The 57,671-nt window shown below is 45.7% G+C and carries 42 protein-coding genes, 1 tRNA gene, 3 rRNA genes, 15 pseudogenes and 1 riboswitch (1 of these 62 running past the window's edge); of the genes and pseudogenes, 37 read left to right on the forward strand and 24 right to left on the reverse strand.

The genetic code is table 11. The features are described 5' to 3' along the window. Positions 1-425 precede the first annotated feature (425 nt). Genes rpsR through rpsF form a run of 3 tightly spaced genes read right to left on the reverse strand, consistent with a single transcriptional unit; the run spans position 426 to position 1,534 of the window. A complete protein-coding gene (gene rpsR / locus RE628_RS28820) occupies positions 426-695 on the reverse strand; it encodes a 30S ribosomal protein S18 (protein ID WP_127004154.1) in 270 nt (89 codons plus the stop codon). 20 nt (positions 696-715) lie between these two features. Continuing rightward, the gene (gene ssb, locus RE628_RS28825; protein ID WP_309156767.1) at positions 716-1,204 is read right to left on the reverse strand and encodes a single-stranded DNA-binding protein; all 489 of its coding nucleotides are present in this window, start codon (positions 1,202-1,204) and stop codon (positions 716-718) included. A gap of 45 nt (positions 1,205-1,249) precedes the next feature. Beyond that, entirely contained in the window at positions 1,250-1,534 is a 285-nt protein-coding gene (rpsF, locus tag RE628_RS28830; RefSeq protein WP_309156768.1) for a 30S ribosomal protein S6, read from the reverse strand. Between the two features lie 181 nt (positions 1,535-1,715). Between rpsF and RE628_RS28835 the strand changes: the two genes are divergently transcribed. Beyond that, positions 1,716-1,913: a YjzC family protein gene (locus RE628_RS28835; RefSeq protein ID WP_309156769.1), complete on the forward strand. Its 198-nt coding sequence runs from the start codon at positions 1,716-1,718 to the stop codon at positions 1,911-1,913. Positions 1,914-2,380: 467 nt separating this feature from the next. Here RE628_RS28835 and RE628_RS28840 read toward each other — a convergent pair. The 6 genes from RE628_RS28840 to RE628_RS28865 form a co-directional block, all read right to left on the reverse strand. Next, a tRNA-Ser gene (locus RE628_RS28840) sits at positions 2,381-2,471 on the reverse strand. Positions 2,472-2,543: 72 nt separating this feature from the next. Next, positions 2,544-2,765, reverse strand: a complete 222-nt coding sequence (locus tag RE628_RS28845) for a DUF951 domain-containing protein (protein ID WP_309156770.1) — start codon at positions 2,763-2,765, stop codon at positions 2,544-2,546. 35 nt (positions 2,766-2,800) lie between these two features. Further along, a complete protein-coding gene (locus RE628_RS28850; protein WP_309156771.1) occupies positions 2,801-3,112 on the reverse strand; it encodes a hypothetical protein in 312 nt (103 codons plus the stop codon). Continuing rightward, positions 3,109-3,447 (reverse strand): mechanosensitive ion channel family protein, encoded by a 339-nt coding sequence (locus RE628_RS28855; protein ID WP_309156772.1) that lies wholly within the window; start codon positions 3,445-3,447, stop codon positions 3,109-3,111. The genes RE628_RS28850 and RE628_RS28855 overlap by 4 nt, the downstream gene beginning before the upstream one ends. After that, a complete protein-coding gene (locus RE628_RS28860; protein WP_309156774.1) occupies positions 3,444-3,680 on the reverse strand; it encodes a hypothetical protein in 237 nt (78 codons plus the stop codon). Before RE628_RS28860 ends, RE628_RS28855 begins: the two co-directional genes overlap by 4 nt. Before the next feature lie 30 nt (positions 3,681-3,710). Continuing rightward, complete coding sequence (locus RE628_RS28865) at positions 3,711-3,965, reverse strand: putative Se/S carrier protein (protein ID WP_309156775.1); 255 nt, start codon at positions 3,963-3,965, stop codon at positions 3,711-3,713. Positions 3,966-4,279: 314 nt separating this feature from the next. Here RE628_RS28865 and yyaC point away from each other — a divergent pair. Continuing rightward, a pseudogene (gene yyaC / locus RE628_RS28870) lies at positions 4,280-4,887 on the forward strand (spore protease YyaC). Here yyaC and RE628_RS28875 read toward each other — a convergent pair. From RE628_RS28875 to rpmH, 12 genes and pseudogenes are all read right to left on the reverse strand, one after another. Beyond that, positions 4,859-5,359, reverse strand: a complete 501-nt coding sequence (locus RE628_RS28875; protein WP_309156776.1) for a DUF4446 family protein — start codon at positions 5,357-5,359, stop codon at positions 4,859-4,861. The pseudogene yyaC and the gene RE628_RS28875 overlap by 29 nt on opposite strands. 18 nt (positions 5,360-5,377) lie before the next feature. Then, a pseudogene (locus RE628_RS28880) lies at positions 5,378-6,537 on the reverse strand (aminotransferase class V-fold PLP-dependent enzyme). A 124-nt stretch (positions 6,538-6,661) separates the two neighbouring features. Then, a complete protein-coding gene (locus RE628_RS28885; RefSeq protein ID WP_309156777.1) occupies positions 6,662-7,504 on the reverse strand; it encodes a ParB/RepB/Spo0J family partition protein in 843 nt (280 codons plus the stop codon). Then, entirely contained in the window at positions 7,497-8,258 is a 762-nt protein-coding gene (locus RE628_RS28890; RefSeq protein ID WP_309156778.1) for a ParA family protein, read from the reverse strand. The genes RE628_RS28885 and RE628_RS28890 overlap by 8 nt, the downstream gene beginning before the upstream one ends. 204 nt (positions 8,259-8,462) lie before the next feature. Next, on the reverse strand, positions 8,463-9,281 hold the full coding sequence (noc, locus tag RE628_RS28895; RefSeq protein ID WP_309156780.1) for a nucleoid occlusion protein: 819 nt from the start codon (positions 9,279-9,281) through the stop codon (positions 8,463-8,465). A 402-nt stretch (positions 9,282-9,683) separates the two neighbouring features. Further along, a pseudogene (gene rsmG / locus RE628_RS28900) lies at positions 9,684-10,403 on the reverse strand (16S rRNA (guanine(527)-N(7))-methyltransferase RsmG). Continuing rightward, entirely contained in the window at positions 10,396-12,294 is a 1,899-nt protein-coding gene (mnmG, locus tag RE628_RS28905) for a tRNA uridine-5-carboxymethylaminomethyl(34) synthesis enzyme MnmG (RefSeq protein ID WP_309156781.1), read from the reverse strand. The pseudogene rsmG and the gene mnmG overlap by 8 nt, the downstream one beginning before the upstream one ends. A gap of 195 nt (positions 12,295-12,489) precedes the next feature. Next, complete coding sequence (gene mnmE / locus RE628_RS28910) at positions 12,490-13,869, reverse strand: tRNA uridine-5-carboxymethylaminomethyl(34) synthesis GTPase MnmE (RefSeq protein ID WP_309156782.1); 1,380 nt, start codon at positions 13,867-13,869, stop codon at positions 12,490-12,492. 649 nt (positions 13,870-14,518) lie between these two features. Continuing rightward, a pseudogene (jag, locus tag RE628_RS28915) lies at positions 14,519-15,230 on the reverse strand (RNA-binding cell elongation regulator Jag/EloR). Further along, positions 15,227-16,111, reverse strand: coding sequence for a YidC/Oxa1 family membrane protein insertase (locus RE628_RS28920; protein WP_309156783.1), 885 nt, complete (start codon positions 16,109-16,111; stop codon positions 15,227-15,229). Before RE628_RS28920 ends, jag begins: the two are co-directional and overlap by 4 nt. A gap of 68 nt (positions 16,112-16,179) precedes the next feature. After that, entirely contained in the window at positions 16,180-16,536 is a 357-nt protein-coding gene (gene rnpA, locus RE628_RS28925) for a ribonuclease P protein component (RefSeq protein WP_309156784.1), read from the reverse strand. Between the two features lie 207 nt (positions 16,537-16,743). Then, positions 16,744-16,878, reverse strand: coding sequence for a 50S ribosomal protein L34 (rpmH, locus tag RE628_RS28930; RefSeq protein ID WP_309156785.1), 135 nt, complete (start codon positions 16,876-16,878; stop codon positions 16,744-16,746). 343 nt (positions 16,879-17,221) lie between these two features. Between rpmH and gnd the strand changes: the two genes are divergently transcribed. From gnd to gyrB, 9 genes and pseudogenes are all read left to right on the forward strand, one after another. Further along, positions 17,222-18,121: a phosphogluconate dehydrogenase (NAD(+)-dependent, decarboxylating) gene (gene gnd, locus RE628_RS28935; RefSeq protein ID WP_309156786.1), complete on the forward strand. Its 900-nt coding sequence runs from the start codon at positions 17,222-17,224 to the stop codon at positions 18,119-18,121. A gap of 258 nt (positions 18,122-18,379) precedes the next feature. After that, the gene (locus tag RE628_RS28940; protein ID WP_309156787.1) at positions 18,380-19,054 is read left to right on the forward strand and encodes a GntR family transcriptional regulator; all 675 of its coding nucleotides are present in this window, start codon (positions 18,380-18,382) and stop codon (positions 19,052-19,054) included. A 50-nt stretch (positions 19,055-19,104) separates the two neighbouring features. Further along, a pseudogene (gene gntK / locus RE628_RS28945) lies at positions 19,105-20,654 on the forward strand (gluconokinase). A 521-nt stretch (positions 20,655-21,175) separates the two neighbouring features. Further along, a pseudogene (gene dnaA / locus RE628_RS29930) lies at positions 21,176-22,520 on the forward strand (chromosomal replication initiator protein DnaA). 276 nt (positions 22,521-22,796) lie between these two features. After that, complete coding sequence (gene dnaN, locus RE628_RS28965) at positions 22,797-23,939, forward strand: DNA polymerase III subunit beta (RefSeq protein WP_309156791.1); 1,143 nt, start codon at positions 22,797-22,799, stop codon at positions 23,937-23,939. A gap of 204 nt (positions 23,940-24,143) precedes the next feature. Continuing rightward, the gene (gene yaaA / locus RE628_RS28970; RefSeq protein ID WP_309156793.1) at positions 24,144-24,359 is read left to right on the forward strand and encodes a S4 domain-containing protein YaaA; all 216 of its coding nucleotides are present in this window, start codon (positions 24,144-24,146) and stop codon (positions 24,357-24,359) included. Between the two features lie 46 nt (positions 24,360-24,405). After that, positions 24,406-25,517 (forward strand): annotated as a pseudogene (recF, locus tag RE628_RS28975) (DNA replication/repair protein RecF). Positions 25,518-25,533: 16 nt separating this feature from the next. Then, a pseudogene (gene remB, locus RE628_RS28980) lies at positions 25,534-25,780 on the forward strand (extracellular matrix regulator RemB). A gap of 33 nt (positions 25,781-25,813) precedes the next feature. Then, positions 25,814-27,729 (forward strand): annotated as a pseudogene (gene gyrB / locus RE628_RS28985) (DNA topoisomerase (ATP-hydrolyzing) subunit B). An 82-nt stretch (positions 27,730-27,811) separates the two neighbouring features. Here gyrB and RE628_RS28990 read toward each other — a convergent pair. Then, complete coding sequence (locus tag RE628_RS28990) at positions 27,812-28,591, reverse strand: YheC/YheD family protein (RefSeq protein ID WP_309156795.1); 780 nt, start codon at positions 28,589-28,591, stop codon at positions 27,812-27,814. A gap of 324 nt (positions 28,592-28,915) precedes the next feature. Here RE628_RS28990 and gyrA point away from each other — a divergent pair. The 7 genes and pseudogenes from gyrA to RE628_RS29025 all read left to right on the forward strand — a co-directional run bounded on the left by gyrA (position 28,916) and on the right by RE628_RS29025 (position 40,270). Next, a pseudogene (gyrA, locus tag RE628_RS28995) lies at positions 28,916-31,448 on the forward strand (DNA gyrase subunit A). Positions 31,449-31,770: 322 nt separating this feature from the next. After that, positions 31,771-32,864, forward strand: a pseudogene (locus RE628_RS29000) (HD-GYP domain-containing protein). Positions 32,865-33,333: 469 nt separating this feature from the next. Continuing rightward, positions 33,334-34,886: ribosomal RNA gene (locus RE628_RS29005) — 16S ribosomal RNA — on the forward strand. 218 nt (positions 34,887-35,104) lie between these two features. Next, positions 35,105-38,030: ribosomal RNA gene (locus RE628_RS29010) — 23S ribosomal RNA — on the forward strand. A gap of 98 nt (positions 38,031-38,128) precedes the next feature. After that, positions 38,129-38,245, forward strand: a 5S ribosomal RNA gene (gene rrf, locus RE628_RS29015). The 16S, 23S and 5S rRNA genes sit together here, the layout of an rRNA operon. Before the next feature lie 246 nt (positions 38,246-38,491). Beyond that, positions 38,492-39,655, forward strand: coding sequence for a PdaC/SigV domain-containing protein (locus tag RE628_RS29020; protein WP_309156797.1), 1,164 nt, complete (start codon positions 38,492-38,494; stop codon positions 39,653-39,655). A 189-nt stretch (positions 39,656-39,844) separates the two neighbouring features. Continuing rightward, positions 39,845-40,270: a hypothetical protein gene (locus RE628_RS29025; RefSeq protein WP_309156799.1), complete on the forward strand. Its 426-nt coding sequence runs from the start codon at positions 39,845-39,847 to the stop codon at positions 40,268-40,270. Positions 40,271-40,381: 111 nt separating this feature from the next. Here the strand turns inward: RE628_RS29025 and RE628_RS29030 are convergent, their stop codons facing one another. After that, complete coding sequence (locus tag RE628_RS29030; protein ID WP_309156800.1) at positions 40,382-40,903, reverse strand: hypothetical protein; 522 nt, start codon at positions 40,901-40,903, stop codon at positions 40,382-40,384. A 218-nt stretch (positions 40,904-41,121) separates the two neighbouring features. On the opposite strand from RE628_RS29030, the gene RE628_RS29035 reads away from it, so the two are divergent. The 10 genes and pseudogenes from RE628_RS29035 (at position 41,122) to rsmI (ending at position 48,741) form a co-directional block, all read left to right on the forward strand. Next, positions 41,122-41,307: a sigma factor G inhibitor Gin gene (locus tag RE628_RS29035; protein WP_309156801.1), complete on the forward strand. Its 186-nt coding sequence runs from the start codon at positions 41,122-41,124 to the stop codon at positions 41,305-41,307. A 207-nt stretch (positions 41,308-41,514) separates the two neighbouring features. Beyond that, positions 41,515-43,074 carry an aminotransferase class I/II-fold pyridoxal phosphate-dependent enzyme gene (locus RE628_RS29040; protein ID WP_309156802.1) on the forward strand — a complete coding sequence of 520 codons (1,560 nt, stop codon included), beginning with the start codon at positions 41,515-41,517 and terminating at the stop codon, positions 43,072-43,074. 10 nt (positions 43,075-43,084) lie between these two features. Next, entirely contained in the window at positions 43,085-43,726 is a 642-nt protein-coding gene (gene tmk, locus RE628_RS29045; protein WP_309159607.1) for a dTMP kinase, read from the forward strand. 75 nt (positions 43,727-43,801) lie between these two features. Further along, on the forward strand, positions 43,802-44,131 hold the full coding sequence (locus tag RE628_RS29050; protein WP_126994363.1) for a cyclic di-AMP receptor DarA: 330 nt from the start codon (positions 43,802-43,804) through the stop codon (positions 44,129-44,131). A gap of 75 nt (positions 44,132-44,206) precedes the next feature. Beyond that, a complete protein-coding gene (locus RE628_RS29055; protein ID WP_309156804.1) occupies positions 44,207-44,650 on the forward strand; it encodes a YaaR family protein in 444 nt (147 codons plus the stop codon). 17 nt (positions 44,651-44,667) lie between these two features. Beyond that, positions 44,668-45,647, forward strand: a pseudogene (holB, locus tag RE628_RS29060) (DNA polymerase III subunit delta'). A 131-nt stretch (positions 45,648-45,778) separates the two neighbouring features. Further along, positions 45,779-46,579 carry a PSP1 domain-containing protein gene (locus tag RE628_RS29065; protein WP_309156805.1) on the forward strand — a complete coding sequence of 267 codons (801 nt, stop codon included), beginning with the start codon at positions 45,779-45,781 and terminating at the stop codon, positions 46,577-46,579. Between the two features lie 51 nt (positions 46,580-46,630). Then, positions 46,631-46,996 (forward strand): initiation-control protein YabA, encoded by a 366-nt coding sequence (locus tag RE628_RS29070; protein WP_309156806.1) that lies wholly within the window; start codon positions 46,631-46,633, stop codon positions 46,994-46,996. Positions 46,997-47,102: 106 nt separating this feature from the next. Next, positions 47,103-47,856 (forward strand): annotated as a pseudogene (locus RE628_RS29075) (tRNA1(Val) (adenine(37)-N6)-methyltransferase). Beyond that, positions 47,853-48,741: pseudogene (gene rsmI / locus RE628_RS29935) on the forward strand (16S rRNA (cytidine(1402)-2'-O)-methyltransferase). Before RE628_RS29075 ends, rsmI begins: the two co-directional pseudogenes overlap by 4 nt. A gap of 221 nt (positions 48,742-48,962) precedes the next feature. On the opposite strand, the gene RE628_RS29090 reads toward rsmI, so the two are convergent. After that, entirely contained in the window at positions 48,963-49,217 is a 255-nt protein-coding gene (locus RE628_RS29090) for an AbrB/MazE/SpoVT family DNA-binding domain-containing protein (protein ID WP_068778580.1), read from the reverse strand. Between the two features lie 298 nt (positions 49,218-49,515). Between RE628_RS29090 and RE628_RS29095 the strand changes: the two genes are divergently transcribed. The 9 genes and pseudogenes from RE628_RS29095 to ispE all read left to right on the forward strand — a co-directional run. Next, positions 49,516-50,805 carry an HD domain-containing protein gene (locus tag RE628_RS29095; RefSeq protein ID WP_309156810.1) on the forward strand — a complete coding sequence of 430 codons (1,290 nt, stop codon included), beginning with the start codon at positions 49,516-49,518 and terminating at the stop codon, positions 50,803-50,805. Positions 50,806-51,058: 253 nt separating this feature from the next. Then, positions 51,059-51,829, forward strand: a complete 771-nt coding sequence (locus RE628_RS29100; RefSeq protein WP_309156812.1) for a TatD family hydrolase — start codon at positions 51,059-51,061, stop codon at positions 51,827-51,829. Between the two features lie 215 nt (positions 51,830-52,044). Beyond that, positions 52,045-52,256, forward strand: a riboswitch (cyclic di-AMP (ydaO/yuaA leader). A 260-nt stretch (positions 52,257-52,516) separates the two neighbouring features. Beyond that, positions 52,517-53,653 carry a resuscitation-promoting factor gene (locus tag RE628_RS29105; protein WP_309156814.1) on the forward strand — a complete coding sequence of 379 codons (1,137 nt, stop codon included), beginning with the start codon at positions 52,517-52,519 and terminating at the stop codon, positions 53,651-53,653. 172 nt (positions 53,654-53,825) lie between these two features. Then, positions 53,826-54,376 (forward strand): annotated as a pseudogene (gene rnmV / locus RE628_RS29110) (ribonuclease M5). Then, on the forward strand, positions 54,376-55,266 hold the full coding sequence (rsmA, locus tag RE628_RS29115; RefSeq protein WP_309156815.1) for a 16S rRNA (adenine(1518)-N(6)/adenine(1519)-N(6))-dimethyltransferase RsmA: 891 nt from the start codon (positions 54,376-54,378) through the stop codon (positions 55,264-55,266). The pseudogene rnmV and the gene rsmA overlap by 1 nt, the downstream one beginning before the upstream one ends. A gap of 52 nt (positions 55,267-55,318) precedes the next feature. After that, positions 55,319-56,218, forward strand: coding sequence for a sporulation peptidase YabG (gene yabG / locus RE628_RS29120; RefSeq protein WP_309156816.1), 900 nt, complete (start codon positions 55,319-55,321; stop codon positions 56,216-56,218). Positions 56,219-56,352: 134 nt separating this feature from the next. Beyond that, positions 56,353-56,628: a biofilm formation stimulator Veg gene (gene veg, locus RE628_RS29125; protein WP_120464124.1), complete on the forward strand. Its 276-nt coding sequence runs from the start codon at positions 56,353-56,355 to the stop codon at positions 56,626-56,628. 204 nt (positions 56,629-56,832) lie between these two features. Then, the gene (locus tag RE628_RS29130) at positions 56,833-57,015 is read left to right on the forward strand and encodes a small, acid-soluble spore protein, alpha/beta type (RefSeq protein WP_068778572.1); all 183 of its coding nucleotides are present in this window, start codon (positions 56,833-56,835) and stop codon (positions 57,013-57,015) included. Between the two features lie 222 nt (positions 57,016-57,237). Then, a protein-coding gene (gene ispE / locus RE628_RS29135; protein WP_309156818.1) for a 4-(cytidine 5'-diphospho)-2-C-methyl-D-erythritol kinase crosses the window boundary here: on the forward strand, positions 57,238-57,671 show its 5' portion. Its footprint extends 421 nt past the window's final position; 434 of the gene's 855 nt are visible here — the first part of the coding sequence; its start codon is at positions 57,238-57,240; the stop codon falls past the right edge of the window.

The following is a 57,671-nucleotide window of genomic DNA, read 5'->3' on the forward strand; positions in this document are numbered from 1 at the left end:
ACAATAGTAAGCATTGATTTCATATGTAATTTTAAAAAAGCGCCAAGTGTAGAAAAAAAATTAAGTGTGAGTTTCCATGATGTAAATAAGAAGAGGGATTACTACGTAGATGCATAAATAAACCAAAGGTCAATTGAATATACAGTATATTCTCAGAAGGTTCTGTAACTTTTTTTAATTTAGTTAATAATATAACCTAATTCCCCTAATATTCCAAGTACTTTATTATATTTTTTAACGTTTCATTTTTAAATCAACGAGAAATGTTAATTCAAGGTATAGCTTGATATTGAGTAAGTGATATAGAAGAAACACTGAGCGCATAATTCACCCTTTTTTTAACGTTAAAAAAACAGCCTTGTCCCAGATCTAATCTGAGTCAAGGCTGTTCTTATTCCAGGCTTATTCTGCCCTAAAATCCCTTATTACTCCGTAGTGTACGGAAGCAATGCTACTTGACGGGAGCGTTTGATCGCAACTGTCAAGAGACGTTGATATTTAGCGCTAGTGCCAGTTACACGACGTGGCAAAATTTTACCACGCTCGCTGATGAATTTCTTCAACAGCTCAGTATCTTTATAGTCAATGTGAGTAATTTTATTCACAGTGAAGAAGCACACTTTACGACGTTTGTTACGTCCGCCGCGGCGAGCCGGTCTTTTGTCGTCTCCGCCTTCTCTTTGCTTGAAGCTCATGCTATTCAGTCCTTTCCAAATTAAAATGGCAAATCGTCATCCGATATATCGATCGGTTTCCCGTCATCAGAGAATGGATCATCCTGTTGATTGCCGCGCGAATAATTGTTATTATTGCTGCGGCCTGCGTTAGCGTTACCGCCTCCAAAAGGATTATCCTCCCGCTGTCCACCACCAGATCCACCTTCACGACTCGATTCCAAGAAACGGACATTATCAGCAATGACTTCGGTGACGTAGACACGTTTACCTTCGTTATTTTCATAATTCCGTACTTGAATACGTCCTTCAACGGCAACCAGACGGCCTTTACGCAAATAATTTGCACAAGTCTCGGCAAGCTGTCTCCAGGTTACAACTGGAATGAAGTCCGCTTCGCGTTCGCCACCTTGCGATGAGAACGGTCTGTCAACAGCTACAGTGAACTGAGTAACAGCCACTCCGGATGGTGTATATCTTAGCTCCGGATCCCGGGTAAGACGTCCGATCAGAATAACACGGTTCAACAATCAAATCCCCTCCTTCGGGCAAATGTTTACTAAACTTATTACGGATTAAGCTACGTCTTTCGTAATGAGATAACGGATAACCTCGTCGGAAATCTTCAAAATCCGCTCAAGCTCAGCAACAACATCAGGAGTTGCTGTGAAATTCACGAGAACGTAAATTCCATCACGAATTTTGTTAATCTCATACGCAAGCCTGCGCTTGCCCATTACGTCATGCTTAGTAATTTCACCGCCGTTTTGGATGATGCCTTGGAATTTTTCGACTAAAGCTTGAACAGCTTCTTGCTCAAGTTCAGGACGAAGAATGTACATCACTTCGTATTTGCGCATATGTTTCACCTCCTCTTGGACTATGGCCCCCAATTCACTTCGCTTGGGAGCAAGGAACGAGCATAAACTCGAACTATATTAATATAACAAATCAGAGCCGCTAACGCAAGCTCGCACATGTTTAAACACAACCCTGCACACAATATAATGATTCCCCAACATTAGAAAGGAGGCATTTACCATGGGCGAAAGAACAGAATACGAAGAAGGCGATAAGGCCCCGAATCCTGGAGTTTATATGGAGGTTGGCGAAGCGAGAAGCTTCCATACCCAAATTAAAGATCCGATGCGAATTACGATGGAAAAAGGGGATACCTTCCCAGAGACCAGCAACAAGAACCGTAAATGGAAAAAAGTTGAGAAAGCTCGCGTTCACTAATGTAGCCGCCTTTTCAACTTTAGCAAGAAGAATTTCGTAATTTTATATTTCTAAGCTGTATAAAAAGCAATTGGCTGAGCATAATACACTTCAGACGGCGTGGCCATGCGAGGTGTGGTTCCGTTGGACAAATCAGCGAGTAACGACGCTTTAGGTGACTAATTAAATTTAGCCAAGAGAGGTGTGGTTCCGTTGGGCCAGTCAGCGAGTAACAACGCTTCAGGAGTCTTATTCACTGTCGAGAGTAGAAACCAAGATAATAACGGGTTATTGAAGACCCCTCTTCGATAAGACGTGCTGCGCTAAAACGCATATCGACGTTTCTGAGTTCGTTAGAAAAAGAATTCCAAATTTGCTTCGCCGTCGACCAGAAAAGGACCTGTAAAAAGGGTCCTTTTCATTTTGTCTAACTAAATACCAAAAAGACCCTCTACACAATGTGTAGAAGGTCTTGAATTTCAGAGCTATGGCGGAGAGGGTGGGATTCGAACCCACGCACGCCTTGCGACGCCTAATTGATTTCGAGTCAACCCCCTTGGGCCTCTTGGGTACCTCTCCTTACAGCAAGAATGATTATATCATGATTTCTAATCAATTGCAATAGTGCTGAATCATGACTTCAAGCGTTCTTCATTCATTGTCTGTAGCTTCTGTCTCAGAGGTGGCGGAGCGCAGCACCTTCTTCATATTCTTCTCAAACTTGGCCCGTGGAACAAGCACGCTATGCTTGCATCCTACGCATTTGATACGAATATCCATCCCCATCCGGATAATCTCCATTTCATTACTGCCGCATGGGTGGTTTTTCTTCATTTGAACAATATCCCCTAGTTGGAACTGTTTCCGCTCCATTTTGCCTTCCCCCTTTATAAATAAAGATATACTCCTCAATTACCGATTCTTACGGTCTCCTCTTGCTCCAGTGCCTCCTTCGCATACATCTGAATCAAGTGTTCCGCTTTCGATCTATCATCTGGCTGGCATCCCACTGCGATCCGTAGAACATATTCGCTGGCTGTTAGGGACTGAATACCAAGCACGTTCGGCACCTGCTCAATCTCTTCATGCTTCTCCTTCAATTGCAGCATCGCCTTCTTCAACAATTCAATACTGTCCTCAAGCTTCTTCGTATTACTAAAGGGCAGGTCCACCACTGCAAGTGCAGTCCCAATGGAATAATTCGTCACATTGGCGATCATGCCATTAGGGATGATATGTACCTCCCCGTCCAGCTCACTAATCTCGTTGACCTAATTCCGATCATCTCAACCGTACCTTTTAAGGTACCGGTTTGAATAACGTCCCCTACCGCAAATTGATCCTCTAAAATGATAAAAAATCCAGTTATTACATCTTTAACCAAACTTTGCGCGCCGAAACCGATAGCCATCCCCAATACCCCGGCTCCTGCAATCAAAGGGCCTAGTTGGAAACCAAGTTCACCAAGCACGATCAGTACCATGATGAAGTTGCTAATGACCGAGGTCATATTTTTCAATAATTCACCGACTGTAACAAATCTGCGTGGATTCATCTGCAGTCTACCCTTCTCTTTCTCTGTAGGGTACGATCAATAATCCGGTAAACAACATGAACTAATATTCGAGTTAATATAAAGATCAATATAATCCGTATTGAGGCCCACATGAAGTTTTCCCACATATCCATATTGGTGAACCAGCTTATAATACCATCCGTCCATTTCTTTGCTGCTTCCACCGCTTCTGCTGGAGTATCTGGCGTCTCTGAGCTTAACCAACCTATCATTTATCCAATTCCTTTCCTTCTGAACTACCTCTATAAGCTGATGTTGTCATATTCTCCTGTCTTACTCCGCATATAGATCCCACGAATCTCCACTTGCTCCTGGGCCACGATCTCCTTCACCACAGTCAAGAAATCAAGAGGAAACTGAATGGACAACGCACAACCCGCCGTGATCTCTTTTGGTGTCGGGCATAGGTCTATCTCCACCTCAGCATATTCAAGCAGCATTTCGGCTCGTAGCGCCTGTTGGGTAGAGTCAAATGCCATGACCAGCCATTCTTTCAAATGATCCTCTCTCCTTTTAATCGCTTTTGATCACGAAGTAAATTAGAAAGTTCCTCGGCATCGAATCTTGAATTCATCCGGGTCCTCCGGTGCTCACGTACCAACTACGTACGCTCCGCTCCTCAGACTCTAGCTTCATCCAACCTTCTCGGTGCTGAAAACCATTTTTGAACGCACACTTTATGATCTATGACTTAAGTACGAGTATATAAATCCCTCGATTTCCATATACTATCTACTACCGTTACAAGAGTGACACAGATATAGATTCATGTCTATGTAACCTATTTTAATACGCGTGAAAGGAAGATTCCATGTCTCAGATTCAACCGCCGCTGCCAAGCCAGGACATTCCTTACTTGAAGATCGCCCATACCGAGCCTGGTATTAAATCCGTCATCACTCACCGCCTCTTGCTGCACTTCGCTAAAGTGTATCCGGGCCAGGATATTGTCATTGTATGCATCGGTACAGATCGTTCTACTGGAGACTGCCTTGGACCTCTGGTCGGTACTTCATTGTCTAAGTGGAATAGCAGACACTTTCACATCTATGGCACCCTGGAGGAGCCTGTGCATGCCATGAATTTAAAAGATACCCTACAGCAAATTAACGAAAAATTCAACCATCCCTTTATCATTGGGATCGATGCTTGCCTCGGCAAACTTCCAGTGTCGGCTCCATTCAAGTCGTGCAGGGGCCGTTGCGTCCTGGAGCAGGGGTAAATAAAGAATTACCGCCGGTCGGTGATATCCATGTTACAGGGATCGTCAACGTCGGCGGTTTTATGGAGTATTTCGTATTGCAGAACACAAGGCTTAGCCTTGTTATGCGTTTATCTGAAATTATCGCTAGCAGCGTCTATGCTGCTATTAAAGAATGGAATCGCTCGTTCATTCCTCTGATCCAGCGTGAGCAATAGCTTCCAATTCCTCCGGGGAGAGCGCATGCGGCGACTCTCCCTTTGTCAGGGGCTTGGCATACACATAAGACCCATCGCGATTGTAGAGTCCGGTAAGTACCACACCATCTTTATCTTCATTAACGATTGCAATAGAGAAGCTAAGATCATTTCCCCGCTCGCCAAATGCATTGTAACGCTTAATGCCAATCTTCGACTTTTGCTTAGGAAGAAATTTGCTGATCGCCGATATTTCCGCACTATGCCTTGTCTGAAGCTCTTCGATTTTATCCTGACCTAGCTTCAGATCGATGAGCAGGCTCTCCAAATCTTCTACTCCTGTACCACCCATCATCAAGTCATACTTTTTGCGCATTTTTCTAAGTTTACTGCCTTGGATGAAGTTCCATATCAATAACCATAAGAACACTACCACCAAACCAACTACAATCCATACCATCTGATCTAAGAAGATCTCATTCCATTCCCGCATGCTTTTTCCCCTCTATGCCTAAATATCACTCTGTAATCCCTTTATAGCTAACACTAAAGCGTCGACATCATCAACCACAGTATTGTAACCAATGCTAGCGCGAACTGCGCCGCCCTCCATTGTACCTGCTGTCATATGCCCTAATGGAGTACAATGATAGCCTGCCCTTACAGCAATTCCGTAATTCCTATCGAGTAGAAAAGCGACCTCTGAAGCATCCCTATCTGCCAAAATAAAAGAGACAATCCCTGTCCGGTCTTTTCCAATCTTAGGGCCAAGCATCGTTAATCCAGGGATTTCCGATAATCCCATCATTAACCGCTGAGTCATTTCCCACTCATGCCGATATATGTTCTCAGGGCCTTGTTCAATAACGTACTTAACTCCCTCTCCCAATCCAGCGATACCTACCGTATTGGCCGTTCCTGCCTCATAACGATCTGGCCGCACAGCAGGCTGCTCAAGCTCCTCAGATTGGCTGCCTGTACCTCCATGAAGTAGAGGCACTAAATCAAGCTCAGGGCTTATATACAACCCACCTGTCCCCTGTGGACCAAGCAGTCCTTTATGTCCAGGGAAAGCAAGCAGATCCACACCCAATTCCTCGACATCTATTGGATAATTTCCAGCTGTCTGAGCTGCATCGAGTAGCATAATCGCCCCATACTCGTGTGCAAGCTGACTCAGCTCGCGCACAGGTGAAATACTTCCAAGCAGATTCGAGCTATGGGAGCAGACCAGCAGAGTCGTATTAGAACGGAAAGTACTACGCACAACCTCTATTTCCATTTCACCCTGTGGGCTGACCGGAACATAATCCACTTCGACCCCAATTGTTCTGTGCAGGAACTCTAGCGGCCTTCTGACGGAGTTATGCTCCACCATCGTAGCAATAACATGATCTCCCGGCTTCAACCATCCCTTGATTGCCAAATTCAATGCTTCTGTTGTATTTGACGTAAAGGCAATATCATTTGGATTGGAAATATGAAACAATTTTGCCAGCAACGATCGGGTGTTAAACAATTTTCTGGCAGCTACTAATGCCATACCATGATTACCGCGCCCGAATTCCCAACCTGCCCCTCTATCATCTCCTGCATTACCCTACCTACACCCGGAGCTTTGGGCCAAGATGTGGCAGCGTGGTCCAAGTAAATAGCCTGCCGATTGACCATTAGTTCTTCCCTCTACTTTCATATAAAAAAGGAAATAGTCCTTATTAGAAGCAAGTGAAATATCCATCCTCTAATCCGAAGAAAATTATTCCATGGATACAGAGGGTAAATATTCCACATCTTTTTATTGACCCAATAGATCTAGCAATCTTTGTAAATCTTGTTTGCTGTAATAATTAATTTCTATTTTCCCTTTATCCTTGCTTTCTTTAATTTTGACTGTCGTTTTATACCTCTCGCGCAGCCCCACTTCTACCTCTTCAATATAAGGATCGCGTTTTTTAACTGCAATCTTTTTGCTTTCCAGCTTTTTCTTGTCTAATTGCTGCACAGCATTTTCCAGATCACGAACACTCCATTCATGATCAATACATTGCTTCGCCAATTGCATAATCACAGTGGAGTCTTTCAATCCAACCAAGGCTCTTGCATGGCCCATTGATAATGTTCCACGTGAAACATATTCCTTGACTTCATCAGGAAGAGATAGCAATCTCAGGAAATTAGCGATATGGGACCGGGATTTTCCAACCTTGAGAGATAATTCCTCTTGTGTTAGTTGAAATTGATCCATCAAGCCTTGATAAGCAACCGCAACCTCCATCGCATTCAAATTCTCACGTTGTAGGTTCTCAATCAGAGCAATCTCCATGACTTGCTGATCAGAAAAAGATTTAACGACAGCTGGGATCGTATTGTTACCACAAAATTGAGATGCCCGGAAACGCCGTTCTCCGGCAATGATCTCATAGCCCTTCAGTACACTACGAACAATAATCGGTTGAATAACACCATGTTGACGAATGGATTCGGCCAATTCCTTGATCGATTCCTCATCAAAAGTCTTCCGAGGCTGATAAGGATTAGCACGAAGCTGATTCAAAGGAATCTCAATCACTTTCTCATCTTCATCTATAGAAAGCGACGGAATCAAAGCATCCAGTCCTTTACCCAAACGCTTACTCATTAGAAACCACTTCCTTTGCCAACTCTAAGTATACTTCCGCCCCTTTGGACCTCGGATCATACGTGATTATCGACTGTCCATGTGAAGGTGCCTCACTTAAACGTACATTACGAGGAATGACTGTCTTGTACACTTTTTGCTGGAAGTACTTTTTAACTTCTTCAATGACTTGAATTCCCAGATTTGTGCGCGCATCAAACATCGTCAGCAACACACCTTCAATTTGCAACGAAGTATTTAAATGCTTCTGAACAAGACGTACCGTATTTAACAATTGACTCAGACCTTCAAGCGCATAGTATTCACACTGAATCGGAATCAAGACAGAATCTGCAGCGGTTAAAGAGTTCAAAGTCAAAATACCAAGCGATGGTGGGCAATCGATCAGAATATAATCATAGGAACGCTTCACTTGCTCCAATGACTTCTTAAGACGAACCTCACGGGATACTGTAGATACAAGCTCGATCTCTGCGCCTGCTAACTGGATCGTGGCCGGGATAATATCCAATCCATCCACTTCAGTTTTCGTAATCGCATCCTTAGGGTCAACATCATTAATAAGCACGTCATAAATACAATTAGCTACATCGGCCTTATTAATGCCAACACCGCTAGTTGTATTTCCTTGAGGATCGATATCAATGAGCAGTACCTTCTTACCGATCGTAGCAAGACCCGCCCCCAGATTTACGGAGGTCGTCGTTTTTCCGACGCCACCTTTTTGATTGGCTATGGCTATGATTTTAGACAATCCGTTTCACCTCAATATATAAGAAGAATCTTCTTGTAGATTTTCTATGATTGTAATTACTAAGCTGCAGCTACAAAAAGACCAAGAACATTGGTAGTTCTGCTAAGCTACAAACTTTAATGAATCATACCATGATATACACAAAATGATCGAAAAGAAGCTGACCCTCAACCCTGTCCGGTTAAGGTCAGCGAACATAAGAACTTATCTTTTAGGGATCTGAATCACTATTTCATAATGATCGTCATGATCCTTCTCTTCCGTCTTGATCGACAATCCTGAACCCGATACCATGTCAATCGATTGTCGTATCGTATTTAAAGCCAATCTGACATCCTTGGTAAAAGAGATCCTCTTGGATTTCTTCTTGTTCTTATTCACTTCTTTGTAGAAAGCAATCCTTGCTTCCGTCTGCTTGACGTTCAATTCCTTCTCAATAATTTCCTTTAACACCTTAATCTGAAGTTCCTCGGTATCAAGTGATAACAGAGCCCTAGCATGGCGTTCTGTAATCTTACGCTCCATCAAGGCATTCTTTGCGTCTTCAGGAAGATTAAGAAGTCTGATCTTGTTAGCAATTGTGGATTGACTTTTACCTAATCGCTGAGCGAGACTCTCTTGTGTCAAATGATGTAAGTCAATTAAATTCTGATAGGCTAACGCTTCTTCAATGGCCGTCAGTCCTTCACGCTGAAGATTCTCAATCAAGGCAATCGATGCCGCTTGAGAATCGTTAAAATCCCGTAAAATAGCAGGAATGCTCTCCATTCCCAGCTTCTTCACAGCCCGCCAACGTCGCTCACCAGCTATAATCTCATACCTATCATTACGATAGCGAACGACAATAGGTTGTATAACACCATGCGTCTTAATCGTCTGACATAACTCATCAATCTTCTCGTCATCAAATATTGTCCGAGGTTGATAAGGACTTCCAACGATATCCCCTACTGGAATTTGCTTCACTTCATCACTGTTGCTTCGTTCGGATAAACCAAACAGTTTGGAAAATTGTTCTTTCATTCTGTAGATTACCACCTAATTTCATAGTGACATAAGGTCAAACCTTACTAATAGAGGTTGTTCAAAAAATTTCCTTAAATCGATGAATTGATCAGATCACGAAAAATAACATCGAGTAGGATAATCTCTTGAACATACACTAATAGAGACTACAAAAGTTCATTATTAAACACGATGAAGTTTAAGGGTATATCCCAAACATAACCAAAAAATTATGCTGACCCCTATGTAAAAACTTAACTTGTAACGTTATATCTATTCTACCACTTTTTTCTCTATAATCCTATTCTCTTATTTCATGTATTTTTAAATATACTAGCAGACTATCGAACACAAAATAAAAATATCCCTCTTAACATATGTTTCACGTGGAACATTTTGTTAAGAGAGATACAAATATTTCTAAATAATTGGAGATTTTAGGGCGTACCCGCTTTACGTGGATACTTCTTTGGTGTCGAAGCCGTCTTTTTGATGAGAATAATGTGGCGCTCCGAGTTCTCCATTGGAAGTTCGAAATGGTGAGTTCCCGAGAGTTTACCTTTTAACTCTGTCAAACTGCGGGCTGACTCCTTCACCTCTTCTTGGGGGTCCAAACCTTTCATCGCCGCGAAGACCCCCCCGTTTTGACGAAAGGAAGACAGAACTCATTCAGGACCGCCATACGTGCGACAGCTCTTGCCGATACCAGATCGAAAGAGTCTCTATATTGTTCCTTCCGAGCAATATCTTCAGCCCGTCCATGTATCAGCTGTACATTCTGAAGACCCAGCTGATCTACAACATTCTGCAAAAATTGGATCCGCTTATTTAATGAATCAATAATTGTAAGCTTCAGATGAGGATAACAAATTTTAAGTGGTATTCCCGGGAAACCTGCCCAGATCCAATATCTGCCATCGACGATATCTGGTTCATATCTATATAGAACGACAAAGTGATTGAATCATAGAAATGCTTCACATAGACTTGTTCCCGTTCAGTAATCCCGGTTAAATTCATTTTCTCATTCCATGCTACTAATTCTTGATAATATATCTCAAATTGCTGCAATTGCTCCGCAGACAACTCAAGCTGATGTTCATTTAATAAACTTAGAAATTTGTCCTGTACCTTATCCAATCGAATGTCCTCCTGCAGCAGTCACGCGATTATAGTGCTCCAAATATACCAATAAAATGGAAATATCCGCCGGGGTGACACCCGAAATTCTTGATGCCTGGCCGATTGAGATCGGGCGGATCTTAGCAAGCTTCTGGCGTGCCTCAATAGCCAATCCCTGGATATTTTCATAGTTGATATTCTCAGGGAGTTTCTTCCGCTCCATCTTCTGCAGACGCTCCACATGAAGCAATTGCTTCTCAATATAACCGGCATATTTAATTTGAATCTCTACCTGTTCTTTCATCTCATCATCCAGCCCTACCTCAGATGGAGAGAAAAAATCGATATTAGCATAAGTAACCTCTGGACGACGCAAAATCGTTAACAAATTACTTCCGTCCTGAATTGGAGCTGATCCGATGGATGTAAGCAACTCATTAATTTCCGAAGGCTTAACCTTCGTCTCCTTAAGTCTCACGATCTCATCCTCTACCTTCTGCTTCTTATCGAGGAATTGTTCATAACGCTCTTCACTAATAAGACCGATCTCATGACCAAGTGGTGTAAGGCGAAGATCCGCATTATCATGACGAAGCAAAAGTCGATATTCAGCACGGGAAGTAAGTAGACGATAAGGCTCATTCGTCCCCTTAGTAACCAGATCATCAATCAATACACCGATATACCCCTGGGAACGGTCGAGAATAACCGGCTCCTTACCTTGAACCTTGCGAGCCGCATTAATCCCCGCCATAATCCCTTGCCCAGCTGCTTCTTCATAACCAGAAGTACCATTGATTTGTCCCGCCGTAAACAAGCCGGAGATACGCTTAGTCTCCAAAGATGGCCAGAGCTGAGTCGGTACAACCGCATCATACTCGATCGCATACCCGTTACGCATCATCTCAGCATTTTGCAGCCCTGGAACAGAACGAAGCATCTGTACTTGAACATCCTCTGGCATACTCGTTGAGAAGCCTTGTACATAATACTCCGACGTATTTTTGCCCTCCGGTTCCAGGAAGATCTGATGCTTCGGCTTATCACTGAAACGAACGATCTTATCCTCAATCGACGGACAATAACGCGGCCCCGTCCCTTCGATGACCCCAGAGAACATGGGTGCGCGATGAAGATTGGCATTGATGATATCATGGGTTTCAATCGACGTATAAGTTAACCAGCATGGAAGCTGTTCATTGTCCGAGCCCTTCGTCTCGTAAGAGAAAAACTTTGGATTGTCGTCCCCTGGCTGTATTTCCATTTGTGAAAAATCAATCGTATCTTTGTGGACCCGCGGTGGTGTCCCTGTCTTGAAGCGAGCTAATTCAAATCCAAGTTCCTTCAAATTATGGGATAGCTGCACCGAAGGCTGTTGATTATTCGGGCCGCTCTCATACATCAACTCACCCATAATAATTTTGCCACGCAAATAAGTGCCTGTCGTAAGTACAACAGCTTTAGCACGATACTCCGTGCCGGTTTTCGTAATAACACCAACACATTTATCGTCCTCAACGATCAGTTCCTCGACCATACCCTGACGAAGTGTCAGATTCTTCTCCTTCTCCATCGTTTCCTTCATCGTATGTTGGTACGAGAATTTATCCGCTTGAGCACGAAGTGCATGTACAGCAGGCCCTTTACCTGTATTCAACATTCGCATTTGGATGAATGTTTTATCGATATTGCGACCCATCTCTCCACCAAGCGCATCAATCTCACGAACAACATGGCCTTTGGCCGGACCGCCAATCGAAGGATTACACGGCATAAATGCCACCATATCCAGATTAATTGTAATCATTAAAGTCTTACTTCCCATTCGGGCAGCCGCCAATGCAGACTCACAACCGGCATGTCCTGCACCGACGACAATAACATCAAATTCGCCGCCACTATAACTCATATCACAACCCCCTTGCATCGTATCAATAAAATAATATATAAGAGGTTGTTCAAAGGTCCGCTTTACCGACCATTTTGAACACACACTATAAGGAAATCGAATGAAGAGACATGGCTCTCCATTCGTTCAAATTTGAAACGTTTATTCATACTTTTCATCATACCATGAACGATCGTGTATAATACACGAACATCATTATTTTCCAAGACAAAACTGCGAGAAGATCTGATCGATCAGTGCGTCTGGCGCCGAATCACCGACCACTTCACCTAACTGTTCCCAAGCCAGTCGTACGTCAATCTGCATAATGTCGATCGGAATACCAGCATCTGCAGCCTCATAAGCATCTTCTAGTGACTGCTTCGCCCGCTTCAACAGCGCAATATGCCGAACATTACTAACATAGGTCAAGTCACCGGATTCCAGCTCACCACCGAAGAACAGCTTCGAGATCGCATCCTCCAAATGATCCAGCCCTTCTTCCGTCTTCGCGGACAATTCTACAACCACATCATCTGAGAAATATCGGCTTACTTCACAACTGTTCAACTGCTGTGGTAAGTCGATCTTATTCAAAATGACGATCACTGGCCGGCCAGATAGCTGCTTCATTAGAGTGATCTCATCCTCATGCAGCTCCTCAGCATGATTCAAGACAAGCAGAATCAGGTCCGCCTCATTAACCGCTGCCTTTGAGCGCTCCACACCAATCTTCTCTACGATATCGATCGTCTCACGAATCCCCGCCGTATCGAGTAGTTTTAGAGGAATATTGTTAATCGTCACAAACTCCTCGATCACATCCCGCGTCGTACCCGGTATATCCGTAACAATCGCCTTATTTTCCCGGGCTAAAGCATTAAGCAGAGAAGACTTCCCAACATTGGGTCTACCAACAATCGCCGTTGTGATCCCTTCCCGCAAAATCTTACCCTGACTAGCCGTCCTCAGCAGATCATCAATCCCCTGCATCGTCAGCGTACATTTCTGCTTAATGAACTCTGTCGTCATCGACTCCACATCATGCTCCGGATAATCGATATTGACCTCAATATGCGCCAGCGTCTCCACCAGCGTATACCTGAGCTCCTCGATCTTACGCGACAAAGCCCCTTCAACCTGCTTCAAGGCTACCGAGAAAGCCCGATCCGACTTCGAGCGGATCAAATCAATCACCGCTTCTGCCTGTGATAAATCAATCCGCCCGTTCAAGAACGCCCGCTTCGTGAACTCCCCTGGCTCCGCCAGGCGAATATCACGCTGTTCCAGCAACAGATCCATAACCCGCTTCACGGAGATAATCCCCCCGTGCGTGCTGATCTCCACTACATCTTCCGTTGTAAAAGAGCGTGGCGCTCTGAACAGCGACACCAGCACCTCTTCCAACTTCTCATCCGTCTTCGGATCTATAATAAATCCATAATGGACTGTATGACTATCCGCATCCGTTAACTTCGTCTTCGAGCGAAATACCTTCTCTACACTTGCGATCGCTTCCGGCCCATTCACCCGGATCACCGCAATCCCACTCTCTCCTACCGCTGTAGAGATCGCTGCAATCGTATCACTAAGCATTTATTCTCTCACCCCTGCTTCATCAAATATCTATTCTAAACAGCCAAATCACTGTTATCTTCAATTATTAAATGTACCACATTCGTCAATATCTTACTTGCTCCACCTTACTAGCACTAACTAATCTTTGATCCAACTCAAGCGATTCCCATAGGGACTGCGACTCCTATCCCAACATACACTCTAATCCCTCGCCCTACATTCTCTCGTCCCTTAACTAGCTAATCTTCACCCAAACCTAAGCGCATTCCGAAGGAACAGCGACTCCTTCATCTCAAGTAGCAGTTAGAAAGCACATATTCCACTCTCTACGCTCACCTCACAACCGCCATAAGTATAGCGTGCCCCGTAGGGGAGAAAAGCGGCTTTTACACCAGCTCCCGCCCGAGCGCATCTACAGAAGTAGTACCTCCAGCATGTATTCCAGGTAACCCGGGTGCTCCAACAGTAAGACGTACCCGAAGGGGAAAAGCGTTCCACGAGCCATAGTTCTTGTAGGTGCGCCTCTCGCTCTACCACGTTAGTCCAGTTGCGGGTGTCCAGAGGGCGCAGCCCTTGGGCCCTCCCTTGTAGGGAGGGTTTGAGTGGGTTCAAAAAATAAGACGCAACACAACATCCCCCTAAGGAAAAGTCGCTTGCGTCTCATTCATCATTTGCTTTGCTTCAGTGTTATAACAACCCGCCGGTCGGCTCTTCGCCTTTGCTGAACGTCTTAACCTCCGGATGATCCTGAAGTTTGGAATGAATCACTTTACGCTCCTGCGGCGGCATTGGTTCAAGAGCTACTTCCTTACGGGTGCGAACGACCCGACCCGCCAATCTGACAGCCAGATCCTCCAGCGTCTTCTTACGTCTCTCGCGGAAATTCTCCGCATCAAGAATAATACGAATATAACTATCAGAATAGCGGTTGGCAATAATGTTTGCCAAATATTGAAGCGCGTCAAGCGTCTGCCCGCGGCGCCCGATGATCATGCCGAGATCGCTGCCCGAGATATTCAGCACAGTGGCATCCTTCTTCTGGGCGATCTCTACATCAACTTGAAGTCCCATATTCTCGCCAACGTCTTTAATAAATGACGCCGCCTCTTGATAAGGATCATGATCGGTATAAGAGCTGAGATCCTTCTGAGATTCCAGACTGCGATCCTCCGAATGATCTCCCTTTGGCGGAACTGCCGGGTCTTGGACAGGAGAGTAAGCTCTACCTTAGCCTCCTTCACCCCAATCAGTCCCAGGAATCCTTTTGATGGCTGCTCTAACACATTAACGGCGACTTGATCCTCGGTGGTGCCGAGCTTAGCCAATCCTTGTCTTACAGCTTCTTCAACGGTTTTCCCTGACGTCACAATTTTATTCATTTCGACTTTTTGGCCTCCTTGGCACCTCTGCCGGGATGACCGGCTTTGAGATTCGAACCGCCCCGTTTCTTACTGGATGACGTGTCGCTACTAGTTGCTACAGCAGGTACAGGTTCTTTCTTTCTATAAATGAAATAATTTTGTCCTATCGTATACAAGTTAGAGAATATCCAGTACAACGGCAATGCTGCCGGGAAGTTGAAAGCCATAATAAAGATGAGCACCGGATATACCCACATCATAAATTTCATCGGGTTCGGACCGGATGTATTCATCGTGTTCATATTCGACATCATTCTTGTCTGAATAAATGTCGTTAGTGCAGCAACAGCTGGTAAAATATACGTCTTGTCCGGCTCTCCAAGCTGTAACCACAAGAATCCGTGGTCACGGATCGCCGAGTTATAATAAATCGAGTTATATAGAGCGATAAATACTGGCATCTGAATCAGAAGTGGGAAACACCCCGCCATCGGATTAACCTTATTCTCCTGGAACAGCTTCATCGTCTCCTGTTGCTGCTTCTCAGGATTATCTTTGTAATCTTCTTTGATCTTCGCCAGCTGAGGCTGGATAGCCTGCATCGCTTTTGAACTCTTTACTTGCTTCAGTGTAAGTGGAAGAATTAACGTACGAACAATGATCACCATAATTAATACGGCGATTCCGTATGCCCCATTGAACCACTTCGCAAACGTATCCAAAGCTAATGAAAAATAATAGACGACATTCGCAGTCCAGAAAGAACCACTATTTTTCATATCTTCGGTAGTAGTAGCCAAATGAGCATTTTGCGTTCCGCAACCGGCGAACAATACGACGAGCCCGATTGCAAGAATAAGGAGGACTAATCTCCTCTTGTTATTGGCAATTCGCGACACTTCAAAACCCCTCTCTTAACCTATCCGTCATCGTAAATCATAACATATTTATAGGGACAAAGAAACAATCATGCTTGGCGTCCGGAAGGCTTGAGTAGCGAGGCTTTACGAAGGACGTGAAGTACGCTTTTCTCCAGTTCCTTATATTCCATTCCGACAGCACCATTGCGCACAATGAGGATGATATCGACATGATCCTGAATCTCGCTCTCATGTAAACGAACGATCTCCTTCAGCATTCTGCGCATACGGTTTCGAACCACAGCATTACCTATCTTCTTACTTGCTGATATACCTAGCCTGAAACGCTCAATATCCGGTTTTCTCGACCAATAAACAACGAGTTGACGGTTAGCAAAAGACTTTCCATGCCGGTACACCCGGCCAAAATCCGCCCGATTTCTTAACCTTAACTTTTTATGCACGAGCAATCTCCTCAACTCTAGACCTGCTAACTGCTATTGTAATTATAAACCATCCAATTATGCAGTAAACCTGATTTTTCGCAAAATCGAGTTCCTTCATATTATAGTCAACAAATATTCTACAAATTTGACACATAAACGAAAGGCTCAATTGCTATATCATTCGGCGTACAAAAAAAGACCACCGCAGTGGTCTTCACGCACGCATTACGCACTCAATACTTTTCTTCCTTTTAGGCGACGAGCAGCAAGAACCTTACGGCCATTCTTCGTGCTCATTCTTTTACGGAAACCGTGAACCTTACTACGTTTGCTCACATTCGGTTTGAAAGTCGGTCTCATCTATTGCACCCCCTCTACAGGAATCCGTCACTGTCAAATTCACCATTTTCATAATCCACAGAAAATGCCTTTTTACATTTAATCATAACCATTATGAAAAGTCAACCGAGCCTGGCATATCTTTATCAAACCAAATTTATACACAGCCCAAAAATATGAGCAATAAAATGATTTATTTAAGTTTTCCACAAGCTAATTTACTATTTCTCCCCAGAATAAAGGTTATACACATGTGGAAAAGTAATTTTAGTGGTTTAAATTTCTCTATATTTACAGCATTTATGAATCGGGGTATGATCTGTATTGTACAATTGTATACAAGTATACTGAGAGGGTGTAGTTTATGAAATTAGGCATGGTAGGACTCGGAAAAATGGGCCATAATCTGGTCGCAAATTTGCTTCGCCATAACCACGAGGTTGCAGCCTATGATATGAATCCGGAGGCAGTGAACCGTGTTGCTGAACAAGGAGCTATTCCGGCATCAAGTCTGGAACAGCTTATCGCAGCACTCGAACCTCCACGGATTATCTGGATTATGGTACCGGCCGGAGCTGCTCTTCAGTCCGTTATTTCCACCCTGACCCCACTTTTGGATGCAAATGATATCGTCATTGATGGAGGCAACTCCCATTACAAAAATTCAGTAGAACTAGCTGGCGAACTGGCCAAATCCGGTATCCACTTCTTCGATGTTGGAACTTCAGGAGGCATCGAAGGTGCCGAACAAGGCGGATGCTTCATGATCGGCGGCGATGAGGCTGTATTCCGTAGCATCGAACCGATTTTCCATGATATCGCTGTTAAGAACGGTTACATGTTCACCGGCAAAGCCGGAAGCGGACATTTTCTAAAGATGGTCCACAATGGAATTGAATACGGTATGATGCAAGCGATTGCTGAAGGTTTTGAAGTTCTAGACAAGAGTCAATATGAATATAACTACGAGGATGTCGCCAAGGTATGGTCGAACGGATCCGTCATCCGCTGCTGGCTGATGGATTTGATGCAAGATGCCTTCTCCAAGGATCCGAAGCTAGAGAGCATCCGCGGAGTTATGCAATCTTCTGGTGAAGGTAAATGGACGGTTGAGACTGCATTGGAACTGCAGGCAAGCGCCCCAGTTATTGCAATGTCCCTATTCATGCGTTATCGTTCACTGGAGGACGACACCTTCCACGGCAAAGTCGTTGCTGCCCTACGCAATGAATTCGGCGGCCACGCGGTTGAAGCAAGCAAATAAATATAGGTATCCCTAATTTTTCATGCTATGATCTTATAAATGCATTGATTTATTAATGCATGTTTAAAAGTCAGACTTTCAGCACCGAGAAGGTTGGATGAAGCTAGGGGCTGAGGAGTGGAGCGTACGTTTTGGGTACGTGAGCACCGGAAGGCCCGGCTGAATTCAAGATTCGATGCCGATTAAGCTACCAGTATTGCTTCGTGATCAAAGGGGGACTTTTTAAACAACCTTTATTAGTGATAGGAGCATAGAACCATGAAGTTTCCCTCAAGTTGGTTAAAGGGCAGTTCACTTGGCGAATCTATCGCCAGTGAGCTGCGTCTTCAAATTATTAGCGGAGCCATAAAACCGGGTACCGTACTATCAGAGAATGGAATCGCTTCTGATTTTGGCGCCAGTCGCTCGCCGGTGCGCGAAGCTTTGAAAACGCTGTCTAACGAAGGGTTAATCACCTTAAAAAGAATGGGCGCCGTGGTAAATGGTCTTCTTGTACATGACCTTGAAGAACTTTACGATGTTAGATACTTAATTGAGAGCTTTGCCTGGAAACGACTGGCCGATAGCGATTCATCAGAATTAATTGTTCAATTGCGTCAGGTTATCGACAAAATGGAATTAGCCGGTAGACACCGTGATGTTGTGGATTTTGCCTATCAGGACCTTGCCTTTCATGAGACGATTATTACGGCGGCGGATCATACACGAATCTGGCATCTATGGCTGAGTATCCGGCAGATTGTAATGACCGTTATGCTCATTACAACCAAGCAAGTCCTGTCGCAGGATGACGATAAAATCAATTATGTCATTAATAAGCACCGCAAGCTATTAGCAGGCCTGGAATCCAAAGATCCGAACATCATTGTTCAAAATGTCGAGGAATACTTTGAAGACTCTGTCAAAACGTTGCATACAAGTATACCTGAATAACAAATATTATTACTTCATTAACATTCACTTATATAGGAAGAAGGTGCGCTATGACATCATACATGATCGGTGTTGATATCGGAACGACAAGTACAAAAGCCGTTCTTTACGAAGAAAATGGCACTGTCGTAGCCAATGCAAATATAGGATACCCATTATATACTCCTTCTGCAGATATCGCGGAGCAGGATCCGGAAGAAATTTTTGCTACTGTTCTGCAGGCAGTCCAGCAAGTAATCCATCAGAGTAAGGCGGATCCGAACCATATCCTGTTCGTCTCCTTCAGTACAGCCATGCATAGTCTAATCCCAGTGGATGGAGCCGGAGCTCCATTAATGCGTTGTCTGACCTGGGCCGATAATCGTAGTGTGAAATGGGCCGATAAACTGAAGAACGAGCTGGGCGGACACGAAATTTATCTTCGTACCGGAACACCGATTCATCCAATGTCTCCGCTCACGAAAATATTATGGCTACGCCATGAACAACCGGATATCTTCAACAATACTTATAAATTCATTTCTATTAAAGAATATATATTCTTCAAGCTGTTCGGAAAATATATCGTCGATTATTCCATAGCATCAGCGACCGGGCTCATGAACTTACAACGTCTGGACTGGGATGCGGAAGCCCTGCAAATAGCTGGCATTACACCGGAGTACCTATCTTCTCTCGTGTCAACGACACATATTGTGAACGGGCTTGCTCCTGAATATGCCAGCAGAATGGGGCTTCTCCCCTCTACCTCATTTGTGATCGGTGCAAGCGATGGCGTCCTCTCCAATCTAGGCGTGGGTGCTATCGATCCCGGAGTCGTTGCTGTGACCATCGGCACGAGTGGCGCGATTCGAACTGTTGTGGATGAGCCTAGAACGGATCCGAAGGGGCGGATCTTCTGCTACGCTCTAACCGAGAAGCATTGGGTAATCGGCGGAGCGGTCAATAATGGCGGTGGTATCTTTCGCTGGGTGCGCGATGAGATCGCTGCATCCGAGGTTGAGACTGCCAAACGATTGGGGATCAGTTCCTATGATGTACTGACGAAGATTGCCGAACGGGTTGCCCCTGGCTCTGATGGCCTCCTCTTCCATCCTTATCTATCGGGAGAGCGGGCTCCGCTATGGGATCCGAATGCACGCGGCTCTTTCTTCGGCTTAACCCTTCATCATCAGAAAGAGCATATGATTCGTGCTGTTTTGGAAGGCGTAATCTACAATCTGTATACAGTACTGCTTGCCATGGAGGAACAGATTGGAGAGCCACGCAAAATTCAAGCCACTGGAGGATTCGCCCGCTCCCGCTATGGCGGCAAATGATGGCCGATATTTTCGACCAGACCGTCGTGATTCCAGAGAGCTATGAGAGCTCTTGTCTGGGAGCAGTCGTGCTTGGCTTATATGCGTTAGGTAGAATCGAATCCTTCAGCCATGTCTCTACCATGATTGGAGAAACCTATGAACATGCACCAAACCGTAATAATTCAGCTATTTATAAAGAACTCCTCCCCATTTATATCCGCATTTCGCGGAAATTAGAGGAGGATTATCAAGCTATTGCCGATTTTCAACGTAAGCATCAAACAAATGATACATTCTGATTATAGAGACAGGACCTGACGTTGTCAGGTCCTTTTTTTTTGGAAAATTTTTTTTAAAAAAACACCTCTTCTATCCTACCAACGATCCTCGCTGTAACAACCGATAAAGTTATGCACAATCGATTTATGAACAAATTTCGACCTACTCGGAATAACCTGTGCACATTATTTTTCGGTAATTCACAGTTCCTGTCGATTTTTAAACAGATTATAAACAATATATAGTGTTGTTGACGGAATTTATACACAAGTTATTGAATTTGTGGATAAATCCACGCATTCCATTGAAATATAAGGCTTCTTTTGCTATGATTATATTGCTTTCACTGTGAATATCTAATTGACAGTTTAAAATTATCAACAGCCTGTGGATAATATTGTGAACAATTCAAAGTTATCCACTTTTATAATGATTTCATTTTTCTGAGTACTGGGGATATAACTCCCCTTTATTTATGTTTTTTCGACTTTTTCTGCATGGCTCATGCCACAATTGGATGATTTAAAAGGAGTGACAGTCTGTGGATAGCCATACCTCTGAAATATGGCAAAATATTTTATCCATCATTAATACCAAGCTGAGCAAGCCAAGCTTTGATACTTGGTTCAAAGCTACCAAAATTGTATCCATCGACGATCATTCCATCGTCATCTCAGCTCCGACCACGTTCGCAGTGGAATGGCTAGAGAGCCGTTATACAAAATTGGTGGCCACCACGGTCTATGAATATCTCGGCAAACAAGTGGACGTATCCTTCGTCATCGAAGAATCGGCCCCACCCGAGCAACCCCCAGTCTATAAGGAGCCCCAGGCACCCGTTCAAACCGAAGAGAGCATATCACACATGCTCAATCCCAAGTACACCTTTGATACATTCGTTATTGGATCCGGAACCAGCTTGCCCATGCGGCTTCTCTTGCTGTTGCCGAAGCGCTGGCCAGAGCTTACAACCCGTTATTTTTGTATGGGGGAGTAGGACTTGGCAAGACGCATCTTATGCATGCCATCGGCCACTATATTCTGGAGCACAGCCCCAGCAGCAAGGTCGTATACATTTCCTCTGAGAAATTTACGAATGAATTTATTAATGCGATCCGAGATAACCGAGCGGAAAGTTTCCGCAACAAATATCGAAATATTGATATTTTGCTGATTGACGATATTCAGTTTATTGCCGGGAAAGAGTCGACGCAGGAGGAATTTTTCCATACTTTCAATGCTCTGCACGAGGAGCGCAAGCAGATTATTATCTCTAGTGACCGACCGCCTAAGGAGATTCCAACCTTAGAGGAACGGCTTCGGTCAAGGTTTGAATGGGGATTAATCACCGATATTCAGCCCCGGATCTGGAGACCCGGATTGCCATTCTGCGCAAGAAGGCCAAGGCGGAGAATCTTGATATTCCGAACGAAGCGATGATGTATATTGCCAACCAGATCGATACGAACATCCGGGAGCTTGAGGGAGCGTTAATCCGTGTCGTTGCGTACTCGTCCTTGATTAATCAGGACATTACAACTCATCTAGCTGCCGAAGCTTTGAAGGATATTATCCCTTCTAGCCGTCCGAAGATGATCACGATTCAGGATATTCAGCAGCGGGTTGGAGAATACTTCAATCTCAAGATGGAGGATTTCAAGGCGCGTAAGCGGACCAAAGCTATCGCCTTCCCTCGTCAAATCGCGATGTATCTATCCAGGGAACTGACCGACTTCTCATTGCCGAAGATCGGAGATGCCTTCGGAGGTCGCGATCATACAACGGTAATTCATGCTCATGAGAAAATTTCGCAGCAGATCAAGAATGATCAGGAATTGAATAAAGTTATCAACAACATCACGGAGAAAATTAAAAATTCATCCTGAATAAGCTATAAGCCTATGCACAAGATATTCACATGTGGATAGGCTTCATTTCATATGATTATGCTTGTTATCCACATATTCAGGGCCCCTACTACTACTATTACTATAAATATATAATATACATCTTAGAGAAATAGCGGCCCTGCCGCTTCAAATCGACAAGACCTACCTTTCTCCCAGAACAAGCTGTTTCAGTTACTAATATGCTGCTTTGAGAGGTTTTATTACTACTCACACACTTTAAGAATTAAGATACTTTGTTTAGGAGTTGAATTTATGAAAATCCGCGTTTTAAAACATGAACTGAATGAGTCTATCCAGCATGTATCGAAGGCGATCTCTAGCCGTACAACGATCCCAATTCTAACGGGGATCAAGATCGAAGTTACTTATCAGGGAATGACGCTGACTGCCAGCGATACTGATATTTCCATTCAAGCCTATATTCCAGTTGAAGATAATGAGAAGCAAATCGTACAAGTAGAACGGCCAGGCAGCGTCGTATTGCCAGCCAAGTTTTTCGTGGAAATTATTAAGAAGCTTCCTTCTTCCGAAATTGAGATGGAGCTTCTAGAGGGATTCCAAACCAGAATAACCTCCGGTTCTACCGATATTCAGATGGTGGGAATGGATCCAGAAGAATATCCTGTACTACCGAGTATTGAAGAGAATCAAGTTATCTCGATTCCAGGCGATCTGCTCAAAAATATGATCAAGCAAACGACCTTCTCGATCTCTACCAACGAGACATCACCGATTCTGACCGGTATTCTATGGGATATTAACGGGAATGACTTCAAGCTAGTGGCTACAGACCGTCACCGCTTGGCAAGCCGTACTGCAAAGATCGATAATGCGGATGAAGTTCGCGTGAGCAATACCGTTATTTCAGGTAAGACCTTGAACGAACTCAGCAAGATCGTACCTGACCAAAATACAATTGTGGATATCGTTGTTGCCGACAATCAGGTATTATTTAAAATTGACCGAGTGTTGTTCTATACTCGTATTCTGGACGGAACCTATCCGGACACTTCCAGAATCATCCCGACGAACTATAAGTCAGAGCTTGTTATTGATACGAAGAAATTAAGCGAGTCGATCGACCGGGCTTATTTGCTGTCCCGTGAAGAGAAATCGAATATCGTCCGTCTTCAAACCTTCGAGAACAACACGATTGAGATTTCCTCTAGTTCAAATGAACTCGGAAAAGTTGTTGAGCAATTGGATGTAGTACAATATACCGGAGATCCACTGCGGATTTCTTTTAACTCGAAATATATGTTAGACGTGCTTAAGGTGGTTGAGAGCGAGCAGCTTCATATCGGCTTTACCGGTGCAATGAGTCCAATGATCGTTAAACCGATGGATGATAGTCAGAGCCTCTATCTGATCCTACCTTACCGCACAACCAATTAACTTAGAGTTCGCCTTTGATCACGAAGTAACGCAAGAAGTGAACTCGGCATCGAATCTTGAATTCAGCCGGGCCTTCCGGTGCTCACGTACACACTACGTACGCTGCGCTCCTCATGCCCTGCTTCATCCAACCTTCTCGGTGCTGAAAGGCGAATAAGAGGACTAACGGGGATAACATCCCTCAAGAAAGGAACAAACCAGAGGATGAAGAAGATTAGCATCTCGGATGAATATATTAAGCTGGATCAATTTCTGAAGCTGGCCGACTGTGTTAGTACGGGTGGTATGGCCAAGGCTCTGCTGCAGGAAGAAGCTGTAGCTGTGAATAATGAGCCCGAGCAGCGCCGTGGTCGCAAGTTATACCCTGGGGATATTGTAGAAGTGCGTGATTGCGGCACTTTTCAAGTGGCCAGTAAGTAGCTCCCTGAACCTGAAGCGACAGGTGGAAATGAGGGCATGAACTATCGTGTTTGTAAATAAATTAGGCTTGCAGCACTATCGGAACTACGATGCGCTAAATCTCGATTCTTTTGGAGATGTGAATCTCATTCTCGGACGCAATGCCCAGGGCAAGACGAACTTGCTCGAGGCATTGCTTGTCCTTGCTTTGACCAAATCTCATCGTACGAGTAAAGATCGAGAGCTGATCTCCTTCGGACAAGATCATGCAGCTGTTACGGCTGAGGTCGAGAAGAAGTACGGAACAGTTCAGTTGGATCTCCGTTTCTCCAGTCAAGGCAAGAAAGCGAAGCTTAACGGCCTGGAGCAGCGTAAGTTAAGTGAATTCGTCGGCGCATTAAATGCGGTTATGTTTGCTCCGGAGGATTTGGAGATCGTGAAGGGAACACCTGGTGTACGTCGCCGCTTCCTCGACATGGAGATTGGTCAAGTGCAGCCGAGCTATTTATATCATTTGCAGCAATATCAAAAAGTGCTAGTACAACGCAACAACTTGCTTAAGCAGGCTTGGGGCAAAGAAGCTGAGCTTGCGGTCATGCTGGAGATCTGGAATGAGCAATTAGTGGAGCATGGTGTTAAAATTATCAAGAAGAGGAAACAATTCATAAAGAAACTGCAAAAATGGGCGGAACAGATTCATGACGGTATAACTGGGGGAGCGAGAAGCTCAAATTAACCTACCTTCCCTCCTTCGGAGAGGCCGAGACGGAAGATGAAGCTGTCTTATTGGAGCAATTTATGATAAAGTTATCACAAATGAAGGATCAGGAAATCCGCCGCGGCATGACCCTTGCGGGTCCTCATCGCGATGATATAACTTTTTATATTAATGGCAATGAAGCACAAACTTATGGTTCACAGGGGCAACAGCGGACCACGGCATTATCACTTAAATTAGCGGAGATTGAGCTTATTAACGAGGAGATCGGCGAATATCCGATCCTGCTCCTGGACGATGTATTGTCCGAGCTTGATCCATATCGTCAGACCCAATTGATCGAGACATTTCAGAGTAAAGTGCAGACGTTCATCACGGCTACGGGAATTGAGAGCATTAACGAGAGCCGACTTCAGAACGCCAGCATTTTTCATGTTCATGAGGGACAAGTCCAGAGATAAGGTGGGAAGGTAAGCGATGTACATTCATTTGGGGAGAGAAGATCATTCTCTCATCGGAATTGGTAGCGATCTTTGATATATCGATTGAGAAATCATCCAAAATATCGAAACAGTTCGTAAGTCACGCGATCCAGGAGAAGAATGTGGTACGGATCGGAGAAGAAGAAGCCAAATCCATCGTTGTAACCAAAAATATCGTGTACTACTCGCCGATCTCCTCCTCGACATTGAAGAAGAAGACCAATCTGAATTACTTAACGTGATCGTGATTTGAATCTATAGAAGTAGGTGAAGGCATGTCTATGAACGAACAATCGTATGATGAGAGTCAGATACAGGTATTGGAAGGTCTAGAGGCTGTCCGTAAACGTCCGGGGATGTATATTGGTTCGACCAGTGCCAGGGGCTTGCATCATTTGGTCTGGGAAGTCGTTGATAACAGTATTGACGAGGCATTGGCCGGCTATGCCAATAAGATTGACGTGATAGTTCATGAAGATAATAGCATTACGGTTATCGATAACGGGCGCGGCATTCCGGTTGGTGAACATCCGAAATTGAAGAAATCGACCCTTGAGGTTGTTATGACGGTTCTCCATGCCGGGGTAAATTCGGCGGCGGCGGGTATAAAGTATCCGGCGGTCTGCACGGGGTTGGCGTATCTGTAGTGAATGCCCTGTCTGAGAAAGTAGTCGTTGAAGTTAGACGGGACGGTCATGTCTATCAACAGGAATATCGTCGTGGTGTTCCTCAGTATGACGTCCGTGTGATCGGCGAGTCGGATCCGGAAGCAACCGGGAACAAGACGACGTTCCATCCAGACCCGGAAATTTTCACGGAAACAACTGTTTTTGACTACAACACCTTGTTAACGCGGATTCGTGAGCTAGCTTTTTTGAATAAAGGTATCAATATTTCATTGACCGATGAACGTACGGGAGTCTCTGGGACATTCCACTATGAAGGCGGGATTAACGAGTACGTTAAATATTTGAATCATAACAAGGAAGTACTGCATGAGCAGCCAATCTACGTTGAAGGCCAGCGTGATATGATTCAGGTTGAAGTTGCTTTGCAATATAACGACAGCTATTCGGAGAATATATTCTCTTTCGCCAATAACATTAACACGCATGAGGGCGGTACACATGAATCCGGATTTAAGAGTGCACTGACGAGAATTATTAATGATTATGCCCGTAAGAATAACATGATCAAAGATAATGACTCCAACTTGAGCGGGGATGATGTGCGTGAGGGATTGACGGCGATCATTTCTGTGAAAATTCCTGAGCCGCAATTTGAAGGGCAGACGAAGACCAAGCTCGGTAATAGTGAAGTACGTGGTATTGTTGAGTCCTTGTTCGCAGAGAAGTTGCAGGAATTTATGGAGGAGAATCCAGCTGTATCGCGTCGAGTTCTGGAGAAGGCTTTGCAGGCTTCGCGTGCGCGAGAAGCAGCCCGTAAAGCGCGGGAACTGACGCGTCGTAAGAGTGCGCTCGAAGTCAGTGCCTTGCCAGGCAAGCTCGCGGATTGCTCTTCGAAGGATGCATCGCTAAGCGAACTGTATATCGTCGAAGGTGACTCCGCAGGCGGATCAGCCAAGCAAGGTCGCGATCGTCATTTCCAGGCGATTCTGCCGCTGCGTGGTAAGATTCTAAACGTGGAGAAGGCGCGCCTTGATCGCATTCTGGGCAATGCAGAGATTCGTGCCATCATTACCGCACTAGGTACTGGGATCGGCGAGGAGTTCGATATTTCCAAAGCCCGTTACCACAAAGTTATTATTATGACCGATGCCGACGTCGACGGCGCCCATATTCGTACACTGCTGTTGACCTTCTTCTTCCGTTACATGCGTAAGATTATCGAGGCAGGATATGTATATATCGCACAACCACCTTTGTTCAAGGTGGAGCGCAATAAAGTTGTTCGCTACGCTGGTTCTGAAGCGGAACGCGATGCGATTATTGCCGAGTTTGGCGAGAATGCCAAATATAATGTGCAGCGCTATAAAGGTCTCGGTGAGATGAACGCTGGACAGCTGTGGGAGACGACGATGGATCCTGAGAGCCGTACGATGCAGCAGGTATCGATCTCCGATGCGATGGAAGCTGATAAAATATTCGATGTGCTCATGGGCGATAGTGTTGAGCCACGGCGCGACTTTATCCATGAACATGCTAAATATGTGAGGAATCTAGATATTTAAATTTAGAAATCTCAGTAAAAAGGCCGAGAAGAGGTGTCTCCTCAACTCAGCCTTTTTAATTTTTTATCGTAGAAATGATGAATTACTTCGTTGATTTAAGACGTCCATAGTGGACGGCATAGCGGCGGATTTTCTTATAAATCTCTTTGTTATTCAGATGCTTAAAAGGGAAGAGTGCAGGGAGTGTATTCACTTCTAGAATCCAAATGCGATGTTGTTCGTCGATAGCCAGATCAAGGCCGATCTCCTTCAGGTTGGGAAATTTGCGGGCGAGCTGGGCGGCAACGCGTACACCCAATAGCTTCATCTCTTTATACAAAGCAATAAATTGCTTAGGGGTAAGATGAGGGGCAAATAAACTCTCAATGGTCATAATCGTGCCGCCGCCGCGGTAATTGGTAATGATCTTCTGCGGAGCTGCCAAGCGTCCGATGAATCCGGTTGTCTCCCAATTTTTAAGTGGTGTCTTCTGAACAAGCGCTCGGATATCAAATTTGGAGCGCCGGAATGTGAGCATACGAATACCGGTCTGAATCAGGTACAATCTTCTGCCGGTATGCGAGGTGATGGCAGCGTGCAGCTCATCCATCGTTGAGAACATCTCAGAATGGATGCCGTGCCTGAGTTTATATTGATAACCCGCGCCAGCATCAAGTTCGTCATGCCATAGTTCAGCACTCATGACCCCAATCCCATAAGTTCCGTTGTCTGGTTTAATAAATACGATACCATAAGAATTAAGCATTTCTCCAAGATGCTCGGCAGAATATTTCCTTGTATCTGGAATGTAAGAGCGAATGAGTTCGTTCTGCCGTAAAATGACGGTCTTCTCCCATTTACTTGCTATCCGCTGTATCGCCAAGTACTTATCCTTCCTTTCTGTACCCCGGATGCTGCCCTAAGGTATGAAAAACATAGGACAGGAGAGATAAACAATGATATAATTATAGGATGCGGGGATTTTATAAGTTTTTTGATCATTCCAATAAATTGCCTATATTTTTAGTGTATGAAGAGAAGTAACAATGGGAATGGACACATCCCCATTTTTATTATTGTCTATGGAAGTTTAGGATGAGAACTCGTTACGTTTAAGTGAGCCGTTTTTGTGAAACGATGTTAATGACTGGCTTTTTCATAATCATCCTGTACGTAGGCACATGGATAAATTTTTAGGAGGTCCAGCATGGCGGAGGAAAAATTATCGCAAATTGTAGATAGGGACATTAATGTGGAAATGCGCGAATCCTTTATGGATTATGCGATGAGCATCATTGTCAGCCGTGCTTTGCCCGATGTTAGGGATGGCTTGAAGCCTGTCCATCGGCGCATTTTGTATGCGATGTCCGAGCTCGGTATGTATCCAGATAAGCCGTTTAAGAAATCAGCAAGAATCGTCGGCGAAGTTATCGGTAAGTACCATCCTCATGGCGATTCGGCGGTATATGAGACTATGGTACGGATGGCGCAGGATTTCTCGATGCGTTATATGCTTGTTGAGGGTCATGGTAACTTTGGCTCCATCGACGGTGACTTTGCAGCAGCGATGCGTTACACAGAAGCACGTCTATCCAAAATAGCAATGGAAATGCTGCGCGATATTAATAAAGAGACGATCGACTTCATGCCGAACTATGATGGTGAAGAGCATGAGCCTATCGTACTGCCAGCGCGTTATCCAAATCTACTCGTCAATGGCGTATCGGGGATTGCAGTCGGGATGGCTACTAACATTCCACCGCATAATTTGGGCGAGGTCATCGATGGGGTTCAGGCGATGATCAAGAACCCAGATATCGATTCTTTGGATTTGATGGAATATATCAAGGGGCCGGATTTCCCGACTGCAGGCTTTATCGTAGGTCGTTCCGGTATTCGTCAGGCATATACAACGGGTCGCGGCTCGATCACGATGCGTGCCAAGACCACGATTGAAGAGAACAATAATAAGGCACGGATCATCGTCGATGAATTGCCTTATCAAGTTAATAAAGCCCGACTCGTCGAGAAGATTGCCGAGCTGGTGAGAGAAGAAAATCGATGGCATTACCGACTTGCGTGATGAATCGGACCGTAATGGAATGCGTGTCGTTATCGAGTTGCGCCGGGATGTAAATCCGAATGTCGTATTGAACAACTTATACAAACATACCTCCTTGCAGAGTACTTTCGGTATTAATATGCTAGCCATTGTTAATAACGAACCAAAGATTCTGACGTTACGCGAAGTCCTTCACCATTATTTGCAGCACCAGGTTGAGGTTATTCGCCGGCGGACGGAATTTGATCTGAAGAAGGCAAAAGCCCGTGCTCATATTCTGGAAGGCTTGCGCATTGCCCTTGATTATCTGGATGAGGTTATCGCCCTGATCCGCAGTTCGCAGAATGCAGAGATCGCCCGTAATGGCTTGATCGAACGCTTCGGCCTGAGTGAGGAGCAAGCACAGGCGATCCTGGATATGCGTCTCCAACGCCTGACCGGCTGGAGCGCGAGAAGATTGAGGCAGAATATCAAGAGCTTCTGCTTAAGATAGCTGAATATATTGAGATTCTTGCTAATGAATCTCTTGTCTTGCAAATCATTAGTGATGAATTACAAGACATTCGTGATCGGTATTCCGATGACCGCCGTACTGCGATTACGGTTGGTGAAGAGAGCATCCTGGACGAGGACTTGATTCCGCAAGAGGAGGTCGTGATTACGATCACTCATACGGGTTATATCAAGCGTCTTCCGGTTACGACTTACCGCAGTCAGAAGCGGGGGACGCGGTGTCGTCGGGATGGATACGAAGGATAATGACTTCGTTGAGCATCTCTTCGTGACGAACTCCCATCATTATTTGATGTTCTTCACGGATCGTGGCAAAGCTTACAGGCTCAAAGCCTATGAGATTCCAGAGCTCGGCCGAACCGCACGCGGGACGCCTATCATTAATCTGATTCAGATTGAGCAAGGCGAGACGGTTAATGCCGTTATTCCGGTGGAGAACTTCGATGAGGGTAAATACCTGTTCTTCGCAACTCGTCAAGGTATTGTGAAGAAGACTCCGCTTGAAGATTACGTGAATATACGTAAGGGCGGTCTGATCGCGGTTAATCTCCGTGAGGATGATACTTTGATTGACGTAAGACTTACCGATGGTGAGCAAGAGCTCATTATGGGTACAGCCAAAGGGATGTCAATCCGCTTCCCAGAGAGCGATGTGCGTTCCATGGGTCGCGCGGCTACTGGTGTGAAGGGGATTACGCTCGATGAGGATGACCAGTTGATCGGTATGGACGTTATCGTACCGGATCAGGATATTCTCATCGTCACCACGAAGGGATACGGTAAACGTACTCCAGTGTCTGATTATCGTATTCAGAGCCGTGGCGGTAAAGGGATCAAGACGATTAACGTTACGGACAAGAATGGTCCTGTAGTAGGGCTGAAGGTCGTTAAGGATGACGAAGATCTGATGATCATTACTAGCAGTGGAACCTTGATCAGAACAAGCATGGAGGGCATTTCTACCATGGGTCGTTATGCACAAGGGGTTAAGCTGATTAATATCCGTGATGAGGATTCTGTAGCTACGGTCTGTCGTTCGGATAAGAGCGATGACAATGAAGATACGGATGAGACGAACGAAATGAATGATGGTAGCTCCGACTCTATTTCAGAAGATATCTCTACTGAAAATACGAGCGAAGCGCCTGAGACAAATGAAGAATAATCAAGTATTTCTAGAGGACTTCCAGCCGGAAGTCCTCTTTTATTACTTTTAAGCGTTAAAAGAAGGATTGTTGGTCTAGTCAACTCGTAATATAATGACTATAACCTTATAGAGTAGTTCAAAAAGTCCATTTTTGATAAGAAAACTCGATCGAGAGCCGCCAATTCAAGGATGAGCGATCACGAATCGAAGCGTTTTGATAAAACACATATCGGAAGCATAAGCTCCGGGTGCTGAAAACCTGCCTATTTGAACATATACTTATAGTGCTTTTTTACTATACATATTAATTTAAAAGATTCGCCCAAGGAGAGATTGAGAAATGGTGAATATTCCCCTAGCCGATGCAAGACCTGGTTTAAAAATAGCAAATCATGTGTATACACCGCTTGGCGGGCTTTTACTGCAAAAAGGGAAGGTTCTCTTACCGCGAGATCTGGATATTTTGCGCGCTTTTATGGTGGCTCATGTGGAAGTAGACGAGTCGCCGATGATAGGACGAGGGGAGTCCGCGAATTCTACCGCAGGTGATAAATCGAAGCCCGCAAGCGTCTCTGCGCTTGAACTGGATGCGAGCCCAATCGATTCTTTACATAGGGAATATGATCGGATGCTGTTGCTAACGAAGAATGCTTTCCAATCGGTTCTGGCAGTTGAACTACCTATTTATGAACTGCGCAATCAGTTGGAGGCTCTGCTTAAGCAATTGAAGCACTATAATGCTCTCACGTTTATGCCACGTAACACTAAAGAATATGATTACTTGTACCATAATGCTATATTATCTTCTCTGACTTCCTATCAGCTGGCGGGCTGGCATGGGCTTCCGCAAAAGGATTGGATGCAGGTTGCCTTTGCTGGTCTGCTGCATGATATCGGCAATACGAAGATAGATCCACAGATCCTGTTCAAGTCTGAGCCACTAACTGAAGCTGAGCGAGATGAGATGCGTATGCATACGACATATGGCTATCAGCAATTGCGCAAAACCTCAGCGATCAATGAAGGAGTACGTCTAACGGCTCTACAGCATCATGAAAAAATGGATGGTAGCGGCTATCCATTTCATCTAGTCGGGAGAAGATCCACATTTATGCTAGGATCGTCGCTGTCGCAGATATTTTCCATGCGATGACGCTGAACCGGGCATATCGCAGAGCAGCATCTCCTTATCTGGTATTGGAGCAAATCAAGACTGAATCCTTCGGCAAGCTGGATCCTAGTGTGGTTCAGACTTTCGTGGATAAAGTTACGCAATTTCATAATGGAACAAGAGTAATGTTAAGCAATGACCAGATAGGGGAGATCGTATTTTCTGATCGTAATCATCCTACACGACCTATGGTATCTGTACAGGGTAAGATAATTAATCTGGTTCAAGAGACTAGCTTATATATTGAAGAAGTCCTCATATAAAGAGGGTTCAAAAAATCGCTTTTGATAAGAAAACGGATCGGAGCCAATTCAAGAATAAGCGATCGCAATTCAGTGGTAAGTTCTCTTGCGATATAGAATTCATCAGCTCCGCTCCTCAGGCCCTAGTCTCGTTCAACTGAAGCAGCACATCGAAAGAATAAGCTTTGGTGCTGAAAACTGGCCTCTTCGAACTGATACTTGAGAAGAAGTAAATAAAGGGTTGCAATTATTATGGATATAGGGTATATTTATAAACGCTGTTGCAAACAACGAAAGTTGCTTCAAAAAAGATTTTTAAAAAAGTCTTGCATTGATAGACAGCATGTGATATATTATAAGAGTTGCTGCTGAGAACGCAGCGACAACGAAAACGAAGTTGATCTTTGAAAACTGAACAACGAGTGAGCGGGTTTCACGTCAAGTGAAATCTAAGAAATAAGTCAGTTTCAAAATGAGCAAGTCAAACACTTTATTGGAGAGTTTGATCCTGGCTCAGGACGAACGCTGGCGGCGTGCCTAATACATGCAAGTCGAGCGGACTTGATGGAGTGCTTGCACTCCTGATGGTTAGCGGCGGACGGGTGAGTAACACGTAGGTAACCTGCCTGTAAGACTGGGATAACTAGCGGAAACGTTAGCTAATACCGGATAATTTATTTTCTCGCATGGGGAGATAATGAAAGACGGAGCAATCTGTCACTTATAGATGGACCTGCGGCGCATTAGCTAGTTGGTGGGGTAACGGCTCACCAAGGCGACGATGCGTAGCCGACCTGAGAGGGTGAACGGCCACACTGGGACTGAGACACGGCCCAGACTCCTACGGGAGGCAGCAGTAGGGAATCTTCCGCAATGGACGAAAGTCTGACGGAGCAACGCCGCGTGAGTGATGAAGGTTTTCGGATCGTAAAGCTCTGTTGCCAGGGAAGAACGTCCGGTAGAGTAACTGCTATCGGAGTGACGGTACCTGAGAAGAAAGCCCCGGCTAACTACGTGCCAGCAGCCGCGGTAATACGTAGGGGCAAGCGTTGTCCGGAATTATTGGGCGTAAAGCGCGCGCAGGCGGCTATTTAAGTCTGATGTTTAATCCTAAGGCTCAACCTTAGGTCGCATTGGAAACTGGGTAGCTTGAGTGCAGAAGAGGAGAGTGGAATTCCACGTGTAGCGGTGAAATGCGTAGATATGTGGAGGAACACCAGTGGCGAAGGCGACTCTCTGGGCTGTAACTGACGCTGAGGCGCGAAAGCGTGGGGAGCAAACAGGATTAGATACCCTGGTAGTCCACGCCGTAAACGATGAATGCTAGGTGTTAGGGGTTTCGATACCCTTGGTGCCGAAGTTAACACATTAAGCATTCCGCCTGGGGAGTACGGTCGCAAGACTGAAACTCAAAGGAATTGACGGGGACCCGCACAAGCAGTGGAGTATGTGGTTTAATTCGAAGCAACGCGAAGAACCTTACCAGGTCTTGACATCTGAATGACCGGTACAGAGATGTACCTTTCCTTCGGGACATTCAAGACAGGTGGTGCATGGTTGTCGTCAGCTCGTGTCGTGAGATGTTGGGTTAAGTCCCGCAACGAGCGCAACCCTTGATTTTAGTTGCCAGCACATGATGGTGGGCACTCTAGAATGACTGCCGGTGACAAACCGGAGGAAGGCGGGGATGACGTCAAATCATCATGCCCCTTATGACCTGGGCTACACACGTACTACAATGGTCGATACAACGGGAAGCGAAGCCGCGAGGTGGAGCCAATCCTATCAAAGTCGATCTCAGTTCGGATTGCAGGCTGCAACTCGCCTGCATGAAGTCGGAATTGCTAGTAATCGCGGATCAGCATGCCGCGGTGAATACGTTCCCGGGTCTTGTACACACCGCCCGTCACACCACGAGAGTTTACAACACCCGAAGTCGGTGAGGTAACCGCAAGGAGCCAGCCGCCGAAGGTGGGGTAGATGATTGGGGTGAAGTCGTAACAAGGTAGCCGTATCGGAAGGTGCGGCTGGATCACCTCCTTTCTATGGAGAATCGTTCTCTGCAACGAGAACATTCAAATAAGCTTCCTTGAGAAGCACAACGCTCACTCGTTGGTCAGTTTTGAGAGTTTAACTCTCAAAACGACTGAGTCAAATCAGTCATTTGATCCTTGAAAACTGGATATACGAAACGAAATTTGCGTTTTAGAAACATTCCTTTAAGCTGAACTTGTGTCAAACAAGTTTAAATAAGTAGTGTAGGTTAAGCTACTAAGAGCACACGGAGGATGCCTAGGCACTAGGAGCCGAAGAAGGACGTGGCGAACAACGATACTGCCTCGGGGAGCTGTAAGCAAGCTTTGATCCGAGGATGTCCGAATGGGGAAACCCGGCTGGATTAATACCCAGTCACTCATTGCTGAATACATAGGCGATGAAGAGGCATACCAGGGGAACTGAAACATCTAAGTACCCTGAGGAAGAGAAAACAATAGTGATTCCGTCAGTAGCGGCGAGCGAACGCGGAGAAGCCCAAACCAGGGAGCTTGCTCTCTGGGGTTGTAGGACGTCTCACATGGAGTTACCAAGGATTAGGGTAGGCGAAGAGGTCTGGAAAGGCCCGCTAGAAGAGGTAAAAGCCCTGTAACCGAAATTCTAATCCCTCCGAGACGGATCCTGAGTAGTGCGGGGCACGTGAAACCCCGTATGAATCCGGCAGGACCATCTGCCAAGGCTAAATACTCCCTAGTGACCGATAGTGAAGCAGTACCGTGAGGGAAAGGTGAAAAGCACCCGGAAGGGGAGTGAAATAGATCCTGAAACCGTGTGCTTACAAGAAGTCAGAGTCCTCTATATGGATGATGGCGTGCCTTTTGTAGAATGAACCGGCGAGTTACGTTTGCAAGCAAGGTTAAGGTGAGAAGCCGGAGCCGCAGCGAAAGCGAGTCTGAATAGGGCGATTAAGTTTGTAGGCGTAGACCCGAAACCGTGTGATCTACCCCTGTCCAGGGTGAAGGTGCGGTAACACGCACTGGAGGCCCGAACCCACGTACGTTGAAAAGTGCGGGGATGAGGTGGGGGTAGCGGAGAAATTCCAATCGAACTCGGAGATAGCTGGTTCTCCCGAAATAGCTTTAGGGCTAGCCTCGGAAAGAAGAGTCGTGGAGGTAGAGCACTGATTGGGTGCGGGGCCCGCCAAGGGTTACCAAGCTCAGTCAAACTCCGAATGCCATAGACTTATTATCCGGGAGTCAGACAGTGAGTGCTAAGATCCATTGTCAAAAGGGAAACAGCCCAGACCATCAGCTAAGGTCCCCAAGTGTGTGTTAAGTGGGAAAGGATGTGGAGTTGCACAGACAACCAGGATGTTGGCTTAGAAGCAGCCACCATTTAAAGAGTGCGTAATAGCTCACTGGTCGAGTGACTCTGCGCCGAAAATGTAACGGGGCTAAACACACCACCGAAGCTATGGCTTGATACTTAAGTATCAGGGGTAGGGGAGCGTTGTATGCGGATTGAAGTTGGACCGGAAGGACTGGTGGACTGCATACAAGTGAGAATGCCGGTATGAGTAACGAAAAGATCAGTGAGAATCTGATCCGCCGAAAGCCCAAGGTTTCCTGAGGAAGGTTCGTCCGCTCAGGGTAAGTCGGGACCTAAGGTGAGGCCGAAAGGCGTAATCGAAGGACAACAGGTTGAAATTCCTGTACCACCGTAAGCCGTTATGAGCAATGGGGTGACGCAGGAGGGTAGTGACGCGAGCTGATGGATGCTCGTCCAAGCAGTGAGGCTGATGTGTAGGCAAATCCGCACATCGTTAAGGCTAGGCTGTGATGGGGAGGGAAAATTTATAGTACCGAAGGTCATGATCTCACACTGCCAAGAAAAGCCTCTAGCCAGGTGAAGGTGCCCGTACCGCAAACCGACACAGGTAGGCGAGAAGAGAATTCTAAGGCGCGCGGAAGAACTCTCGTTAAGGAACTCGGCAAAATGACCCCGTAACTTCGGGAGAAGGGGTGCCCGGTAGTGTGAATAGCACGAGGGGGCCGCAGTGAAAAGGCCCAAGCGACTGTTTAGCAAAAACACAGGTCTGTGCGAAGCCGCAAGGCGAAGTATACGGGCTGACGCCTGCCCGGTGCTGGAAGGTTAAGGGGAGTGGTTAGGGGTAACCCGAAGCTATGAACCGAAGCCCCAGTAAACGGCGGCCGTAACTATAACGGTCCTAAGGTAGCGAAATTCCTTGTCAGGTAAATTCTGACCCGCACGAATGGCGTAACGACTTGGGCGCTGTCTCAACGAGAGATCCGGTGAAATTTTAATACCTGTGAAGATGCAGGTTACCCGCGACAAGACGGAAAGACCCCATGGAGCTTTACTGCAGCTTGATATTGGACTTTGATACGATTTGTACAGGATAGGTGGGAGCCTAGGAAGCCGGAGCGCCAGCTTCGGTGGAGGCGCCGTTGGGATACCACCCTGATCGTATTGGAGTTCTAACCTGGTACCGTAATCCGGTACGGGACAGTGTCAGGCGGGCAGTTTGACTGGGGCGGTCGCCTCCTAAAGAGTAACGGAGGCGCCCCAAGGTTCCCTCAGAATGGTTGGAAATCATTCGAAGAGTGCAAAGGCAAAAGGGAGCTTGACTGCGAGACTGACAAGTCGAGCAGGGACGAAAGTCGGGCTTAGTGATCCGGTGGTACCGCATGGAAGGGCCATCGCTCAACGGATAAAAGCTACCCTGGGGATAACAGGCTTATCTCCCCCAAGAGTCCACATCGACGGGGAGGTTTGGCACCTCGATGTCGGCTCATCGCATCCTGGGGCTGAAGTAGGTCCCAAGGGTTGGGCTGTTCGCCCATTAAAGCGGTACGCGAGCTGGGTTCAGAACGTCGTGAGACAGTTCGGTCCCTATCTGTCGTGGGCGTAGGAAATTTGAGAGGAGCTGTCCTTAGTACGAGAGGACCGGGATGGACGCACCGCTGGTGTACCAGTTGTTCCGCCAGGAGCATAGCTGGGTAGCTAAGTGCGGAAGGGATAAGCGCTGAAAGCATCTAAGCGTGAAGCCCCCTCAAGATGAGATTTCCCAATTAGTAAGACCCCTTGAAGACGACGAGGTTGATAGGCCTGAGGTGGAAGTGCAGCAATGTATGGAGCTGACAGGTACTAATCGGTCGAGGGCTTATCCAATATTAAAATGCAAATGTAGTTTCGTATCCAGTTTTCAGGTGATCAAACATCTGAACGATTTTGAAGCAGACTGTGTAAGCAGTAAGCACAAAATCCCGTTTGGTGGCGATGGCGGAGGGGTTCCACGCGTACCCATCCCGAACACGACCGTTAAGCCCTCTAGCGCCGATGGTACTTGGACCGAAGGGTCCTGGGAGAGTAGGAAGTCGCCAAGCAATAAGAACCACTGCCGTTGATCGGTGGTGGTTTTTTTGTTCAATTGGCTAAATTTCTATATGACAAAAGTCCATGGAATTATAGAAGAATTCAATAACAGGTTAATAAACTGCAAATTTTTGGTCATAAGTACTAAAGAAATGTAATGAGCTTTGTCATCCATTTAGCAAGAAAGTTGAATACAATAGGTACATAGAACAAAAATAGAAATAGAGATCTATTTATTCAAGGGAGAGAATAATTCAATGCTTAGTTTAAGAATAAAGATAGGGGCTATTGCCTTGGCCGCTGGTGTTATATTGGGAGGTATCTTACCGGTGCAGGGGATAGGCTATGCAGCTAAGAAGGTATCGACAGACAGTACTCATCCTGTTCGGGCTAATCATAGTTCAGCCAACATAGGAAGTCAGACTACGAATACGAAGAATACAAAGGTCATATTAAAGGCAAATGGGGTTGTTACTGGACATGAGGGACTATGGATTGAGGGGAAGACCTGGGTTCCTATTACCTTTTTGCGGGACGGACTTGGCCTGCCTCTTAGCTACAAAAAAGAGAACCGAATCTATTCCATAGGGCAAGGGTATCGGCAGTTAAATATTGCGGTAACCGAGTATGGGGAAGCAGTTGATATGAATGGCTTCTATCTTAAGGATAGCGGCCAAACCATAGACGGGCATTTGTATATCCCATTTCAAGTTGTGAAGGATTACTTGGGATATCAAGGGGACTGGAGCGCAACTGCCAAGAAGCTTAACGTGCTGAGCGTCAAGGAGAACCCACTCAAAATAAATATTAAGACCTATGATCGAGAGGCTGATCATGCTTCCATCCATTTGAAGTATCCCGAAGTGACGGCAATTGCTAATGAGCAGGTAGAGAAGGCAATCAATCAAGTGCTGGAGAGCGATGCGGAGCAGTTTAAAGAAGAAATAGAGAAGAATTTGCGAGAGAGAAGCGATGATCTTCAGAGCACGAACAAGATCAGTCTTGATTATCAATATTCCAGTAGTTTCGTTATTACTTATAATAAAGACGGTATTCTCAGTATGCTGACACAGCAGAATGTCTATACCGGAGGAGCTCATGGAATGCCTTACCGCAAAGCGTACACTTTCTCTCTGAGCGATGGGAGTCTAATGTCGCTGGAAGACTTATTCGGTCCGGGAGAGCACGATTTTACCTCGCTGAATGAACAAATTAAAGCGGATTTTCAGAAGCTACCAGATTATTATGGAGGCTTTGTAGAGCTGGGGAGTCAGCCGGATTTCTATTTGCAGCAGGGGGAAGAAGCTTTAAAGGTCTTTTTCCAGGTCTACGAGTATACGCCGTATGCGGCCGGGTTTCCTGAGTTTTCATTCCCATTAAAGGCGATATTCCCCAATAAAACAGCGTATTTGACGATTTGAGGAATAGAATGGAGTAAATATAAGGATAATCTCCAAATAACTAATGTAACCTTTTTGTTACCGACAAATATAGGACTATCGTTATAATTATATTGGTGCCTTATTACTCAGGAAATTGAACCTACTTCATGAATGATGCGGGTGAAGAAAGAATCATTTTAAATATGTCTGGGTAAGGAGGAATATAAGATGTGGCAAAAGAGAATGAGATATTCCTTCTATGCATTAGGGACGATCTTGCTATTGTTTGTCATTGCTGGTTGCGGTTCCTCTAAGCCATCCTGGACGACCTTCGTTGGAGCATCGGTAGAGAAGAGCTTCCCGGTTCCGAAGGAGGCCAATCGGGTGGAGACAGCGCCAAATAACTCGAAGATGGACTATGCTCACTATTCTTTATCTGGCCTGCATGAGGATAGCGGTGTACCGGAGGCCTATCAGAGAATTATTAAAGAATGGGGCTGGACGGAGAAGGCAGAGGAAAGTAAGGGAACAACGACCGTCTATGAGAAAGACAAATTAACGGTGCAACTTACGATTCATAATAATAGTTTTACAGTACTTGTTCCCAAGAAAGAAAGCAGGTCAATCGTCCAAGGCTTAGACAGCGGTCCGTGACCACGAGATCATTAACAGTGGAATTTTGTAGTCATGAATAAAAGCAGCCTGTCCCCGAATGTTAGTGGGGGACAGGCTTTTCATTTGGTTGGATATTAAACTCGTTCCAAGTTAAGGCATATAGTAGGAAGCTTCTTGCGGTGTCAGCTTAATGATTCCGTTATGAGGCTGCCTTCTGAAGCGAAGCAGAATGATCAGCCTAGGGGCCATGAACCAGAAATGCCAGAATAGTAAGGCCATGACAAAAGAAACGGGCGACCATGGAATGAGAATGGCGATAATACAGGTGCCAATCCAAGTTGTAAAGTGCTGAGTACGGCGAAAAGTTGAATAACTAACGAATTGCTCCGGCAAATAACCGATCCATGGCATACGTGTCTTGAAGTGCCAGCGTTTTTTATAGGAGTGGCTAATAATAATAAGAACAGAACGGGTAATCACAAATTGGATCCATAATATGATGAATAGTGCCAGCAAGAAAGTGAATATGCTTGTCCAAGAGATGAATATAATTTCAGCCAATAGCCAGATGAAGGGAAGCGTAGATAAGCCACCGATCAAGGCTTTGGGGATTGTAATTCTTTTGAGAAGTTTGTAATTGTAAAAGGTTGCGCTTCCGGACTCCGCGGACATGGGTATGGACGACCCTCCTTTTTGTCAATAGAACTAAAAAAGTGTAAATCCTTGATTAATATATCGGATGAAAGAAGAAAAAATTAAGATTTGCTTACGTACAAACACAGTAATCAAGGCTCCAGCATATATATAAAGTAGGAATCTAACTATGAAAGGGTTTAAAATAATAGAATAAGTACCATACTGGTAGTAAAACGAACAAGGTGGGATCGTATATGGATGAGCTTACCGGAAATACGTGTATCATTTGCGGAGAGACCAAGAAAGACGGCATTCATATCGTATCAGAATTTATATGTGATGATTGTGAATCGGAAATGGTCCATACGGATGTTCAGGAAGAGAAATATCATTTTTTTATTCACCAAATGAAGCAAATTTGGATGCAGAGAAATGCCTAGTAAGGCCCTTTTGAACAATCTCTATATTTCTTTCAATTACATTATAATCAAATGATGGATGCTGGACTACTGTTAAAGAGTACTCAAAAGAGGACCTGATCTGAACGATGACGGGTCCTTTTATGTTGCCCTGTCAGGCGATTAAGCGGTAAAATGGAGCAAAAGAACTGCATGAGCAAACGTAATAGGAAGGACTAGATTATAGCAATGGCAGAGCATAAGCCACGGGCCCCGTTATATGAAGCAATGGTTCATTATAGAAAGCGGAAGGATGCTTCCTTCCATGTACCTGGCCATAAGGACGGACAAGCCTATTTGGATATATATGAAGAGATGGCTCTGGCAGGAGTCATGGAAATCGATGTGACTGAAATTACAGGGACGGATGATCTTCATCATCCCGAGGGAGTGATAAGGGAGGCACAGCAGCTTGCGGCGGAATATTTCGGCGCCGCGGAGACGTTCTTCCTGGTTGGCGGTAGTACAGTCGGTAACCTGGCCTTAATCCTAAGCGTGTGTACCGAGCCAGGTGATGTGCTGCTCGTTCAGCGCAATGTCCATAAATCCGTGATTCACGGATTAATGCTCGCTGGCGCGAACGCCGTGTTCCTCTCGCCACAGATCGATGCGGCGAGTGGATTAGCCACCATCCCGTCGGTGGAGACGGTACGTGAGGCCCTGAGCCGGTATCCCGGCGCCAAGGGGCTGCTCGTCACGCACCCGAACTACTACGGGATGGGGACTACGCTGCAGCCGTTAGCGCAGCTATGTCACGACAGCGGCGTGCCGCTGCTCGTGGATGAGGCGCACGGCGCGCATTTCGGGCTGCACCAGCAGTTGCCTCCCAGCGCTCTAGCGCAGGGAGCGGACGGTGTGGTGCAGTCCACGCACAAAATGCTGACCGCCATGACCATGGGCGCTATGCTGCATGTACAGGGCGGTCTGCTCGACCGCGGCCTCATTCGGCAGCGGCTCGCGATGGTGCAGAGCTCCAGCCCTTCTTACCCGATCATGGCTTCGCTGGATCTAAGCCGCTGTCTATTACAGGCCAGCGGGGAGAGGCTGTTCACGCAGGCGCTAGCCATAGCCTCACGAATCCGTAGCGATATCAAGGCGACGAAGCGCTTCGGTCTTATCGAACTAGGCGCAAGCGGAGATAGCGCTGCATATTCTATACAAGACCCGTTCAAGGTGGTGCTATATGATGCAGCGGGAGAGATTAGCGGCTATGCTCTGCAGGAAGCATTAGAGGCGTGTGGCTGCATTCCGGAGATGAGTGATGAACGATATGTTGTCCTCGCTCTTGGTGTGGGTACCTCGCAGCAGGATGCGAATCGTTTGCTTGCAGCGCTGCGTGAAATCGCTGAAGTAAACCCATCAGAGGCTAATATTTCCACGTGGAACATCTTAGATAAGCCAGCCGCATCACAACTACAATTACAACCACAAGATAGCAGTCAGTCCGTGCAAATGACAGCGAACGTGTCGGCTCCCGTATTGTTCAGTCTTCGGCCTATAGCTGCAGTAGATATCGAGAGGATTCCGGTTGAGGAGAGCGCTGGACGGCAAGCGGCGGAGATGGTAATTCCGTATCCGCCAGGAATCCCTATCCTTTATCCGGGTGAGTGGATAACGAATGAAATAGAGTCTGCGTTGATCGGGTTGAGACGTTCTAAGGCGAAGTGCCAAGGTGTAGAGGATTCTTCTCTGTGTACGATCAACGTATATCAAAGTACAGAACAAAGGCGGGAACATCGTGAAATCTAAAGATAGAGGAATGTTTATTACGTTGGAGGGCGGTGACGGATCGGGCAAGACGACGGTGATTGAAGAAATGGCGACGGTGCTTGAAGAACAGGGAATCCCTTATATCAAGACCCGTGAGCCTGGCGGTATTGAGATTGCTGAGAAGATTCGGGCAGTCATTCTGAATCCGCAGCATACGGCCATGGATCCGCGCACAGAAGCGCTGCTCTATGCGGCTGCAAGACGTCAACACTTGGCTGAGAAGGTTGAACCAGCCCTTGCTGAAGGCATTTTCGTATTATGCGACCGATTTATTGATAGCAGTCTGGCCTATCAGGGATATGCCCGTGGTCTAGGCATTGAGGAAGTATTATCAATTAATCTGTTTGCTACAAATGGACGGATGCCAGACATTACATTCTACATGGAGATTGAACCAGAGTTAGGATTGGCACGAATCTCTTCCAATCAAGGACGGGAAGTGAATCGTCTTGATCTGGAGGAGCTGGCTTTTCACCAGCAGGTTCGTGAGGGGTATCAAAGAGTGGTCTCCATGTACCCAGAGCGAATCCAAGTGGTCGATGCTTCCGGTTCGAAGCAGGAGATTGCTGAATTGATCAAGAGCCAACTTCTTAGAGCTATAGAGGAATTTAAGCGTTCTATGTCAAAATAGTAGAATAGTTGAACCGATGCCACCTTGTTTGAATGTGGATGGCCTGGTTCACAAAAATATGAGGAGGGACTGCAAATGAAATTAATTGTTGCGATTATCCAAGATAAGGACAGCAATAAATTGTCCAGCGCACTGGTTAAGGAGAATTTTCGAGCAACGAAGCTAGCGAGTACAGGTGGGTTTCTACGCGCAGGCAACACGACATTCATGATCGGGGTCGATGATAATCAGGTGGAATCCGTATTGGATGTGATCCGCAATAGTTGTAAAGTACGTGAGCAGTTGGTAACTCCAGTAACACCAATGAGCGGGACAACGGACTCCTATTTGCCATTGCCGGTTGAAGTGCAAGTCGGTGGGGCAACCGTATTCGTATTGCCGGTAGATCGATTTGAACATTTCTAAACATAATGTTAACCATATATCTGCTTAGTATGATAGAATCATAAACAATCATAGATGGATAGGCAGGTGACAGCTTTGAAAATAGATCCGGGGTTCAGGCCGCTGAACAGCCGTCTGGGCGTAAGCGATAATGCGGCTAAGCCAACTCAGGCCAAGAGCTTCGCTGATGTGATGCATAAGCACGGAGAACAGGCCAGTAAGGATGAATTAAATCGTAAATTTAAGGAGATTCAGCTGCAAGGCGACCGCTTAGCACGTTCAATGACGGTTCGGGAGCTGAAAGCTTACCGTCTTATGGTTAAGAGCTTCCTTGAGGATACGGTTCGGCGCGGGGTAGGCATTAAGGATTCCCGGGGCTGGGATCGACGAGGTAGAGGGAAGCGATACAAGCTGCTGGATGAGATCGATGCAGCCTTGCTGGAGATGGCTGATGAGCTGCTTCAGTCAGAGCAGGGGAAGATTGAACTATTGCAGAAAATCGGTGAAATTCGCGGTATGCTTATAAATTTGTGTTTTTAGAAGAGGTAAGAGGAATTATGGCTTTTAAAGATATTATCGGACAGGAGGCTGCCAAGCAGCAGTTGCAGAGCAGTCTCCGCCGCAAGCAAATATCCCATGCATATATTTTAGCGGTCCGCCGGGAAGCGGACAGAAGGAAGTAGCTATGGCGTTCGCCCAGGCTCTGTTCTGTACGAAGGGCGGGGACGACGCTTGTGGTGAATGTCTGGAATGCCGCAAGGTACAGCATGGTAATCACTCTGATTTGCATTATATCGCTCCTGACGGAGCCAGTATCAAGATTGAACAAATCCGCGATTTACAGCGGATCTTTTCATATCGCTCGGAGACAGGTAACCCGAAGGTGTACATTATTGATGAAGCGGATAAGATGACCGTTCAGGCGGCTAACAGTCTACTGAAGTTTCTTGAAGAGCCGCCATCTCCGGCCGTAGCTATTCTATTGTCCGATAACGGACGGGCTCTTCTGCCGACGATTCAGTCTCGAGCTCAATGGGTATCCTTCATGCCACTGGATCCGGATCGGATGCTGCAAATTTTAACCGGAGAAGGATATGCTGTGAATCTGTGCAGATGTGCTGTACAATTGGCAGCGGGAGTCCAATCCTGCCGGGATTTACTTGATCAGAATTGGTTTGCAGAAATTAGAAACGTAGTGTTACAATTAGGGAAGGAAACCGCTGGCCGTGGCGGATCTCCTTTAATTACAGCGCAGCAGAATGTATTCAAGGCCGGACTAAGCGAACATTTGGACATCCTGTTCAGCCTGTTCCATTTATGGTTCAAGGACATGATTCATGCGCTCTATCATAGACATGACCGAATCGTTTTCATAGACGAGCTGGATTTTATAACAAAGCATGCTTTCTCACGTGCTGAAGAGCAGTGGATTCATGCAATGGAACTCGTGGCGGAAAGTAAGAAAAAACTGCGACAAAATATGAATGCCCAGCTCTGTCTTGAACAGTTTCTTATTGGTATAGACGGGCGTAATTAATCGGCGGCAGTACGTATCGTGTCAGACAGATAGATAAACTTTTCTCCCGTGATAAGCAGGGGTTTGATTACAAGTGGTAGCCTCTACCTGAGGTTCACCAGGTTTTTATCGCTATACAAGGGGGTAAGTTTTTGTATACTGTAGTAGGTGTCCGCTTTAAGAAAGCGGGTAAAATATATTATTTCGATCCGCTTGATTTTCCCGTTGAGAAGGACCAGAGCGTCATTGTCGAGACGGCACGAGGGATCGAATACGGTAAGGTTGTAGTTGGCAAGAAGGTAGTCGAAGAGGAGGACGTCGTTCTTCCGCTCAAGAAGGTGATCCGGATTGCGGGCGATGCTGATGCCGACATTGTAGAAGAGAATAAGCTTGCGGCGAAGAACGCTTTTGCCACATGTTTAAATAAAATCAAAGACCATGACTTGAAGATGAAGCTGGTCGATGTCGAATTTACGTTTGACCGCAACAAAATTATTTTCTATTTTACGGCGGAGGGACGGGTGGATTTTAGAGAACTGGTAAAGGATTTGGCCAGTATCTTCCGTACTCGTATCGAGCTGAGGCAGATCGGGGTCAGAGACGAGGCGAAGATGTTGGGCGGGATTGGCCCTTGCGGGCGGATTCTGTGCTGTTCCTCTTGGCTCGGGGATTTCGAGCCTGTGTCCATCAAGATGGCCAAAGATCAGAGCTTGTCGCTCAATCCAACCAAGATCTCCGGTTTATGCGGCAGATTAATGTGTTGTCTCAAATTTGAGCATGATAACTACGAGAGTGTGAAGGAAGAAATGCCGACGGTTGGCAAGCAAGTGATTACCTCTCTGGGAGAGGGTAAGGTCGTCGGAATTAATGCTGGTTCGCGGACAGTGCATGTGCAATTGTTCGAGATCAATAAGGTCAAGGAGCTTTCGTTAGAAGACGTAGTTGTTAAATAGTCAAGATATCATGATTTTCAATATATCTGAGAATGACTCTGGGGTGGGAACTTGGAGAATAAAGATATTTTCGCTTATATGCAAGCACTGGAAAAACAAATAGCTAAAGTACACGGCGATTTTGGCACGCTTATGCTTGAGGTGAAGAAGCTGATGGAAGAGAACCAACAGCTTAGACTTGAGAATGAGAAGATGCGTAAAGTACTGAGGCAAGAGAACGAGATAGAACCAGCCTCTTCCGAAGGGAAGCAGGAACAAGTACAGTTGGAGCATAAGGACAATACTGATATCGTGGGAGAAGGGCATGATAACCTGGCACGGTTGTATCACGAAGGCTTCCATATCTGTAATGTTTATTACGGACATTTACGTACAGAGGGCGACTGCCTGTTCTGCCTGTCTTTTTTGAATAAATAACAAGCCGTAGGGAGAACTTCCTACGGTTTTTTTTAGATTTCAATGAGGATTCAATTCATACAAGAGATATGTAAAAAAACTTAGCAGAAATGGATGAGCGCGATTCATGAGAAATGTAGAAATTTATGAGACAGAGCGGGTGGATGATCTGCTCACCCATAATCTATCGATCATTCAGAGCGAGCAGGTGTTCAGCTTCTCGATGGATGCAGTACTGCTGGCGAGATTCGCGAATATTCCGAAGTACGGCCGAATATTGGACCTTTGCAGCGGCAACGGTGTGATTCCGATTCTGTTGTCAACTCGGACGAACGCGCAAATTGAAGGCATCGAGATTCAGCCCCGGCTTGCCGATATGGCTCGGCGTAGTGTGGAGATGAACGGGCTGACGGAGCGTATAAACATTATGGAAGGGGATCTACGCGATCTGGCGAAGGAAGGCGGGAATGGTATATATGATGCCATCACGGTAAATCCGCCTATATGCCGCTGACTGGCGGAGATCTGAAGCAAAGTGAGCACCAGAGTATCGCCCGGCATGAGATTCATTGTACGCTGGAGGATGTGGCGCAAGCGTCAATGCGGCTGGTCAAGCCGGGGGCAAAATATCGATGGTCCATAGACCACAGCGGCTTGGCGATATCATTACGATGTTCAGGAAGTACCGGATGGAGCCGAAGGTTATCCAATTTGTACATCCCCGGATTGGATCTGAAGCCAACATGGTATTGGTCGAGGCACATCGGGACGGGAAACCGGACGTCAAAATATTGCCCCCATTGATCGTATATCAGGAGAACGGGGAATACTGTCAGGAAGTTATGGATATTTATTACGGACCCAAAGAGGAGAAGGCATGAGTATAAGTATACAGAGAAGTTTTGAAGATAAGCTGGAAATTAATAGCCCGGGAGGCTGTTCCTCGTCGCTACGCCGATCGGTAACTTAGAGGATATGACCTATCGTGCAGTACGTACCCTGCAGGAGGCGGATATCATAGCTGCGGAGGATACGAGACAGACACGTAAACTTCTAAGCCATTTTGAAATATCACCTGGTAAGCTGCTCAGTTATCATGAGCATAATAAGGCAGCCAGCGGCCCGGAATTGATACGCTTTATAATAGAAGGAAAAAATTTAGCATTGGTCAGCGATGCTGGTCTTCCGGCCATTTCCGACCCTGGTAGTGATCTGGTTAAACTGGCGCTTGAAGCGGGGATCTCGGTGATTCCGGTTCCTGGGGCGAATGCAGCTCTGTCGGCTCTAATCGTGTCGGGCTTACCTACAGAGAGATTCACCTTCCTCGGCTTCCTTCCACGGGATAATAAAGATAGAGACAAGCTATTAAGCTCGATTCTTGATGAACAAGGAACACTGCTGTTGTATGAATCGCCCCATCGATTGATGAAGTCGCTTGAGGCGCTTCTGGAGGCCTGGGGGATAGACATGTCGTTCTGGCTCGTGAGCTGACGAAGCGCTATGAAGAGATGGTGCGGGGGACATTAAGCGAATGCTTAGAGTGGTTGAAGGAGCACCCACCGATTGGAGAATACTGCATTGTCGTCTCCGGGGCACATCCCGAAGAAGTGAAGGAGCGGCGGGATGCTTGGTGGCAAGCTCTCTCTGTGGAGGAGCATGTTGCGCATTATGAGGAGCAGGAGAGTCTGCCAAGAAAAGAAGCGATGAAAAAGGCAGCTGGGGATCGTGGAGTTTCGAAACGGGACATTTATAATATGCTGCTGTAATAGAGGTTGTTCCTTCTCGGTGCTGAGATCCAACCTTTTGGACATGTATTAAAAGAGTAAAGGCCCTTTTTTGTTTACTTTAAATGTATAAAAACCCATAAATTGTATTTATGGGTCAAAAAGGGGCCTTCATAGGCCGGGTTCAAGCCTGGAAGGCGCCAAGGAGATATGAAAAAGGTTAGAATTAACATATTCAGTAAATCTATTATATACTATTTTTATTAATTTGTCACAGGGGTAGGCAATTCACTCAAACATTCGTGGCAAACAATTTTTCCCTTGAAGTAAGTTACGTTCTCGGCATTGCCACAGAAGATACAAGCAGGCTCATATTTCTTAAGCATAATCCGTTCTCCGTCAACGTAAATTTCAAGAGCGTCTTTCTCACCGATTCCAAGTGTACGGCGCAATTCGATCGGGATTACGACACGTCCCAATTCATCTACTTTTCTAACAATACCTGTTGATTTCATCATAACTGATAGTAGCCCCTCTCGCTATAGATTAAAAGTGTCATTATTCGACAAACTTCTATCTTTTATGATATTTATGATACCAACCATTGCCAGAATAGTCAACCTATTTATGGTAGAGTTCATTTTTATTTCTATTTATTTGGTTAAAAAAACATAAATCGTCCTTAAATTACTGTCTAGAAAGCCTATTTTCCACCTAATTTGGGTTATTCTAAGATTCGACAATTTGGAAAGTGAATATTCAACACTATTAGACAAAATTCGACAAACTATGTCGAATTAGCTGGGAGGGATTTAAATGTACCGTCAACTTCGGGAAGAAAAAGTGTTCAAGGATCCGGTTCATAATTATGTTCATGTTCAGGATGAGATTATTTGGTCGCTCATTAATACTTCCGAATTTCAGCGCTTGCGCCGCATTCGTCAGCTTGGAACTTCTTATTTAACCTTTCATGGTGCTGAGCATAGTCGATTCTCCCATTCTCTAGGAGTTTATGAGATTACTCGGCGGATTATTTCTCAATTCGAACGCGCCAATTATGCTGACTGGCCACGAGAAGAGGGAATGGTAGCTTTATGTGCTGCATTATTGCATGATTTGGGCCATGGTCCGTTCTCCCATTCTGTCGAACAGGCCTTCCAGATGAATCATGAGGATTGGACTTGTCGAATTTTACTCGGCGATACAGAAGTCAGATCTGTGCTACGTCGGTTGGGTGATGACTTCCCGGATAAAGTAGCGGCGGTCATCCGTAAGGATTATGAGCAGCCTATTGTTGTTAATCTTGTCTCAAGTCCGCTGGATGCCGATCGTATGGATTATTTACTGCGCGATGCTTATTTTACCGGCGTTAATTATGGAACGATTGATATGGATCGGATCCTACGGATGCTTAGACCGTATAAAGGAAGAATTGTTGTCAAAGATTCAGGTATGCATGCGGTGGAAGATTATTTAATGTCCAGATATCAGATGTATTGGCAGGTGTATTTCCATCCGGTCACACGGAGTTCGGAGATCATTTTGCGGCAAATCTTTAGAAGAGCTAAGGAGTTATACGAGCAGGGCCACTCCTTTAAGTTCCTGCCAGAACCTTTACCTTCATTATTTAATCGCAACATTACGGTACAGGAGTACCTGCAATTGGATGAAGCGTTGGTTCAGACGGCCTTCATGCAGTGGAGAAAGGAAACGGACGAGCTTCTTGGAGAATTATGTTCCCGTTTCATCGATCGTAAGCTATATAAGTATGTAGAAGTAGAATCCTTGGACATGGAGACCATTGAAGAGATTAGAGCTGCTTTTAATAAGTCAGGGCTTAATCCGGAATACGATTTGGAAATTGATTTTCCAACTGATCTGCCGTATGATGTGTTTCGTCCGGACGGGGAGAGTCGGGAGAAGCAAATCTTGCTTTTGGACCGTCAGGAGCGCTTGCGAGAAATCTCTGAAGTATCGGATATTGTTAGATCGATCAGCGGTCTACAGCGCGGAAAATTCCATTTATATTTTCCAGATAATAAGGTCCGTGCGATTATTGACGAACTTCCGCATGAGATTGCGGAAATATTCGTAGAACAGCATTAAATTCTCGAATCATGATAGAAAATCGGGCAACGATAACTATCAAATTTACTATAATAAGTTGAGCCCATGAGATACCTGGGAACAGGCAAGAGGCTGAAATGATTCTGGAGAAGCGTAGCGCTCGCCTTTGTGAACGAATTTATTTTATTAAATCAAGAAATTTGTGAACAACAGCGATCGGAGGAACATTTCAACCTGCTGCCTTCAACCAATAATTATAAGTTCAATTTATACTACAGGAGGCGCAATTCACATGATGCTTATTGATACACATACCCATTTGGATGCTCCGCAGTTCGACGAGGATCGCGAGGAGGTCATTCAGCGGGCTCTGGAGCAGGGAGTTACGCGAATGATCAATATTGGCTTTAACCGCGAGACCATCCCGACAACGATGAAATTGGCGGAGCAATATGATTTTATCTACGCGGCTGTAGGCTGGCATCCACAGGATGCGATTACGATGCAGGATGGGGATCTAGATTGGATTGCTGAATTGTGCAAGCATGAGAAAGTCGTTGCCATCGGCGAGATCGGGCTGGATTATTATTGGGATACGTCACCAAAAGATGTGCAGCATAAGGTTTTGCGCGATCAGATTGGACTTGCTCGGAGTCTTGGAATGCCGATCTCGATTCATAATCGCGATGCGCATGAAGATATTGTGCGGATTTTGCGAGAGGAGAAGGCAAGTGAAGTTGGCGGTGTCATGCACTCCTACTCAGGCAGCTGGGAAATTGCCAAAATGTGTCTAGATATGGGATTTCATTTGTCATTTGGTGGGCCAATTACGTTCAAAAATGCCAAGCAACCAAAAGAGGTTATTGCCAAGGTGCCAATGGATCGATTATTGATCGAGACAGACTCCCCATATTTAACTCCGCACCCATATCGTGGGAAAAGAAATGAGTCGGGATATGTCCGGTTAGTTGCCGAGGCCGCAGCGGAATTAAAAGGGATTTCTTTGGAAGAAATTGCCAGCGTAACGACCAAAAATGCAATGGAACGATTTGGCATTCGCTGAAATATCGAGAAAAAGCGATGAAAAAATGAGTAAATAAGAAAGATTAATGCATTTTAACAATTAAAACTCCGATTATTACATTTTTTTAACCAATTATTAAAATAAACGTTGTTGATTCGTCCTTTACAACATGCATAGAAACAAGATAGAATTTCTTCAGTAATCGATTTGGCGATTCTCACAAACTTGATTTCGCCTCGATTGCTGAAGTTCCATAACCAGTCTCGCTGAATCTCCGAATAAGGAGAACGGGGGAACCGACTACGGCAATTCATGTGATTATGTATGATCATGCCGTAAAGGATTTCTTTGTAGGGTCTTTGGGGTGAATTTGAGGTCATTGCGCCATGAGCGAATGATTAAGAAAGGGCGACTCTCTACGTCCTAACCCGACAGCTAACCTCGTAGGCGTATCAAGAGAGGCAACGACTCGTGCATCTATACATCATTGATTAGTCCAGAAGCCACGAACAGAGTTCCTCAACTCTTTCTTTAGGCTTCTTTTGTTTTTGAATAAACTTAGTAGGGTCATCATACTGTTGTTTAACAGGGAGTGACCAATGCCGAGAGGACTGGGACAGGAGTGCGAAGTGCGCTTTATGGCATTTCGTAAATACGATCTGTAGTCACGTCAAACGCATTATATGTCGATCTAGACGGCGGGACTATGTAAGGAGGACGGAAGATATGGGAATTTTCCGTAACCAGGATACCCATGAATCACGCTCATCCAGCATGTCTTACGCAATGCGATGGAAGCAAGAACATCTGCGTCAGGTTTTGCTAGTAGGAGTTCTGGCCATCGCGGTAATCACCATCATCCTGATTTGGTTCTACACACAGAATAGTAAAAAAATATATTTGGTTGTAGATGGAAAGACAGAGTCAATAACTACCAGACACTCCATGGTTAACAAAGTGCTGGATGAACAGTCCATCATACTGCAACCGGGCGATGAAGTTTCCAAATCGTTATCAAGTGCGATTAAAGACGGGGACCGGATTGAGATTGTTCGGGCCGTTCCTGTCAGCATCAGCGTGGATGGCACTCATAAACTATCCTTCACCACGAAGGCCAAAGTGGGTGATGCTATCCAAGAATTAGGCGTAGATGTGAATCAAGAGGATAAAGTTACCCCAGGCCAGAATCAGTCCATTACAGCGAACATGATAATTAATGTCGTTCGTGTTAAGAAGCATAACGTACAACAACAAGAGACCGTACCATTCGGTGTTGTCAAGACGAGTGATGATACGCTGCCGAAGGGTGAAACCAAGGTAGTGCAGGAAGGCAGCCAGGGCCTGGTCGTACACAATGTTGAGAAGGTGTATGAGGATGGCAAGTTCGTGTCGAAGCGCTGGCTTAGCAAAGAAGTCGTTAAGAAGGCGACTCCTAAAGTCATTGCCGTTGGCACGAAACCAAAGACTGCAGTAATGTCCGCCAGCATTTCCCGTTCCTCGGATGAGGTAAGCATCAGCGGATTGACTAAGAAGGGCGGAGTCTCATTCAAATATAAAAAAATGCTCAAGAACGTAACCTTGACCGCCTACTCTGCTGAGGAGGATGGAATTGGCACGAAGACAGCTACAGGTACTCGGGTCAAAGAGGGTAGAACGATCGCTGTCGATAAGAATGTCGTTCCGTTAGGCTGGTGGGTATATATTGAGGGCCTCGGATTCCGTAAAGCGGAAGATACCGGTGGCGCTATTAAGGGCAACAAAATGGACGTATATTTCGATTCACTCAAAACAGCGAATCAATTCGGCCGCAAGAAAGGGCGGACTGTTTATGTTATCGGTCCGACCAAACCGGAGCTGAACTAGATCTCTGCGGGGTTGAATGGATATACCGAAATAAGATAGTATTAGGATGATGAATAAGACAGTGGATAAGAAGAGGATATACTCCTCTTCTTTTTGTTTTAGTTAATAGAGCGTATAATTTCTAGGGATATATATGAGGGGTACAACCTCTACATGGAAGGGATGACCGTATATGATCAAAGAGGTCATTGTGGTAGAAGGTCGGGACGATACTGTAGCGATTAAACGGGCAGTAGAGGCCGATACAATTGAGACAGGTGGTTCAGCCATCAATGAGAGAACACTGCGCAAAATAGCTCTTGCCCAAGATCGACGTGGGGTAATTATATTCACAGACCCGGATCATGCCGGAGAGAGGATTCGCAAGATCGTCGCACAGCGTGTACCGGGCTGCAAGCACGCTTTCTTACGTGAAGCCGATGCGACCAAGCGGGAGATATCGGTGTCGAGAATGCGTCGCCAGAGGCGATACGGGAAGCGCTGAGCCGAGTACGCAGCGAGACGGAGGGAATGGCCCCTCAGATCGATTGGGAAGACTTAATGGAGGCAGGACTTATTATTCACCCGCAGGCGGCTGCACGAAGACGAGTGATCGGTGAGCTGCTCGGGATCGGTTATTGCAATGGCAAACAGCTGTACAAGCGGTTAGTGGTCTTTAAGATTAGCCGAGAGGAGTTTGCGGCTGCACTGGCACAATTGGAGGATGAAGGGGTAAATCATTGATGACGATAAGAGAAGATATAGCAACTCCACGCCGGACGAAGGAGATTATCCAGCGTCACGGTTTTTCGTTTAAAAAGAGTCTGGGTCAAAATTTTCTGATCGACCAAAATATTCTTGGCAAGATCGTGGCAGCGGCAGGACTGGATAAGACGAAGGGTGCTTTGGAGATCGGTCCAGGTATCGGTGCGCTTACCGAGAAGCTGGCTGAGGAGGCTGGCAAAGTGACCGCGGTTGAAATCGACCAACGACTACTGCCGATCCTAGGAGAGGTTCTGGAGCCGTTCTCACATGTACAGGTGGTCCATGGAGATGTATTGAAGCTCGACCTGAAAGAGTTATTTGCTCAGCAATTCAGCGATGTTGATGGCGTCAGTGTAGTGGCTAACTTGCCTTATTATGTCACTACGCCAATCCTGATGAAGTTGCTGGAAGAGAAACTGCCCTTGGAGAATATCGTGGTCATGATTCAGAAAGAAGTAGCGGAGCGTATGGCGGCTGCCCCTGGGGGGAAGGAATACGGTAGCTTGAGTATTGCGGTGCAATACTATAGCGAGCCTGAGCTGGTCTGTACCGTACCTCATAGCGTGTTTATTCCACAGCCGAATGTGGAGTCGGCAGTTATCCGACTTAAGGTGCGTAAGCAGCCTCCGGTTCAGGTCGAGGATGAGGCTTTCTTCTTCGAGGTGGTACAGGCTTCATTTGCACAGAGACGCAAGACGATCTCGAATAATCTGAAGAGCCGATTCTTCCCGAAAGAAGGTAGAGAACGCTTGGAGGCTCTGTTGGAAGAGGCCGGCATTACCCCGTCTAGACGGGCGGAAACGCTGGATCTACATGAATTTGCCAAGCTGAGTAACGTGCTCGCGCTATTTGGATTGAACGAAGCTTAGCTGTAACCAAACCCTCTGTCCGCCCATACGATGGGGATAGAGGTGATGGATTGTGACGAGATTGGGAGACTTGGTCGTCCGCAAATCCTATGGAGGGGATGTTACCTTCCGAGTGGAGAGAATTGAGCGGAGCGTGGCCATCATAAAAGGAACAGAATTTCGTCTGCTGGCCGATGCGCCACTGACGGATTTGCTAGAGGTGGACCCTGGTTCACCTGGAGAGAAGACAGAGCGTGCGCGGATCAAGGCGACCGAATCGGTTCAGCGGCTACGTCAAGACCGCCAGGAGATGGCGGAGCGTAATCAGGTTGCGGTCCAGCAGTGGTCTTCTCCTGCAGCTCAGGAGCAGGCTTATTTTGAGGTGCCTGGCAAGGTGCTGCATTTGGACGGGGATGAGAGGTACTTACAGAAGAGTCTTGATCTCTACGAGAAGCTTAGAGTGCCTGTAAATGGCTATTATGTCAATGAGTCTGCGATGCCTAGTGTGCTGTATCGTCTGCTGCCAGTCGTGAACCCGGATATTGTTGTGCTGACGGGACATGATGGGGTGCTGAAGAACCCTCCATCAAGAGACCTGTACAACTTGACCAGTTACAAAAACTCCAAGCATTTTGTAGAGGCCGTGCGAGTGGCACGTGAATATGAACGAAACTTCGATACACTGACGATTGTGGCGGGAGCCTGTCAGTCGCATTTTGAGGCCTTACTACAGGCAGGAGCCAATTTTGCCAGTTCCCCTGCCCGTGTGTTGATTCATGCCTTGGATCCCGTCTATATTGCGGCTAAGGCGTCTTTAACTTCGATTCGGGATACGATTCATATTACCGATGTACTAAATCAGACGATTAGTGGTACTAAGGGAGTTGGGGGTATTGAGACGCGGGGTAGCTACAGAATCGGGCTGCCTACACTCAAGGATTTATCGAAGTTGGACATTGTTCCGACGATGTAAATCGAGCCTTTCAGAAAGTGTCGAAAAAAAATCGTTGACAATATTTTTTTCATGCTGATATAATTATTTATTTAATTTGACAATTGTGACCCCCTTTGTGTATAATGGACAAAGAAGGAAGGTGGTCACAGGCCATGGCTAAAAATGCACTATCAGAGATTAAGAATAGTCTTGAGGCTCACGTTGGTCAGAAAATCATGCTGCGGGCAAACGGTGGTCGCCGAAAGACCGTCGAACGTACTGGAGTGTTAGAGGAGACTTATCCTTCAGTCTTTATCGTTAAGCTTGATCAGGATCAACAAAGCTTTAAGCGTGTGTCCTATAGTTATGCCGATATACTTACCGAATCCGTTGAAGTTATGATATATAATGACGACAATGGAATGGGGCTTTCGTATATTAAACCGTGAACATCATGATATGACAGACAAGCGATCTTTGCATTTTTTTGCGGAGGTCGCTTTTTTCATGACAATTTTATGTCCATGTTACTGGAACATTGGTTTAACTTGTTGACCGTATGAAGTGATGCCGAATGTAGCATACTACGGATGTTCCTTTTCTAGAGGTAGTTCAACTCGTACTTTATCTTATGATTAAAGGGGGGAATGGCTATGGCACGCAGAAGGCGTAGTGTGATGTCGGAGGAGCTAAAGGTAGAGCTTGCCAAGGAGCTTGGTTTCTACAATACGGTACAGCAACAAGGCTGGGGAGGCATTCGGGCCAAGGATGCTGGCAATATGGTCAAAAGAGCAATAGAAATGGCAGAACGGGCCGCCGCAAAGAATTCACAATAATGACTGCACATATTCAGGCTTCTCCCGAGGGGGAAGCCTTGTTTTTGTATCAGGATAAAGTAATATAGAGAAGGCAGGTTTGTCTTTTCGTTACATAGACGAGATGCATGGATTTTTTATAAAATAGATATAGTGAACCCATTACATTATGGATTACGTGCAAGTCAGAATAACAACGTTATGAAATCTTAGTGAATGGATATTTGAGGACAGGTGAACGCCTTGAAAATTTATGAGAAAGCACCGGCAAAAATAAATTTGATGCTTGATGTGCTATATAAACGGCCTGATGGGTACCATGAGGTCGAAATGATCATGACGATGGTTGATCTCGCAGATCGACTGGAAATGAGCGAGCTCCCTCGCGACACGATTATTATATCAAGTCAGGCGGGGTATATTCCCTTGGATGAGAAGAATCTAGCCTTTCAGGCCGCTAAACTGATCAAGGAGCGCTACAAGGTCCCTAGCGGGGTCTATATCCATCTGGACAAGAAGATCCCTGTTGCAGCAGGACTGGCGGGAGGCAGTAGCGATGCGGCTGCGACGTTGCGTGGGCTGAACCGCTTGTGGAAGCTCGGCATCTCGGATGCGGAACTGATGGAACTTGGTGCAGAGCTTGGGTCGGATGTACCTTTCTGCGTTACAGGAGGAAC

The sequence above is a fragment of the Paenibacillus sp. D2_2 genome, assembly GCF_031199965.1.
GTDB lineage: Bacteria > Bacillota > Bacilli > Paenibacillales > Paenibacillaceae > Fontibacillus.

What these genes read in the sequence shown, in the direction of transcription:
- rpsR (WP_127004154.1), bottom strand. Translation starts at nt 695, where the DNA reads ATGAGCTTCAAGCAAAGAGAAGGCGGAGACGACAAAAGACCGGCTCGC.
- rpsF (WP_309156768.1), bottom strand. Translation starts at nt 1,534, where the DNA reads ATGCGCAAATACGAAGTGATGTACATTCTTCGTCCTGAACTTGAGCAA.
- RE628_RS28835 (WP_309156769.1), top strand. Translation starts at nt 1,716, where the DNA reads ATGGGCGAAAGAACAGAATACGAAGAAGGCGATAAGGCCCCGAATCCT.
- RE628_RS28845 (WP_309156770.1), bottom strand. Translation starts at nt 2,765, where the DNA reads ATGGAGCGGAAACAGTTCCAACTAGGGGATATTGTTCAAATGAAGAAA.
- RE628_RS28850 (WP_309156771.1), bottom strand. Translation starts at nt 3,112, where the DNA reads ATGATCGCCAATGTGACGAATTATTCCATTGGGACTGCACTTGCAGTG.
- RE628_RS28855 (WP_309156772.1), bottom strand. Translation starts at nt 3,447, where the DNA reads ATGAATCCACGCAGATTTGTTACAGTCGGTGAATTATTGAAAAATATG.
- RE628_RS28860 (WP_309156774.1), bottom strand. Translation starts at nt 3,680, where the DNA reads ATGATAGGTTGGTTAAGCTCAGAGACGCCAGATACTCCAGCAGAAGCG.
- RE628_RS28875 (WP_309156776.1), bottom strand. Translation starts at nt 5,359, where the DNA reads ATGCGGGAATGGAATGAGATCTTCTTAGATCAGATGGTATGGATTGTA.
- RE628_RS28885 (WP_309156777.1), bottom strand. Translation starts at nt 7,504, where the DNA reads ATGAGTAAGCGTTTGGGTAAAGGACTGGATGCTTTGATTCCGTCGCTT.
- noc (WP_309156780.1), bottom strand. Translation starts at nt 9,281, where the DNA reads ATGAAAGAACAATTTTCCAAACTGTTTGGTTTATCCGAACGAAGCAAC.
- mnmG (WP_309156781.1), bottom strand. Translation starts at nt 12,294, where the DNA reads ATGAGTTATAGTGGCGGCGAATTTGATGTTATTGTCGTCGGTGCAGGA.
- mnmE (WP_309156782.1), bottom strand. Translation starts at nt 13,869, where the DNA reads ATGCTTAGTGATACGATTGCAGCGATCTCTACAGCGGTAGGAGAGAGT.
- rpmH (WP_309156785.1), bottom strand. Translation starts at nt 16,878, where the DNA reads ATGAGACCGACTTTCAAACCGAATGTGAGCAAACGTAGTAAGGTTCAC.
- gnd (WP_309156786.1), top strand. Translation starts at nt 17,222, where the DNA reads ATGAAATTAGGCATGGTAGGACTCGGAAAAATGGGCCATAATCTGGTC.
- RE628_RS28940 (WP_309156787.1), top strand. Translation starts at nt 18,380, where the DNA reads ATGAAGTTTCCCTCAAGTTGGTTAAAGGGCAGTTCACTTGGCGAATCT.
- dnaN (WP_309156791.1), top strand. Translation starts at nt 22,797, where the DNA reads ATGAAAATCCGCGTTTTAAAACATGAACTGAATGAGTCTATCCAGCAT.
- yaaA (WP_309156793.1), top strand. Translation starts at nt 24,144, where the DNA reads ATGAAGAAGATTAGCATCTCGGATGAATATATTAAGCTGGATCAATTT.
- RE628_RS29020 (WP_309156797.1), top strand. Translation starts at nt 38,492, where the DNA reads ATGCTTAGTTTAAGAATAAAGATAGGGGCTATTGCCTTGGCCGCTGGT.
- RE628_RS29025 (WP_309156799.1), top strand. Translation starts at nt 39,845, where the DNA reads ATGTGGCAAAAGAGAATGAGATATTCCTTCTATGCATTAGGGACGATC.
- RE628_RS29030 (WP_309156800.1), bottom strand. Translation starts at nt 40,903, where the DNA reads ATGTCCGCGGAGTCCGGAAGCGCAACCTTTTACAATTACAAACTTCTC.
- RE628_RS29035 (WP_309156801.1), top strand. Translation starts at nt 41,122, where the DNA reads ATGGATGAGCTTACCGGAAATACGTGTATCATTTGCGGAGAGACCAAG.
- RE628_RS29040 (WP_309156802.1), top strand. Translation starts at nt 41,515, where the DNA reads ATGGCAGAGCATAAGCCACGGGCCCCGTTATATGAAGCAATGGTTCAT.
- tmk (WP_309159607.1), top strand. Translation starts at nt 43,085, where the DNA reads ATGTTTATTACGTTGGAGGGCGGTGACGGATCGGGCAAGACGACGGTG.
- RE628_RS29050 (WP_126994363.1), top strand. Translation starts at nt 43,802, where the DNA reads ATGAAATTAATTGTTGCGATTATCCAAGATAAGGACAGCAATAAATTG.
- RE628_RS29090 (WP_068778580.1), bottom strand. Translation starts at nt 49,217, where the DNA reads ATGATGAAATCAACAGGTATTGTTAGAAAAGTAGATGAATTGGGACGT.
- RE628_RS29095 (WP_309156810.1), top strand. Translation starts at nt 49,516, where the DNA reads ATGTACCGTCAACTTCGGGAAGAAAAAGTGTTCAAGGATCCGGTTCAT.
- RE628_RS29100 (WP_309156812.1), top strand. Translation starts at nt 51,059, where the DNA reads ATGATGCTTATTGATACACATACCCATTTGGATGCTCCGCAGTTCGAC.
- RE628_RS29105 (WP_309156814.1), top strand. Translation starts at nt 52,517, where the DNA reads ATGGGAATTTTCCGTAACCAGGATACCCATGAATCACGCTCATCCAGC.
- rsmA (WP_309156815.1), top strand. Translation starts at nt 54,376, where the DNA reads ATGACGATAAGAGAAGATATAGCAACTCCACGCCGGACGAAGGAGATT.
- veg (WP_120464124.1), top strand. Translation starts at nt 56,353, where the DNA reads ATGGCTAAAAATGCACTATCAGAGATTAAGAATAGTCTTGAGGCTCAC.
- RE628_RS29130 (WP_068778572.1), top strand. Translation starts at nt 56,833, where the DNA reads ATGGCACGCAGAAGGCGTAGTGTGATGTCGGAGGAGCTAAAGGTAGAG.